General features: G+C 69.5%; 49 protein-coding genes. 4 read left to right on the top strand and 45 right to left on the bottom strand.

The features are described from left to right. The 5 genes from metK to mihF form a co-directional block, all read right to left on the bottom strand. A partial coding sequence (gene metK, locus Q1V88_RS13510) for a methionine adenosyltransferase (protein WP_300681777.1) occupies window positions 1-1,085 on the bottom strand: 1,085 nt, incomplete at its 3' end. Window positions 1,086-1,090: 5 nt separating this feature from the next. After that, window positions 1,091-2,332 carry a bifunctional phosphopantothenoylcysteine decarboxylase/phosphopantothenate--cysteine ligase CoaBC gene (gene coaBC / locus Q1V88_RS13505; RefSeq protein ID WP_300681775.1) on the bottom strand — a complete coding sequence of 414 codons (1,242 nt, stop codon included), beginning with the start codon at window positions 2,330-2,332 and terminating at the stop codon, window positions 1,091-1,093. A 40-nt stretch (window positions 2,333-2,372) separates the two neighbouring features. Next, window positions 2,373-2,705, bottom strand: a complete 333-nt coding sequence (rpoZ, locus tag Q1V88_RS13500; protein ID WP_300681773.1) for a DNA-directed RNA polymerase subunit omega — start codon at window positions 2,703-2,705, stop codon at window positions 2,373-2,375. A 4-nt stretch (window positions 2,706-2,709) separates the two neighbouring features. Then, window positions 2,710-3,297 (bottom strand): guanylate kinase, encoded by a 588-nt coding sequence (gmk, locus tag Q1V88_RS13495; RefSeq protein ID WP_300681771.1) that lies wholly within the window; start codon window positions 3,295-3,297, stop codon window positions 2,710-2,712. After that, entirely contained in the window at window positions 3,290-3,610 is a 321-nt protein-coding gene (mihF, locus tag Q1V88_RS13490; RefSeq protein ID WP_300681770.1) for an integration host factor, actinobacterial type, read from the bottom strand. Before mihF ends, gmk begins: the two co-directional genes overlap by 8 nt. 174 nt (window positions 3,611-3,784) lie before the next feature. Here mihF and Q1V88_RS13485 point away from each other — a divergent pair, with 174 nt between their 5' ends. Further along, window positions 3,785-5,233 (top strand): collagen-binding domain-containing protein, encoded by a 1,449-nt coding sequence (locus tag Q1V88_RS13485; protein ID WP_300681769.1) that lies wholly within the window; start codon window positions 3,785-3,787, stop codon window positions 5,231-5,233. 1 nt (window position 5,234) lies between these two features. Here Q1V88_RS13485 and Q1V88_RS13480 read toward each other — a convergent pair whose 3' ends face one another. From Q1V88_RS13480 to carA, 5 genes are read right to left on the bottom strand one after another with little or no spacing between them, the layout of a single operon-like run. Further along, window positions 5,235-5,591, bottom strand: coding sequence for a hypothetical protein (locus tag Q1V88_RS13480; protein ID WP_300681768.1), 357 nt, complete (start codon window positions 5,589-5,591; stop codon window positions 5,235-5,237). A 26-nt stretch (window positions 5,592-5,617) separates the two neighbouring features. After that, window positions 5,618-6,433, bottom strand: coding sequence for an orotidine-5'-phosphate decarboxylase (pyrF, locus tag Q1V88_RS13475; RefSeq protein WP_300681766.1), 816 nt, complete (start codon window positions 6,431-6,433; stop codon window positions 5,618-5,620). Beyond that, entirely contained in the window at window positions 6,433-7,482 is a 1,050-nt protein-coding gene (locus Q1V88_RS13470) for a quinone-dependent dihydroorotate dehydrogenase (RefSeq protein WP_300681764.1), read from the bottom strand. The genes pyrF and Q1V88_RS13470 overlap by 1 nt, the downstream gene beginning before the upstream one ends. Beyond that, a complete protein-coding gene (carB, locus tag Q1V88_RS13465) occupies window positions 7,482-10,775 on the bottom strand; it encodes a carbamoyl-phosphate synthase large subunit (protein WP_300681762.1) in 3,294 nt (1,097 codons plus the stop codon). The genes Q1V88_RS13470 and carB overlap by 1 nt, the downstream gene beginning before the upstream one ends. Beyond that, window positions 10,775-11,905: a glutamine-hydrolyzing carbamoyl-phosphate synthase small subunit gene (carA, locus tag Q1V88_RS13460; RefSeq protein ID WP_300681760.1), complete on the bottom strand. Its 1,131-nt coding sequence runs from the start codon at window positions 11,903-11,905 to the stop codon at window positions 10,775-10,777. The genes carB and carA overlap by 1 nt, the downstream gene beginning before the upstream one ends. 106 nt (window positions 11,906-12,011) lie before the next feature. Between carA and Q1V88_RS13455 the strand changes: the two genes are divergently transcribed. Continuing rightward, window positions 12,012-12,545 (top strand): DUF1697 domain-containing protein, encoded by a 534-nt coding sequence (locus tag Q1V88_RS13455; RefSeq protein ID WP_300681758.1) that lies wholly within the window; start codon window positions 12,012-12,014, stop codon window positions 12,543-12,545. Here Q1V88_RS13455 and Q1V88_RS13450 read toward each other — a convergent pair. The 4 genes from Q1V88_RS13450 to pyrR are packed head-to-tail and all read right to left on the bottom strand — an operon-like array spanning window position 12,542 to window position 16,353. Further along, window positions 12,542-13,579, bottom strand: a complete 1,038-nt coding sequence (locus Q1V88_RS13450; RefSeq protein ID WP_300681756.1) for a GNAT family N-acetyltransferase — start codon at window positions 13,577-13,579, stop codon at window positions 12,542-12,544. The genes Q1V88_RS13455 and Q1V88_RS13450 overlap by 4 nt on opposite strands. Next, window positions 13,569-14,849, bottom strand: coding sequence for a dihydroorotase (locus Q1V88_RS13445; protein WP_300681754.1), 1,281 nt, complete (start codon window positions 14,847-14,849; stop codon window positions 13,569-13,571). The genes Q1V88_RS13450 and Q1V88_RS13445 overlap by 11 nt, the downstream gene beginning before the upstream one ends. Continuing rightward, complete coding sequence (locus Q1V88_RS13440) at window positions 14,846-15,775, bottom strand: aspartate carbamoyltransferase catalytic subunit (protein ID WP_300681753.1); 930 nt, start codon at window positions 15,773-15,775, stop codon at window positions 14,846-14,848. The genes Q1V88_RS13445 and Q1V88_RS13440 overlap by 4 nt, the downstream gene beginning before the upstream one ends. Then, window positions 15,772-16,353, bottom strand: coding sequence for a bifunctional pyr operon transcriptional regulator/uracil phosphoribosyltransferase PyrR (gene pyrR / locus Q1V88_RS13435; RefSeq protein ID WP_300681751.1), 582 nt, complete (start codon window positions 16,351-16,353; stop codon window positions 15,772-15,774). Before pyrR ends, Q1V88_RS13440 begins: the two co-directional genes overlap by 4 nt. Before the next feature lie 98 nt (window positions 16,354-16,451). Between pyrR and Q1V88_RS13430 the strand changes: the two genes are divergently transcribed. Beyond that, window positions 16,452-16,928, top strand: coding sequence for a VOC family protein (locus Q1V88_RS13430; protein ID WP_300681750.1), 477 nt, complete (start codon window positions 16,452-16,454; stop codon window positions 16,926-16,928). Window positions 16,929-16,935: 7 nt separating this feature from the next. Here the strand turns inward: Q1V88_RS13430 and Q1V88_RS13425 are convergent, their stop codons facing one another. The 22 genes from Q1V88_RS13425 to Q1V88_RS13320 all read right to left on the bottom strand — a co-directional run bounded on the left by Q1V88_RS13425 (window position 16,936) and on the right by Q1V88_RS13320 (window position 40,538). Beyond that, window positions 16,936-18,297 (bottom strand): NAD(P)/FAD-dependent oxidoreductase, encoded by a 1,362-nt coding sequence (locus Q1V88_RS13425; protein ID WP_300681749.1) that lies wholly within the window; start codon window positions 18,295-18,297, stop codon window positions 16,936-16,938. 58 nt (window positions 18,298-18,355) lie between these two features. Then, the gene (nusB, locus tag Q1V88_RS13420) at window positions 18,356-18,781 is read right to left on the bottom strand and encodes a transcription antitermination factor NusB (RefSeq protein WP_300681748.1); all 426 of its coding nucleotides are present in this window, start codon (window positions 18,779-18,781) and stop codon (window positions 18,356-18,358) included. Between the two features lie 17 nt (window positions 18,782-18,798). Next, window positions 18,799-19,365, bottom strand: a complete 567-nt coding sequence (efp, locus tag Q1V88_RS13415; RefSeq protein ID WP_300681747.1) for an elongation factor P — start codon at window positions 19,363-19,365, stop codon at window positions 18,799-18,801. Window positions 19,366-19,385: 20 nt separating this feature from the next. Further along, window positions 19,386-19,829: a type II 3-dehydroquinate dehydratase gene (locus Q1V88_RS13410; protein ID WP_300681746.1), complete on the bottom strand. Its 444-nt coding sequence runs from the start codon at window positions 19,827-19,829 to the stop codon at window positions 19,386-19,388. Further along, complete coding sequence (gene aroB, locus Q1V88_RS13405; protein ID WP_300681745.1) at window positions 19,826-20,914, bottom strand: 3-dehydroquinate synthase; 1,089 nt, start codon at window positions 20,912-20,914, stop codon at window positions 19,826-19,828. Before aroB ends, Q1V88_RS13410 begins: the two co-directional genes overlap by 4 nt. Beyond that, the gene (locus Q1V88_RS13400) at window positions 20,911-21,381 is read right to left on the bottom strand and encodes a shikimate kinase (protein WP_300681782.1); all 471 of its coding nucleotides are present in this window, start codon (window positions 21,379-21,381) and stop codon (window positions 20,911-20,913) included. Before Q1V88_RS13400 ends, aroB begins: the two co-directional genes overlap by 4 nt. Before the next feature lie 29 nt (window positions 21,382-21,410). Beyond that, window positions 21,411-22,589 carry a chorismate synthase gene (gene aroC / locus Q1V88_RS13395; protein WP_300681744.1) on the bottom strand — a complete coding sequence of 393 codons (1,179 nt, stop codon included), beginning with the start codon at window positions 22,587-22,589 and terminating at the stop codon, window positions 21,411-21,413. Between the two features lie 20 nt (window positions 22,590-22,609). Continuing rightward, window positions 22,610-23,338, bottom strand: a complete 729-nt coding sequence (locus Q1V88_RS13390) for a prepilin peptidase (RefSeq protein ID WP_300681743.1) — start codon at window positions 23,336-23,338, stop codon at window positions 22,610-22,612. Window positions 23,339-23,355: 17 nt separating this feature from the next. Further along, entirely contained in the window at window positions 23,356-24,186 is an 831-nt protein-coding gene (locus tag Q1V88_RS13385; RefSeq protein WP_300681742.1) for a shikimate dehydrogenase, read from the bottom strand. Further along, window positions 24,176-25,429, bottom strand: coding sequence for an endolytic transglycosylase MltG (gene mltG / locus Q1V88_RS13380; RefSeq protein WP_300681741.1), 1,254 nt, complete (start codon window positions 25,427-25,429; stop codon window positions 24,176-24,178). Before mltG ends, Q1V88_RS13385 begins: the two co-directional genes overlap by 11 nt. After that, a complete protein-coding gene (gene ruvX, locus Q1V88_RS13375) occupies window positions 25,422-25,916 on the bottom strand; it encodes a Holliday junction resolvase RuvX (RefSeq protein ID WP_300681740.1) in 495 nt (164 codons plus the stop codon). The genes mltG and ruvX overlap by 8 nt, the downstream gene beginning before the upstream one ends. Further along, window positions 25,916-28,588: an alanine--tRNA ligase gene (gene alaS / locus Q1V88_RS13370; protein WP_300681781.1), complete on the bottom strand. Its 2,673-nt coding sequence runs from the start codon at window positions 28,586-28,588 to the stop codon at window positions 25,916-25,918. Before alaS ends, ruvX begins: the two co-directional genes overlap by 1 nt. Window positions 28,589-28,611: 23 nt before the next feature. Further along, window positions 28,612-28,965, bottom strand: coding sequence for a hypothetical protein (locus tag Q1V88_RS13365; protein WP_300681739.1), 354 nt, complete (start codon window positions 28,963-28,965; stop codon window positions 28,612-28,614). Between the two features lie 43 nt (window positions 28,966-29,008). Further along, window positions 29,009-30,343 carry a replication-associated recombination protein A gene (locus Q1V88_RS13360; RefSeq protein ID WP_300681738.1) on the bottom strand — a complete coding sequence of 445 codons (1,335 nt, stop codon included), beginning with the start codon at window positions 30,341-30,343 and terminating at the stop codon, window positions 29,009-29,011. 34 nt (window positions 30,344-30,377) lie between these two features. Further along, window positions 30,378-31,484: a dipeptide ABC transporter ATP-binding protein gene (locus tag Q1V88_RS13355; protein ID WP_300681780.1), complete on the bottom strand. Its 1,107-nt coding sequence runs from the start codon at window positions 31,482-31,484 to the stop codon at window positions 30,378-30,380. A 38-nt stretch (window positions 31,485-31,522) separates the two neighbouring features. Further along, window positions 31,523-32,554: an ABC transporter ATP-binding protein gene (locus Q1V88_RS13350; RefSeq protein ID WP_300681736.1), complete on the bottom strand. Its 1,032-nt coding sequence runs from the start codon at window positions 32,552-32,554 to the stop codon at window positions 31,523-31,525. A 29-nt stretch (window positions 32,555-32,583) separates the two neighbouring features. Continuing rightward, a complete protein-coding gene (locus Q1V88_RS13345) occupies window positions 32,584-33,630 on the bottom strand; it encodes an ABC transporter permease (RefSeq protein ID WP_300681734.1) in 1,047 nt (348 codons plus the stop codon). Window positions 33,631-33,751: 121 nt separating this feature from the next. Continuing rightward, entirely contained in the window at window positions 33,752-35,506 is a 1,755-nt protein-coding gene (locus tag Q1V88_RS13340; RefSeq protein WP_300681733.1) for an ABC transporter substrate-binding protein, read from the bottom strand. A 75-nt stretch (window positions 35,507-35,581) separates the two neighbouring features. Continuing rightward, window positions 35,582-36,550 (bottom strand): ABC transporter permease, encoded by a 969-nt coding sequence (locus Q1V88_RS13335; protein WP_300681731.1) that lies wholly within the window; start codon window positions 36,548-36,550, stop codon window positions 35,582-35,584. A 170-nt stretch (window positions 36,551-36,720) separates the two neighbouring features. Next, window positions 36,721-38,508, bottom strand: coding sequence for an aspartate--tRNA ligase (gene aspS / locus Q1V88_RS13330; RefSeq protein WP_300681729.1), 1,788 nt, complete (start codon window positions 38,506-38,508; stop codon window positions 36,721-36,723). Then, complete coding sequence (gene hisS / locus Q1V88_RS13325) at window positions 38,505-39,854, bottom strand: histidine--tRNA ligase (RefSeq protein WP_300681727.1); 1,350 nt, start codon at window positions 39,852-39,854, stop codon at window positions 38,505-38,507. Before hisS ends, aspS begins: the two co-directional genes overlap by 4 nt. A gap of 3 nt (window positions 39,855-39,857) precedes the next feature. Then, a complete protein-coding gene (locus tag Q1V88_RS13320; RefSeq protein ID WP_300681725.1) occupies window positions 39,858-40,538 on the bottom strand; it encodes an MBL fold metallo-hydrolase in 681 nt (226 codons plus the stop codon). Window positions 40,539-40,626: 88 nt separating this feature from the next. On the opposite strand from Q1V88_RS13320, the gene Q1V88_RS13315 reads away from it, so the two are divergent. Beyond that, window positions 40,627-41,865 carry a DUF349 domain-containing protein gene (locus Q1V88_RS13315; RefSeq protein ID WP_300681724.1) on the top strand — a complete coding sequence of 413 codons (1,239 nt, stop codon included), beginning with the start codon at window positions 40,627-40,629 and terminating at the stop codon, window positions 41,863-41,865. Between the two features lie 60 nt (window positions 41,866-41,925). On the opposite strand, the gene Q1V88_RS13310 is transcribed toward Q1V88_RS13315, so the two are convergent. The 9 genes from Q1V88_RS13310 to Q1V88_RS13270 form a co-directional block, all read right to left on the bottom strand. Further along, window positions 41,926-44,163 (bottom strand): bifunctional (p)ppGpp synthetase/guanosine-3',5'-bis(diphosphate) 3'-pyrophosphohydrolase, encoded by a 2,238-nt coding sequence (locus Q1V88_RS13310; RefSeq protein ID WP_300681778.1) that lies wholly within the window; start codon window positions 44,161-44,163, stop codon window positions 41,926-41,928. Between the two features lie 112 nt (window positions 44,164-44,275). Then, window positions 44,276-44,812 (bottom strand): adenine phosphoribosyltransferase, encoded by a 537-nt coding sequence (locus tag Q1V88_RS13305; protein ID WP_300681722.1) that lies wholly within the window; start codon window positions 44,810-44,812, stop codon window positions 44,276-44,278. A gap of 31 nt (window positions 44,813-44,843) precedes the next feature. Further along, window positions 44,844-46,088, bottom strand: coding sequence for a protein translocase subunit SecF (gene secF, locus Q1V88_RS13300; protein ID WP_300681721.1), 1,245 nt, complete (start codon window positions 46,086-46,088; stop codon window positions 44,844-44,846). Further along, a complete protein-coding gene (secD, locus tag Q1V88_RS13295; protein WP_300681719.1) occupies window positions 46,088-47,767 on the bottom strand; it encodes a protein translocase subunit SecD in 1,680 nt (559 codons plus the stop codon). The genes secF and secD overlap by 1 nt, the downstream gene beginning before the upstream one ends. Window positions 47,768-47,773: 6 nt before the next feature. Beyond that, a complete protein-coding gene (yajC, locus tag Q1V88_RS13290) occupies window positions 47,774-48,127 on the bottom strand; it encodes a preprotein translocase subunit YajC (protein WP_300681717.1) in 354 nt (117 codons plus the stop codon). Window positions 48,128-48,271: 144 nt separating this feature from the next. After that, entirely contained in the window at window positions 48,272-49,339 is a 1,068-nt protein-coding gene (gene ruvB / locus Q1V88_RS13285) for a Holliday junction branch migration DNA helicase RuvB (RefSeq protein ID WP_300681715.1), read from the bottom strand. 4 nt (window positions 49,340-49,343) lie between these two features. After that, the gene (gene ruvA / locus Q1V88_RS13280; RefSeq protein WP_300681714.1) at window positions 49,344-49,934 is read right to left on the bottom strand and encodes a Holliday junction branch migration protein RuvA; all 591 of its coding nucleotides are present in this window, start codon (window positions 49,932-49,934) and stop codon (window positions 49,344-49,346) included. Continuing rightward, complete coding sequence (gene ruvC, locus Q1V88_RS13275) at window positions 49,931-50,449, bottom strand: crossover junction endodeoxyribonuclease RuvC (protein ID WP_300681713.1); 519 nt, start codon at window positions 50,447-50,449, stop codon at window positions 49,931-49,933. Before ruvC ends, ruvA begins: the two co-directional genes overlap by 4 nt. Before the next feature lie 75 nt (window positions 50,450-50,524). Beyond that, window positions 50,525-51,295 (bottom strand): YebC/PmpR family DNA-binding transcriptional regulator, encoded by a 771-nt coding sequence (locus Q1V88_RS13270; protein ID WP_300681712.1) that lies wholly within the window; start codon window positions 51,293-51,295, stop codon window positions 50,525-50,527. Window positions 51,296-51,326: the final 31 nt, after the last annotated feature.

The following is a 51,326-nucleotide window of genomic DNA, read 5'->3' as shown; positions in this document are numbered from 1 at the left end:
AACAGGTCCAGGTCGCGGATGATCGCGGCCGGACGCAGGTCGAAGACCGAGAGCACGGCAGCCTGGATCTTCTCCACCGCGACGGTCTCGGTGCCGAAGGTCTCGACGAAGACGCCGACGGGCTGGGCCTTGCCGATCGCGGAGGCGACCTGAACCTCGGCGCGGCGGGCCAGACCCGCGGCGACGATGTTCTTGGCGACCCAGCGCATCGCGTAGGCGGCCGAGCGGTCGACCTTCGACGGGTCCTTGCCGGAGAAGGCTCCACCACCGTGACGGGCCATGCCGCCGTAGGTGTCGACGATGATCTTGCGACCGGTCAGGCCGGCGTCACCCATCGGGCCACCGACGACGAAGCGACCGGTGGGGTTGATGTAGAGCTTGTAGCCGTCGAACGGGACGCTGGTCTTGAACTGCTCCAGCACCGGCTCGATGACGTGCTTCTTGATGTCGGCGGCGAGCTGCTCCTGGGTGACGTCCTCGGAGTGCTGCGTGGACAGCACCACGGTGTCGACCCGGACGGCGCGGTTCTCGTCGTCGTACTCGATGGTGACCTGGGTCTTGCCGTCGGGACGCAGGTAGGCCAGCGTGCCGTTCTTGCGCACCTCGGTGAGGCGCTCGGCGAGCGTCTGGGCCATCTTGATCGGCAGCGGGAAGAGCTCGGGGGTGTCGTCGCAGGCGTAGCCGAACATCAGGCCCTGGTCGCCCGCGCCCTGCTTGTCGAGCTCGTCGGCCGACCCCTCGACGCGCTCCTCCTCGGCGGTGTCGACACCCTGAGCGATGTCGGCGGACTGCGAGCCGATGGCGACCTGCACACCGCAGGAGTTGCCGTCGAAGCCCTTGTCGGAGGAGTCGTAGCCGATCTCGAGCACCTTCTGGCGCACCAGCTGGGCGACCGGGGCGTAGGCGTCGGTGGTGACCTCGCCGGCCACGACCACGAGGCCGGTGGTGAGCAGGGTCTCGACGGCGACCCGGCTGGCCGGGTCGTGCTCGAGCAGGTAGTCGAGGACGGTGTCGCTGATCTGGTCGGCGATCTTGTCCGGGTGTCCCTCGGTCACAGACTCGGAGGTGAACAGGCGTCCAGTCACGTTTCTTACTCCTGAGAATCGTCAGTAGGCACTGACGAGAATAGTCGAGTCACTTGATCCCAAATGACGTTGCTCAAAACCGACTTCGCGCCGGTCGGAACCTCGGTGGCTGAGCCGTCCGCACCGAGGATGATCGCTTCGTTCTCCGCAGAGCCGAAGACCTTGCCCCCGCTGACGTCGTTGACGACTAGCAGGTCACAGCCCTTGCGGGCGAGCTTGGCCCGAGCCAGGTCGAGCACCGAGCCGGTGGCGTCGCCGGTCTCGGCAGCGAACCCGACGATCACCTGCCCGGGCCGCTGGCGCTCGGCACTGATCGTGGCGAGGATGTCGGGGTTCTGCTCCAGCTCGATCGTCGGGGCCGATCCGTCGCCGGCCTTCTTGATCTTGGCGTCGCTGAAGCTGGTCGGCCGGAAGTCGGCCGGAGCGGCGGCCATCACGACGGCGTCGGCGCCCGCAGCGGCGGCGACGACCTCGTCACGCAGCTGAGCCGTCGACTCGACCGTGACCACCTTCACACCGGCGGGGTCGGGCAGTGCCACGTTGGCCGCGATCAGGGTCACCGAGGCGCCGCGGGCGGCCGCAGCACGAGCCAGGGCGTAGCCCTGCAGCCCGCTGGAGCGGTTGCCGAGGAAGCGCACCGGGTCGAGGTACTCCCGGGTGCCGCCGGCGCTGACCACCACATGGCGGCCCTCCAGGTCCCGTACGCCGATCCCGCGCGCAAGCACCTCGCGGCAGACCTCGAGGATCTCCACCGGCTCGGGCAGGCGGCCCTTGCCGGTGTCGACCCCGGTGAGGCGACCCTCGGCGGGCTCGATCACCAGGGCACCGCGCTCGCGGAGCGTGGCGACGTTGGCGACGGTGGCGGGGTGCTCCCACATCTCGGTGTGCATCGCCGGGGCGAAGACGACCGGGCAGCGGGCGGTCAGCAGGACGTTGCCGAGCAGGTCGTCGGCGAGCCCCTGGGCGGCCTTGGCCAGTGTGTTCGCGGTCGCCGGGGCGATCACGACCAGGTCGGCCTCCTGGCCGATCCGCACGTGCGGGACCTCGGTGATGTTGTCGAACACCTCGGTCGAGACCTGCTTGCCCGACAGCGCCTCCCAGGTGGGAGCGCCGACGAAGCGCAGCGCCTCACGGGTCGGCACGACGGTGACGTCGTGGCCGGACTCGGTCAGCTTCCGGAGCAGATCGGCCGCCTTGTAGGCAGCGATCCCACCGCAGACACCCAGAACGACCTTCGGCCGCGCCAAGGGCGCGGCCGAAGAGTCGGAGTTACTGGTCAGCGCAGGCTCACTCAGCTGCGGCGAACGGGTCGGCGACGTCGGCCGCGGCAGCGGCCGCCTCGGCGGCTGCGATCTCGGCGGGGTCGATCTCCTCGCAGGTCAGCAGGTCCTCGTTGATCTCGCGCAGCGCGATCGAGAGGGGCTTCTCCTGGACGTGGGTCTCGACCAGCGGGCCGACGTACTCCAGCAGGCCCTCGCCGAGCTGGGAGTAGTAGGCGTTGATCTGGCGGGCGCGCTGGGCACCGTAGAGGACCAGACGGTACTTGCTGTCGGTCTTGCTCAGCAGGTCATCGATCGAAGGGTTGGTCACGCCCTGGGCGTCGATCTCGGGGGCAGCCACGTGCTCAAGCCTCACTATCGTTTGAAGTCGGACCCATCAAGGCTACCAACTCTCGCGCGGCTTCGTGAACTTCGCGGTTGACGATGGTGACGTCGAACTCGGCCTCGGCGGCCAGCTCGTGGCGGGCGGTCTCCAGCCGGCGCTCGCGCTCCTCCTCGGTCTCGGTGCCACGCCCGACCAGTCGGCGGACGAGCTCGTCCCACGACGGCGGGGCGAGGAAGACCAGGCGGGCCTCGGGCATCGAGACCCGGACCTGGCGCGCGCCCTGGAGGTCGATCTCCAGCAGCGCCGGGCGACCGGCGGCCAGCGCCGCCTCGACCGGCTTGCGGGGCGTGCCGTAGCGGGCGACCTTGTGCACGGTCGCCCATTCCAGCAGCTCGTCGTCGGCGATCATCCGGTCGAACTCGTCGTCACTGACGAACCAGTAGTGCACGCCGTCGACCTCGCCGGGGCGCGGGGCCCGGGTGGTGGCCGAGACGGAGAACCAGACGTCGGGGTAGCTCTCCCGCACGGCGGTCGCGACGGTGCCCTTGCCGACCGCGGTCGGCCCGGCCAGGACGACGAGGCGGTTGGCGGCGGTCGGCTCAGTCACGGGAACCGAACTCCCGGCTCAGGGCGGCGATCTGGTTGACGCCCAGGCCGCGCACGCGGCGGCTCTCGGCGATCTCGAGGCGTTCCATCAGCGCCTTGGCGCGGACCTTGCCCACGCCGGGCATGGCCTGGAGCAGGTCGACGACCTTCATCTTGCCGATGACCTCGTTGACCTGGCCAGCCTCGATCACCTCGATGATGGAGGCGCCGGAGTTCTTGAGGCGGTTCTTCACCTCGGCCCGCTCCCGGCGGGAGGCCGCGGCCTTGTCCAGGGCGGCCTGACGTTGTTCAGGGGTGAGCGGGGGCAGGGCCACGGATTCCTTCTTCTCAGACGGCGGGGAGGGGTCCGCGTCAATGTAGCCAGTCGGCCGGGTGTGATCAATCGCGGGGGTCGTACCGAAAATACGGTATCCGCGTTCATGAAAAGTTAAGATACGGAGTGTCATATACGCGCGCGTCTGCGCGCGGTCATTGCAGAGGAGCAGCACATGACATCCGCGTCCCGGTCCACCCGATCACCACTCGTCTGGACGGGGGCGGGAGCGGTCGCCGCGATCACGACGGCGCTGGCCCTGATGCCCGGTGCTGCCGGTGCTGCCAGTGGCTCCGGACTCGACCCGATGGCCGTCAACGGCGACTTCACCGTGATGACCACCGGCGACGCCTACCTCGCCAACGCCGAGATCGAGGGCTCCGTGGCGGTCGGCGGCAACTTCACCGCCAAGGGCGGCTACCCGATCATCCACTCCAGCGGCCTGACCCCGACCGGCTACGACCTGCCCGTGATCGACTCCGACCCGACCCGTCTGCTGATCGGTGGCACGTTCGTGCCGGGCAGCAACGGCCAGAACGACGTCTCCTCGCGCGGCTGGGTGACCACCGACCAGAAGGGGTACATCAAGATCGCCAAGCTGACCGGTCTGACCGTCAGCGACCGAGGCACCGGCACCTGGATCGCTGCCGGGCCCTCGGGCACCCAGCAGGGCCTCTACGACGAGAACCACGCCCTCCCTGCCGCCCCCGCGGCGCCGGAGTCCGACGTGCTCTCCCCCACCGGCTTCACCACCTACGTGAGCCAGCGATCGGTGACCGCCGCTGCTGCGACCTCCTGCCTCGGCTCCGTCAGCGCCACCGAGAGCTCGACCGTGCACGTCGTGACCGTGAGCGCCACCCCCTCGGGCAGCGCTGCCGACCTCGACATCGACATCGAGTCCGGCAAGACCAACATCCTCGAGCTGCCGGCCACCTCGCCGTACTTCAGCAGCAACTACGCGATCAACCTGGTCGGCGGCACGCTGAGCTCGACCACCGCGCTGATCATCAGGCCGACCGGCATCACCAACGGCACCACGATCGACATGCCGGAGTTCAAGGCCGTCGCCAACACGAACGCCGCGACCCCGAACACCATCGCGCCGTACACCCTGATCGACCTCAGCGGTCTCACCACGGGCACCGACGTCAGCGTGACCGGCAAGAAGATCAGCGGCTCGATCTTCGCTCCCGACGTCGACCTGACCCTGACCCAGGGCAGCCCGGCCGAGGGCACCATCTACGCAGGCTCGCTGATCGCCAACGGCAACGGTGAGATCCACCACTACGGCTTCAAGAGCGTGATCAACTGCGCCACCACGGTGACCACCACCTCGGCCGCGCCGACCGGCACCACCACGACCGCCGCTCCGACCGCGACGACGACCACCTCGACCGCCAGCGTCTCGGCCAGCACCTCGGCCTCGACCTCGGCGACGGCCTCGGCCACCACCTCCTCGAGCGCGGGCGTCGGCAACGCCGGTGACGAGCGTGACGACGACGGTGCCACCGGTGCCCTGGCCGAGACCGGCTCCTCGGTCAGCGTCAGGATCCTCGGGATCGCCGTGGCCCTGCTCGCCGCCGGTGCGGCGCTGGTGCTCGCAGCGCGTCGTCGGACGAACTGACTCAGACGGTCAGGGGCGTGTGACACACGTCCCTGACCTGCTGCTGGATGTCGGCCAGCGCGGTGGTGGGCCCTTCGCCCGCCAACGCCGTCGCGGCCTTCGAGAGGGCGGCCTTGTCTCCGGACGAGGTCGCCCTCTTCAGGTCCTCCAGGGCACCGATCAGGGTCGACCAGGAGTCCTGGATGTCGCTGGGCGCCTTCGCAGCCAGGGCCTGGAAGTCCGGCAGCGCCTGGAGCAGGGCGTCCTTCTTCCCAGCCGCCACGAGCTCGCTGAGGTGCTGCTGGCGGGCCTTCACCTCGCCGCAGTACGCCGACACCTGATCGCCGCCACAGCCGGCGGCGATCAGGGGCAGGACCACGAGTCCCGCGGCGACCAGCGCCCGCTTCAGGACGAGAGCTCCGCGTTCGTCCGCTGCGCAGCCGCAGCGAGGGCAGCGACCGACGGGCCCTGACGCAGCAGGCCCCGACTCGAGCTCGGCAGCACCATCAGGCCGGCGAAGATCCGCTTGATGTCGGCCACCGTGCCGCCCTGCTCCCCGAAGCCGGGGGCCAGGATCGGGCCGTTGAAGTCCAGGGACTCCCCCGCATCCCCCAGCGTCGCGCCGACGACGGCGCCGAAGGAGCCGATCGGGTCGGCGTCCGCGTTGAGGCCGCGCAGATGGTCGAACATCCGGGCAGCGACCGACTCACCGGTGTCGGTGGTGGCGCGCTGCACCTCGGGGCCCTCCTTGTTCGAGGTCAGCCCGAGCACGAAGAGCCCGGCGTCGAACCGGCGGGCCGTGTCCACGAACGGGTCGAGGGAGCCGAACCCGAGGTAGGGCGAGACCGTGATCGCGTCCGAGGCCAGCGGCGAGGCCGGGTCCAGGTAGGCATCGGCGTACGCCTGGGAGGTGGAGCCGATGTCGCCCCGCTTGATGTCGAGGAGCACCAGCGCCCCGGCCGCACGCGAGTCGGCGATGACCCGCTCCAGCACGGCGACGCCGCGGGAGCCGAACCGCTCGTAGAAGGCGCTCTGCGGCTTGATCACGCTGACGTGCGGCGCCAGTCCCTCAACGGCGGTCAGCGCGAAGCGCTCCAGGCCGTCGACGGTGTCGGGCAGGCCCCACTCGGCCAGCAGGCCCGCGTGCGGGTCGATCCCGGCACACAGCGGACCCCGGGCCGCCACCGCCTCGGCGAGACGGGCTCCGAACGGTGCAGCCATCAGTGGATCCCCTTCGCGATGCGGCGGGCCCACAGCGGCCCCTCGTAGATGAAGGCGGTGTAGCCCTGGACCAGAGTGGCACCGGCGTCGATCCGCTCCTGCGCATCGGCGACGGAGGTGACCCCGCCGACCCCGATCAGGGTCAGGTCGTCACCGACCCTCGCCTTGAGCAGGCGCAGCACCTCCAGGCTCCGCTCACGCAGCGGCCGGCCCGAGAGGCCGCCCGCGCCGACCTCGGCGATCTGCTGCGGGTGCGAGCGCAGCCCGTCACGACTGATCGTGGTGTTGGTGGCGATGATGCCGTCCAGGTGCTGCGAGAGCGCCAGGTCGGCGACGTCACGGACGTCCTCGTCGGCCAGGTCGGGAGCAATCTTGACCAGCAGCGGCACCCGGCGGCCCTGACCTGCCGTCGCCTCGTCGGCCGTGCGACGGACGTGAGCGAGCAGCGGCTCGAGCTTCTCCACTGCCTGCAGCGTGCGCAGGCCGGGGGTGTTCGGGGAGCTGACGTTGACCACCAGGTAGTCGGCGTACGGCGCCAGCAGGCGGGCCGAGAGTCCGTAGTCGGCCTCGACGGCGACCTGGTCGTCCTCGGGCACGACCTTGGTCTTGCCGATGTTGATCCCGAGCACCGGGCCGCGACGACTCCCCCGCCGGGCCTCGGCACGGGTCTGCAGCCGGGCGGCGACCGCGGCGGCACCGTCGTTGTTGAAGCCCATCCGGTTGACCACGGCACGGTCCGACGTCAGCCGGAAGAGCCGTGGGGTGGGGTTGCCGGGCTGGGCGTGACCGGTGACGGTGCCGATCTCGACGTGACCGAAGCCGAGGCCGCCCAGGGCGTCGATGCCGACGCCGTTCTTGTCGAAGCCGGCGGCCAGGCCGAGGCGGTTGGGGAACGTGATCCCCATCGCCTCGACCGGCGTGCCCGGGACGGGGACCCGGCTCAGTGCCGGGCCCGCCGCCCTGATCGCCCCGAAGGCGGCGTGGTGGGCCTCCTCCGGGTCCTGATTGACGAGGTAGTGGTCGAAGAGGACTCGGTAGGAGCGACCCATCAGCGTGCCGCCCACTCCTGCAGGGAGCGGACCCCGATGTCACCGTTGCGCAGCGCCGCGATGCCCTGGACCGCGGCTGCGGCCCCCTGCACCGTGGTGATGCACGGGGTGCCGGTGAGCACCGCCGCGGAGCGGATCTCGTAGCCGTCGTGCCGGGCGCCGGTGGCCGAGCCGTTGGGCGTGTTGACGATCAGGTCGACCTCGCCGTCGCGGATCATGTCCACGATCGTCTTCTCCCCCGCCGGGCCTTCGCCCTCGGAGTGCTTGCGCACCACCGTCGAGGTGATCCCGTTGCGGCGCAGCACCTCGGCGGTGCCCTCGGTGGCCAGCAGCTCGAAGCCGTAGTCGGCCAGCACCCGAGCCGGGAAGATCATCGTGCGCTTGTCCCGGTTGGCGATCGAGATGAAGACCTTGCCCGAGGTGGGCAGCGGGCCGAAGGAGCCTGCCTGCGCCTTGGCGAACGCGGTGCCGAAGTCGGCGTCGAAGCCCATCACCTCACCGGTGGACTTCATCTCCGGGCCCAGGACGGTGTCGACGAACTGACCCTCCTTGGTGCGGAACCGGTTGAACGGCAGCACCGCCTCCTTGACCGCGATCGGCGCGTCGGCGGGAAGCAGCCCGCCGTCACCGGTCGCCGGGAGCAGACCCTCGGCGCGCAGCTCGGCGATCGTGGTGCCGAGCATCACCCGGGAGGCGGCCTTGGCCAGCGAGGTGCCGGTCGCCTTGGAGACGAACGGGACCGTGCGGGAGGCACGCGGGTTGGCCTCGATCACGTAGAGCACGTCAGCACCCAGGGCGAACTGGATGTTGATCAGGCCACGTACGCCGACACCCTTGGCGATCGCCTCGGTGGCGGTGCGGATCCGCTCGATCTCGCTACGGCCCAGGGTGATCGGAGGCAGCGCGCACGAGGAGTCACCGGAGTGGATGCCGGCCTCCTCGATGTGCTCCATCACGCCGCCGAGGAACAGCTCGGTGCCGTCGTACAGGGCGTCGACGTCGATCTCGACCGCGTCGTCGATGAAGCGGTCGATCAGGACCGGACGGGCGTCGCTGATCAGCTCGGTGGCCGCCTCCAGGTAGGTGGCGAGCGTGTCGTCGGAGTAGACGATCTGCATGCCACGTCCACCCAGGACGTACGACGGCCGGACCAGGACCGGGTAGCCGATCTCGTGGGCGATCTCGCGCGCCTCCTCGAACGACACAGCGGTGCCGTGCTTCGGGGAGATCAGGCCGGCCTCGTCGAGGATGCGACCGAAGGCGCCACGCTCCTCGGCCAGGTCGATCGCCTCAGGGCTGGTGCCCACGATCGGCACACCGGCGTCGGCGAGGCGCTGGGCCAGGCCCAGCGGCGTCTGGCCGCCGAGGGTGGCGATCACACCGGCGATCGGGCCGGCGGCCCGCTCGGCCTCGACGATCTCGAGCACGTCCTCCAGGGTGAGCGGCTCGAAGTAGAGCCGGTCGGAGGTGTCGTAGTCGGTCGAGACCGTCTCCGGGTTGCAGTTCACCATGATGGTGTCGTAGCCGGCCTTGGACAGCTCCTGCGAGGCGTGCACGCAGGAGTAGTCGAACTCGATGCCCTGACCGATCCGGTTCGGACCCGAGCCGAGGATGATGACGGCCTCGCGCTCACGCGGGACGACCTCGGTCTCCTCGTCGTAGGAGGAGTAGTAGTACGGCGTGTTCGCGGCGAACTCGGCGGCGCAGGTGTCGACCGTCTTGTACACCGGGCGGATGCCGAGCTCGTAGCGCAGCGTGCGTACGGCGCTCTCGTCCAGGCCCCGGATGCCGGCGATCTGGGCGTCGGAGAAGCCGTGCCGCTTGGCCAGGCGCAAGGTAGCGGCGTCGAGCTCACCGGCACCGGCGACGGCCTCGGCGACCTCGTTGATCAAGAAGAGCTGGTCGACGTACCACGGGTCGATCTTGGTGGCGTCGAAGATCTCCTCCGGCGTGGCACCGGCACGGATGGCCAGCATCAGCTTCTGGATCCGGCCGTCGTGCGGCCGCTGGACGTCGGCCAGGATCGCGTCCTTGTCACCGGGGTCGCCGACCCAGGTGAACGGCGCGCCCTTGTTCTCGATCGAGCGCAGCGCCTTGTTCAGCGCCTCGGTGAAGTTGCGCCCGATCGCCATCGCCTCGCCCACCGACTTCATGTGGGTGGTCAGGGTCGAGTCGGCGGTCGGGAACTTCTCGAACGCGAACCGCGGCACCTTGACCACGACGTAGTCCAGGGTCGGCTCGAAGGAGGCCGCCGTGGAGCCCGCCGGGCCCGAGGTGATGTCGTTCTCGATCTCGTCGAGGGTGTAGCCGACGGCGACCTTGGCCGCGATCTTCGCGATCGGGTAGCCGGTCGCCTTCGAGGCCAGTGCGCTGGAGCGGGACACCCGGGGGTTCATCTCGATCACGATCACGCGGCCGTTGGCCGGGTTGACGGCGTACTGGATGTTGCAGCCGCCGGTGTCGACGCCAACCTCACGGATCACGCCGATGGCGAGGTCACGCAGGTGCTGGTACTCGCGGTCGGTCAGCGTCATCGCCGGGGCGACGGTGATCGAGTCGCCGGTGTGGACGCCGACCGGGTCGAAGTTCTCGATGGAGCAGATGATCACGACGTTGTCGTTCTTGTCGCGCATCACCTCCAGCTCGTACTCCTTCCAGCCGAGGATGGACTCCTCGATCAGGACCTCGGTGGTCGGCGAGGCCGACAGGCCAGCACCGGCGATGCGGTGCAGGTCGTCGAGGTCGTAGGCGATGCCCGAGCCGAGCCCACCCATCGTGAAGGACGGACGCACGACAGCGGGGAAGCCGAGGTCCTCGACGGCCTTCTCCACCTCGTCCATCGTGTGACAGATGTGGGAGCGGGCGACCTCGCCACCGACCTTGCGGACGATGTCGTTGAAGATCTCGCGGTTCTCACCGCGGTTGATAGCCTCGAAGGAGGCGCCGATCATCTCGACGTTGTACTTCTCCAGCACACCGTTCTCGTAGAGCGCGGTCGCGGTGTTGAGGGCGGTCTGGCCGCCCAGGGTCGGCAGGATCGCGTCGGGACGCTCTTTGGCGATCACCTTCTCGACGAACTCGGGGGTGATCGGCTCGACGTAGGTGGCGTCGGCGAACTCCGGGTCGGTCATGATCGTGGCCGGGTTGGAGTTGACCAGGATGACCCGCAGGCCCTCCTCCTTGAGCACCCGGCAGGCCTGGGTGCCGGAGTAGTCGAACTCACAGGCCTGGCCGATCACGATCGGGCCGGAGCCGATCACGAGAACGGACGTGATGTCGGTGCGCTTGGGCATCAGAGACCACCCTCCAGGAGCGAGACGAACCGGTCGAAGAGGTAGGCGGCGTCGTGCGGGCCCGCCGCGGCCTCGGGGTGGTACTGGACCGAGAAGCCGGTCAGCTTCCCGGTCGCCGCGTCGTGCAGCTCCAGACCCTCGACACAGTTGTCGTTGAGGTTGACGTGGGAGACCGAGGCGACGCCGTACGGCGTGGTGACCTTCTCCCCGATCGGTGCGTCCACCGCGAAGCCGTGGTTGTGGGCGGTGACCTCCACCTTGCGGGTGGTCAGGTCCATCACCGGCTGGTTGATGCCGCGGTGGCCGTACTTGAGCTTGTAGGTGCCGAACCCGAGGGCGCGACCGAACAGCTGGTTGCCGAAGCAGATGCCGAAGTACGGCAGACCGGCCTGCAAGGCTGCCTGGAGCAGCTCGACCTGGGCGGTGGTGGCGGCCGGGTCGCCCGGGCCGTTGGAGAAGAACAGGCCGTCGGGGTTGACCGCCTGGACGTCGGCGAGGGTGGAGTCGGCCGGGAGCACGTGCACCTCGATGCCGCGCTCGGCCATCCGCTCGGGGGTCATCTCCTTGATCCCGAGGTCGAGGGCCGCGACCGTGAACCGCTTGCTCCCCTGGGCCGGGACGACGTAGGCCTCGGTGGTGGAGACCGCCTCGGAGAGGTTGGCACCGCTCATCTCGGAGCTGGCCTTGACCTTCGCCAGCAGCGAGGCCGGGTCGAGGTCGGTGGTCGAGATGCCGACGCGCATCGCGCCGACGTCACGGAGGTGACGGGTGAGTGCGCGGGTGTCGACGCCGCTGATCCCGACGACGCCCTGCGCCGACAGCTCCTGGTCCAGGCTGCGCTGGCTACGCCAGTTCGACGGGACGCGGGCGGGATCACGGACGACGTAGCCCGCGACCCAGATCTGCTTCGACTCGGGGTCCTCGTCGTTGACGCCGGTGTTGCCGACGTGCGGGGCCGTCATCACGACGACCTGACGGTGATAGGACGGGTCGGTGAGTGTCTCCTGGTAGCCGGTCATGCCGGTCGAGAACACCGCCTCGCCGAAGGTCTCCCCTTCGGCACCAAAGGCTTCACCATGGAACGTGCGTCCGTCCTCCAGGACGAGCAACGCGGGGGCGCGCAAGGCCACGCCGTACCTCCTTCTCCGCCTCTCTGGACGGCCTCTTAAAGGATGTCGGATCGATCCAGAACCTTACCAGCGGGGGTGCCCGTGGCCGTCATCTACGCTGGCGGACGTGACGACCTACGTCTCCCTCATCCGGGGCATCGGACCCGGCGACCCGAAGAAGTCCAACGAGTCGCTGCGCGGCGTGCACACCGACCTCGGCTTCGGTGACGTCCGCTCGGTGATCAGCAGCGGCAACGTGATCTTCTCCAGCGACCAGACCGACCCCGACGCGCTCGGGGAGCAGATCACCGCGGCCTGGCCCGAGCAGCGCGGCTTCAGTGCCCTGACCATCGTCAGGTCGGCCGAGCAGATCGCCCACCTGCTGGAGCAGCGACCCTTCGGCGACGTCGAGCACTCCAAGGCGACCTACCAGCTGGTGACGTTCTTCGCCACGCCCCTGCGCGAGGTGCCGCCGATCCCGCAGAGCCCGGCGGTCACCGTGGTCGGCATCGTCGACGGGGCGCTGTGCACCCAGCACGACACCACCACGACCAAGGGGCCCGACGTGATGGTCTGGCTGGACAGGACCTACCGCAAGCAGACCACGTCGCGTACGCCGCTGACCCTGCAGCGGATCCTGACCAGGATGCAGGCGGGCTAGAGCCGGCGGCTCAGCTCCCGCAGCACGCCCAGACTCGGGTCGAGGGTGAGCGGCTGGGTGCGTCCGGTGGGGGCGAAGCCGTGGCGGCGGTAGAACCGCAGCGCCGGCTCGCTGCCCTCGAAGACCCACAGCCGTAGCTCGGGGCCGTGGGCACCCGCCCAGGCCACGATCTGCTCCAGGAGCCGGTCGGCGACGCCGTACCGCTTGCCGCGGAAGGACTTGGTCACGTAGACGCCGGTCAGCACCGGGGTGGTCCCGTGCTCGTCGCCGAGCTGGCACTGCATCATGCCGAGCCAGCGCTCGGTGCCGGTCTGGAGTGCCACCAGGCAGGCCGCGTCCTCGCGGTCCCCGCGGGCCGCACGCATCCGCCAGTCGTCCTCGGTGAACTCCAGCACCGTCTCCACCGTCGCGCCGTAGGAGATCGGGTGCTCGGTGGCGTTCTCCACCCGGAAGGCCGCCAGCGCGGGCCAGTCGTCCTCGGTGGTGGAGCGGATCTCGAAGCTCAGCCGGGGTCCGACCGACGGTGCTGCGGGTGCGCTCGTGGCGCCGGTGCGCGCCAACGGCCTGACCATCACCAGCTCGCCGTTCTCGTTGGCACCGCGCAGCTGGGTGAACCCGGCCTTGGCCAGCACCCTGACGCTGGCCTGGTTGGTCGCCTCGACGCTCGCCCGGACGCGTACGCCGAGGGCCTCGGCAGCCGCCACCATCGCCGCCAACGCCTCGGTGGCGAAGCCGTACCCGTGCGCCTGGCTCACCAGCCCGTAGCCGACCTCGACCTCGGCGACCCCGTCGGCCGCCGGCTCGGGCGGACCGAAGAAGCCGATCGAGCCCAGCGTCGTCACGCCCCGCACGATCGAGCGCGGCCCCCACGGGTCACCCTCGTGCCACAGCGTCGCCGCGGCGACGTCGTCGGGGCGCGGGAACTCCGGGTGCCAGTGCGGGCTGCGCGCGATCTGGCCGCGGATCGCGGCCACGTCGCGGGCATCCCACAGCGGCAGGCTCAGGCGCTGGGTGCGCAGGCGCTCAGAGCGCATCGAAGGTGGCGACTCCTCGCAGGAACGTGGCCTTGACGCTGGCGCTCACCGAGCGCCCGTGCCACGGGTTGTTGCGCGAGAGCGAGAGGCTCTCGTCGCGGTCGACGACCTGGGCGGCGGCCGGGTCGACCAGGGTGAGGTTGGCGGGCTCCCCCACCGCGAGCGGACGGCCCTGGCCCTCCAGGCCCGCGATCGCGGCCGGGTTGGTCGACATCACCCGGGCCACACCGGCCCAGTCCAGCAGCCCGGACTCGACCATCACGGTGGCGACCACGGGCAGGGCGGTCTCCAGGCCGAGCATGCCGAAGGCCGCGTCGACGAAGGCGTGGTCCTTGTCCTGGCGGGCGTGCGGCGCGTGGTCGGTGGCCACGGCGTCGATGGTGCCGTCGGCCAGGGCGGCCCGCAGCGCCTCGACGTCCTCGACCGGACGCAGCGGCGGGTTGACCTTGAACACCGGGTCGTAGCCGACCAGCAGGTCGGTGGTGAGCAGCAGGTGGTGCGGGGTCACCTCGGCGGTGACGTCGATCCCCTGGGCCTTGGCCCAGCGCACGATCTCGACCGAGCCGGCGGTGGAGACGTGGGCCACGTGCAGCCGCGAGCCGGTGTGGCGCGCCAGCATCACGTCGCGTGCCACGATCACCTCCTCGGCCACGCCGGGCCAGCCAGGCAGGCCGAGCTGTGCCGAGACCGGACCCTCGTGGCAGCAGGCGCCGTGCGGGGCCAGCGCGGGGTCCTGGGAGTGCTGGGAGACGACGCCACCGAAGGCCTTGACGTACTCCAGCGCCCGGCGCATCACCCGGGCGTCGCCGACGCACTTGCCGTCGTCGGAGAAGACCCGGACCTGGGCACGGGAGTGCGCCATCAGCCCGAGCTCGGCCAGCTCCTCACCGGCCAGCCCCTTGGTCACCGCGCCGACCGGCTGGACGTCGACCAGGCCGACCTTCTCGCCCAGGTCGAGGACGTGCTCGGCCTTCTCGCCGGTGTCGGTGACCGGGTTGGTGTTGGCCATCGCCAGCACGGCGGTGAAGCCGCCGGCGGCCGCTGCCGCCGACCCGGACTGCACCGTCTCGGCGTCCTCCCGGCCCGGCTCGCGCAGGTGGGTGTGCAGGTCGACCAGGCCGGGCAGCAGGACCAGGCCGTCGGCCTCGATGACACGGTCGGCCTCGAGGGCCAGGTCCGTGCCGATCTGGTCGATCGTGCCGTCGACGACGTACACGTCAGCGGCGTCGCCACCCAGCAGGGCGGCGCCCTTGATCAACAGCGACGTCATGCGACGGATTCCTCTCCAGCAAGCAGGTGATAGAGCACGGCCATCCGCACCGCGACCCCGGCCGAGACCTGGTCGAGGACGGCCGAGTCGACCGCGTCGGCGGCCTCGGACGAGATCTCCAGGCCACGGTTCATCGGGCCCGGGTGCAGGATCGGGGTGCCCGGCTTGAGCAGGCCCAGGCGCGGGCGGGTCAGCCCGTAGCCGATGGTGTACTCCCGCGCCGAGGGGAAGAAGCCACCGCTCATCCGCTCCTTCTGCACGCGCAGCATCATCACCGCGTCGGCGTCGGGAAGGACGTCGTCGAGCGTGTACGACGTCGCGTACGGCTCGGCCCACTCCCCCGGCGCCGTCGGCATCAGCGTCGGTGGTGCCACCGCGGTGACGCGGGCGCCGAGCTTGGTCAGCGACTTCACGTTGGAGCGGAAGACCCGGCTGTGGGTCAGGTCGCCGACGATGACGACGTGCTTGCCCTCCAGCGACCCCAGCCGCCGGGTCAGGGTGTAGCCGTCCAGCAGCGCCTGGGTGGGGTGCTCGTGGGTGCCGTCACCGGCGTTGATCACCGGGATGTCGAGCCAGCCGGCGACCTGCTGCGCGGCGCCCGAGGCGCTGTGCCGCATCACCAGACCGTCGATGCCCATCGCGGTCACCGTGCGGACCGTGTCGCGCAGGCTCTCGCCCTTGGAGGCCGAGGAGCCCTTCGCCGACAGGTTGATCACGTCGGCCGAGAGCCACTTCCCGGCGATCTCGAAGGAGGACCGGGTCCGGGTGGAGTCCTCGAAGAAGAGGTTGATCACGGTCCGGCCGCGCAGGGCCGGGAGCTTCTTGACCTGCCGGTGCTGCACGTCGTGCATCTCGGCGGCGGTCTCGAAGAGCTGGTGAATGTCGTCGACCGTCACGTCGTCGATCGAGAGCAGGTGCTTCTTCACGCCAGGTCCTCCGAGGTCAGCGGTCCGTCGACGATCCGGACCTCGTCGAGGTCATCGGGGCCGGCCAGGCGGACCCGCACCTTCTCAGCGCGCGCGGTGGGCAGGTTCTTGCCGACGTAGTCGGCGCGGATCGGCAGCTCGCGGTGGCCGCGGTCGACCAGGACCGCCAGCCGGACCGCGGAGGGACGGCCCAGATCGGAGAGCGCGTCCAGGGCCGCTCTGATCGTCCGGCCGCTGTAGAGCACGTCATCGACCAGGACGACGGTCTTGCCGTCGATGCCGCCCGCGGGCAGCACGGTCTTGTGCGGGGTGCGGGTGGGCTGGCGGCGCAGGTCGTCGCGGTACATCGTGACGTCGAGCTCGCCGACCTCGACTCGGGTGCCCTCGACCTCGCCGATCCGGGCGGCTAGGCGGCGAGCCAGCGGGACGCCGCGGGTGTGCAGCCCCAGCAGGATCAGACCGTCGGCACCCTTGTTGCGCTCCAGGATCTCGTGCGAGATCCGGGTCAGCGCCCGGACGATGTCATCGGCGTCGAGAACGACACGGCCTGGGGGCAGGCCAACGGGCTGAGCAGTCATGCTCGCCACCCTTCTCCGCCTCACGGGACGGCTCGTTAAAGGGATCGGATTCGCCCCAACGCTAGCGTGTCGCGACCGGGAGGGACGAACCTGGAGCCATGACCGACATCACCACGTGCCTGTGGCTCTCCCACCCCGCCGACGAGGTCGAGAAGGCGCTCGCCTTCTACGCCGACCTGATCCCGGGGTCGTCGGTGACCTCCTCGCAGCGCGTCGGTCCGCCCGGAGGCGAGACGGTGCTGGCCGAGGTCACGCTCGCCGGGACGCCGTACCGGGTGATCGGCGCTCCGGTGGAGTTCAGCCTCAACCCGTCGGTGTCGCTCTCGGTGAGCTGCGCCGACCAGGCCGAGGTGGACCGCTACTGGGACGCCCTCACCGCCGACGGGGGCCAGGAGAGCCAGTGCGGCTGGCTGGTCGACCCGTGGGGGCTGTCGTGGCAGATCGTCCCGACCCGGCTGGGCGAGCTGCTCGGCGACCCCGACCCCGAGCGCAGCGGCCGCGCCAGCGCGGCGATGATGCAGATGCGCCGGATCGTGGTCGCCGACCTGGAGGCGGCCGCCGACGGGCGCAGCTAGAGCCCAACTAGAGCTCGGGCAGCGCCGACTCCACGGCCCGGTGGAACGTCGGGTAGGCATAGATCATCGACCGCAGGGTCGCGACCGGCACCCGGGCGTGCACGGCCAGGACCAGCATCGAGACGATCTCTCCCCCGGCCGGTCCGGCCACGCTCGCCCCCACCACCGTGCTGGTGCCCCGCTCGGCGACGATCTTGACCACGCCGGCGGCCCCCGGGCCGTGGGTGAAGGCTCGCGAGGACGCTCCGAGGTCCGTGCTGCCGACCACGACGTCGATCCCCGCCTCGCGGGCCTCGGCCTCGGTCATCCCGACGCCGGCGACCTCGGGGTCGGTGAAGGTCACGTGCGGCACCGCGCGGTAGTCGGCGGCGTGCCACTCCTGGCCCAGGAGGTCGTGCAGGGCGACGTCGGACTGGTACATCGACAGGTGGGTGTAGGCGCCCGCCCCGACGACGTCGCCGATCACCCAGAGCCCGTCGGCGGCACGCATCCGGTCGTCGACGTGCAGGGCGCGCGGGTCCAGGCCGACGCTGTCGAGCCCGACGCCGTCGAGGTTGGAGGTCCGGCCGACGGCGACCAGGAGCCGTTCGGCACTGATCCGCTCGTCGGTGTCCAGGGTGAGCCAGAAGGTGCCCTCGTCGAACTCCACGCCGGTGGCACTGACCCCGGTGAGGACACGGATGCCGTCGGCGACCAGGGCGTCGCGCAGCACTGCCGCCGCCTCCGGCTCGTCGTGGCTGATCAGCCGCTCGGCCGCCTCGACGATCGTGACTCGAGAGCCGAAGCGGGCGAAGGCCTGCGCCATCTCGCACCCGATCGGGCCCCCGCCCAGCACGATCAGATGGGCCGGGACGGACTCGGCCGCGACCGCCTCCCGGTTGGTCCAGTACGGCGTCTGCGCCAGGCCCGGGATCGGCGGCACGGCAGGACGGGTGCCGGGGTTGAGCACCACCCCGCGGGCTGCCTCGTAGGTGAGGGTCTCGCCCTCGGCGGTCTCGACGCTGACCTGCCCCGGACCGGTCAGCCGACCGGTGCCGTGGTGCACGGTGACACCGGCGTCACGGAGCCGGTCGACGGCGACGGTGTCGTCCCAGTCGTCGGTGGCCTCCGAACGGATCCGGTGCGCCACCCGGGACCAGGCCGGCCTGATGCTGGCCTCGCCGCCGATGGCGGGGAGCCGCGCGGCGTCGGCCAGTGCGTGCGCGCCGCGCAGCATCATCTTCGACGGGATGCAGCCGTAGTAGGGGCACTCACCGCCGACCAGATGCTTGTCGACGGCCACCACGCTCAGCCCGGCGCGCGCGGCGTGGTTGGCGAGGCTCTCCCCGCCGGGACCTGTTCCGATGACGATCAGATCAACCCGAGTCATGCCTCCAGCATGGCCCAGGCCTGGTCATCGGACCAGGGCCGGCGAGGGAGCCGTCGGCTCAGAGGTTGTCGCGGTCGCGATCGATCGCACCGAGGACGCCGTTGACGAAGACCGGCGAGTCATCGGTGGAGAGGTCGCGCACCAGCTGCATGGCCTCACTGATCGCGACGTGTCCCGGGACGTCCTCGGCGTGCAGGATCTCCCACACGCCCAGACGCAGGACGTTGCGGTCCACGGCCGGCATCCGCTCCAGCGACCAGTCGGTCGAGTAGGAGGCGAGCAGGTCGTCGATCCGCTCCTGCTCCGCGACGACGCCGCGGACCAGGGTGGAGGTGTAGGCGTTCGTCGGACCCTCGCCCTCGGCGATCGCCTCGTCCAGGAGCTGGACCGGGCTGATCCCCCGCTGCTCGGCGGCGAAGAGAAGGTCGAGGGCCCGCTTGCGCGCCTTGGTGCGCGCGGTGGGCTGTCCTGCAGGAGCACTCACGGGTTCGTCAGGCTCCGTCAGTTCTTGACGCGGGAGAGGTAGGCGCCACCGTCGCGGGTGTCGACCTTGATCTTCTCGCCCTGCTCGATGAAGAGCGGGACCTGGATCTCGTGGCCGGTCTCAAGCGTGGCCGGCTTGGTGCGACCGGTGGCCGAGTCGCCGACGACGCCGGGCTCGGTGTAGGTCACGATCAGCTCGACGGAGGCCGGGAGCTCGATGAAGAGCACGCGGCCCTCGTTCGTGGCCACGATGACGTCCTGGTTCTCCAGGAGGTAGTTGGCGGCGTCGCCGACCAGCTCCGGAGCGACCTCGATCTGGTCGAAGGTGTCGGTGTCCATGAAGACGTAGGAGTGACCGTCGTTGTACAGGTACTGGTACGAGCGGCGGTCGACCGTGGCGGTCTCGACCTTGGTGCCGGCGTTGAAGGTCTTGTCGACGTTCTTGCCCGACTCGACGTTCTTCAGCTTGGTCCGCACGAACGCGGGGCCCTTGCCCGGCTTCACGTGCTGGAACTCAACGACCGCCCAAAGGCCGCCGTCGATGTTGAGAACCATGCCGTTCTTGAGGTCGTTGGTGGTAGCCATAGTGGTGAACCTTACCGACGCTACGCCTGTGTTACCGAACCGGCGAGGGCCTCCAGGGCCTGCCGGTAGCCGTCGATCCCCTGACCCGCGATCACCCGGGCCGCGTGCGGGGAGACGACGGAGGTGTGCCGCCACTCCTCGGGCCGGGTGAACGGGTCGGAGATGTGCACCTCGATCAGGGGCGCGGTGAGCTGCGCGCACGCGTCGTAGACGGCGTAGGAGTAGTGCGTGAGCGCGGCCGCGTTGAGCACGACCGGGGTCTCCTCGTCGGCCGCGGCGTTGAGCCAGTCGACCAGCACGCCCTCGTGGTTGGTCTGGCGCACCTCGACGGCCAGCCCCAGGTCACGGCCCCAGCCTTCGCAGAGCGTGACGAGATCGTCGTACGTCGTCGAGCCGTAGATCTCCGGCTGGCGACGCCCCAGGCGCCCGAGGTTGGGCCCGTTGAGCACCAGCACCGGCCTCATCGCGCGACGACCTCGAAGGCCTCGCGCAGCATCGACTCCTCGGGACCGGCCAGGATCGACGGCTGGGCCAGCCCGTCGAGGACGAGGAAGCGCAGCTGGGAGCCGCGCGCCTTCTTGTCCACCCGCATCGCCCCGATCAGGTCGTCGAAGGACGCACCGCCGAAGCCGGTCGGCAGACCCGCCTTGGCGAAGACCCGGGCGTGCCGAGCAGCGGTCTCGGCGTCGAGCCGGCCGGCCAGGCGGGCGAGCTCGGCGGCGTAGATGCAGCCGATCGCGACCGCCTCGCCGTGCCGGATGGCGTACTCGGTGTGCTTCTCGATCGCGTGGGCCAGGGTGTGGCCGTAGTTGAGCGCCTCCCGTCCCGGGTGGCCGTCGGTGCCGCCGGTCTCCTTCAGGTCCGCGACGACGACGTCGATCTTGACCTGGATCGCCCGGCGGATCAGCTCCTCGGTGATCGGCGCGTCGGCGGTGATCGCCTCGGCGTCGGTGGACTCGATCAGGTCGAGGATCTCCGGGTCGGCGATGAAGCCGCACTTGACCACCTCGCCGAGACCGGCGAGGAACTCCTCGCGCGGCAGCGTGGCCAGGGTGTCGAGGTCGACCAGCACACCGGCCGGCTCGTGGAACGCGCCGACCAGGTTCTTGCCCGCCCCGGTGTTGATCCCGGTCTTGCCCCCGACAGCGGCGTCGACCATCGCCAGCAGCGTGGTCGGGATGTGCACCACCCTGACACCGCGCAGCCAGGTCGCGGCGACGAAGCCGCCCATGTCGGTGGTGGCGCCGCCACCGAAGGTCACCACGGCGTCAGAGCGGGTGAAGCCCAGCTCGCCGAGCGCCTCCCAGCACTGCACCACGATGTCGTAGGTCTTGGTGCGCTCACCCGACGGCAGCCCGAAGGCGTGCACGTCGTAGTGGTCCTGGAGCGCCTGCGCCACGGTCTCGGCCTGGTCGCCGAGCTCGCCGGCGTACAGCAGGGCGACCCGCTGGACCTTGTCGCCGAGGATCTGGGGCAGCTGCGCGGCCAGACCGCGACCGATGACGACGTCGTACGGCGACGCGCCGCCGACAGGGAGGGTGGTGCTCATGACAGCTCCTGGAGGATCCGGTCGGCCACCTCGTCGGGGGTCCGGCCATCGGTGTCGACCACGATGGTGGCCACTGATTCGTAGATGGGGGTGCGCTCGTCGAGCAGCTGCTTGACGCGCGCCCTGACGTTGCCCAGCAGCAGCGGGCGCCCGGTGCCCAGGCCGACCCGCTTGACCGCGTCGGCCAGGCCGACCCGGAGGAAGACCACCGGGTGCCCGTCCAGGGCGGCCTGGGTCTGCGGGTCCAGGACGGCACCGCCGCCCAAGGAGAGGATGCCGTCGTGCTCGCGCAGGGCGGCCGCCACGGCGTCGCGCTCCAGCGCCCGGAAGGCGCTCTCGCCGTCGTCGACGAAGATCTCGCTGACCGGCTTGCCCGCGACCGTCTCGACGTCGGCGTCGGTGTCACGGACACCGACGCCGAGGCGTGCGGCCAGCAGGGTCGCGACCGTCGTCTTCCCGGCCCCCATCGGGCCGATCAGGACGGCACGGGGCGAGGTCACGAGTAGCGCAGCGTGTCGAGGTAGGAACGGTGGTTGCGGGCGACCTCGGCCACCGAGTCGCCACCGAACTTCTCCAGCACCGCGTCGGCCAGCACCAGGGCGACCATCGCCTCGGCGACGATCCCCGCAGCCGGGACGGCACAGACGTCGGAGCGCTGGTGGTGGGCCACCGCCTCCTCGCCGGTGGCGACGTCGATCGTGCGCAGCGCCCGCGGGACGGTCGCGATCGGCTTCATCCCGGCGCGGACCCGCATGATCTCGCCGGTGGTCATGCCGCCCTCGATGCCACCGCTGCGGCCCGACGTACGCCGGATGCCCTCGGGGGTGTTGACGATCTCGTCGTGGGCGAGGCTGCCCGGCGCGGCGACGACGTCGAAGCCGTCACCGACCTCGACGCCCTTGATCGCCTGGATGCCCATCAGGGCACCGGCCAGACGGGAGTCGAGGCGACGGTCCCAGTGCACGTGCGAGCCCAGGCCCGGCGGCAGGTTGTAGACGACCACCTCGACGACGCCGCCGAGGGTGTCGCCGTCCTTGTGGGCCTGGTCGATCCGCTCGACCATCGCGGCCGAGCCGGCCGGGTCGAGGACGCGCACCGGGTCGGCGTCGAGACGCTCGACGTCGTCGGGGGTGGGCAGGTCGGTGCCGGCGGTGCGCACCCCGCCGATCTCGAGGACGTGGGAGACGATCTTCACGCCGAGGGCCTGCTCGAGGAAGTTCGAGGCGACCCGGCCGAGCGCGACCCGGGCCGCGGTCTCGCGTGCCGAGGCACGCTCCAGGATCGGGCGGGCGTCGGCGAAGTCGTACTTCTGCATGCCGACCAGGTCGGCGTGGCCCGGACGGGGACGGGTCAGTGCGGCGTTGCGGGCCTGGCCCTCCAGCACGGACGCGTCGACCGGGTCGGCCGACATCACGGTCTCCCACTTGGGCCACTCGGTGTTGCCGACCTCGATCGCGATCGGGCCGCCCTGGGACTGTCCGTGGCGCACGCCTCCGGTCAGGGTCACCTGGTCCTGCTCGAACTTCATCCGGGCCCCACGGCCGTAGCCGAGACGACGGCGGGCAAGGGAGTCGGCGATGTCGTCGGTCGTGATGCCGACGTGGGCCGGCAGGCCTTCGAGGATCGCGACGAGGGACGGGCCATGCGACTCGCCCGCGGTCAGCCAACGCAACATGGGCGCTATCTTCCCATGCGTCAGGCAGTGCCCAGGGCACGGGCTACCAGGACTGAGACGATCGCCCCTGCGATCATCGAGGGACCGAACGGGACGTGGGCGCGCATCACCCCGGTGGTCTCGCCCTGGTTGATCGCGTTGCCCGCCAACCGCATCGGGATCAGGGCCAGCAGGCTGATCACCCCGGCGGCCAGGACCGAGAGCACGGTCGCGCTCAGCCCGAACGGACCGAGCACCAGCCCGAGCAGCCCGCCGAGCTTGACGTCGCCGAAGGCCAGCGAGCGCGGGCTGATGAACCAGAACAGGCCGTACCAGGCGCTCAGACCCACCCCACCGAGGGCGGCGTCGCCGACGATGCTCGGTGCGCTCAGCGCGATCGCGGCGACGATGGCCGTCACCGCGACGGCGAGGCAGGCCGGCAGGATCAGGCGGTTGGGCAGGAACCAGGTGGTGTAGTCGATGGTGGCCAGCGCCAGCAGGTAGGGCAGTGCGACCAGGAAGAGCCCGGTCCCCCAGGAGAAGCCGAAGACGGCACCGAGCATCAGCCCGATCACCAGGCCGAGGGCCGCCAGTCGGGCCCGCAGCCGTGGTCGCCGGCCCAGCACCGCGAACGGGACGGCCTCAGGGAAGTCGCCGGGATCCTCGGACGGGTCCGGCTCGATGTCAGGTACGCCGGCGATGAGGCGTGGTGCCATCAGCCCACTGGCCAGGCCCACCCCAGCGCTGAGCAGCGAGCCGGCCAGATCCATGCGCCCGACCCTAGGGGTCAGTCGGTGCGCGCCGCCAGAGCCGACTCCCCGGCTTCCCGCATCGCGGCGAGCGGCGCCCGGCTTCCGGTGAACTGCTCGAACTGGAGCACGGCCTGGTGGACGAGCAGGTCGAGCCCGGAGACCAGCACGCTGCCGGAGCGCTCCGCGGCACTGACCAGCGGGGTCGGCCAGGTGTTGTAGGTGACCTCGAAGAGCACCGGTGCGGGCAGCACCGCGGCGGTCAGCTCGGGGGTCTGGGCCGCGATCGGGATCGTGGAGACCACGATGTCGGCGGGCCGTGCCTGGTCCAGGGTGACGACGTCGACCCGCGGACGGGCCGGGTGCGCCGCGATCGCCGCGGCCGCGTCACGGGCACGCTCGGGATCGCGGACGGCCAGCGTGATCGTCTCGACGCCGAGGTAGGCCAGCGCCAGGCCGGTGCTGGCCGCGGTGGCGCCACCGCCGAGGATCGTGCCGGTCGCGGCCGGGCCCTGGTAGCGCTCGCGGATCGCCGCGACGGCGCCGGGCAGGTCGGTGTTGTCGCCCACCCAGCCCGAGCCGCCGCGCACCAGGGTGTTGACCCCGCCGGCCAGCTCGGCGCGCTCGGTGACGGTGTCGGCCAGGGCCAGCGCCTCGCGCTTGTGCGGGGCTGTCACCGACAGGCCCCGCCACTGGTCGCCCAGTCCGGCGAGGAAGTCGCCGACCCGGCCGGCCTCGACCCGGATCGCCTGATAGCTCCACCCCTCCAGCCCGGCCGCCGCGTAGCCGGCGTTGTGCAGGGCGGGAGAGAGCGAGTGGGCGACCGGGTCGCCGATCACGCCGCAGCGGTGCGCTGCCTCAGCAGGCATCGGAGGTCTTGCAGTACTCGCGCAGCTTCTGGGTGGCCGCGTTGTGCTCGGCCAGGGTGGTGGAGAAGACCGTCTCGCCGGTCTTCAGGTTCACCACGACCCAGTACAGCCACGAGCCCTGCGCCGGGTTGAGCGCCGCCTTGATGGTGGTCTCCCCCGGCGATCCGATCGGGCCCGGCGGGAGACCGGTGTGGACGTAGGTGTTGTACGGCGAGTCGACGGAGCGCTGGGCCGTGGTGGTCCAGACGTCGCCGCTGAGCCCGTTGGCGTAGGCCACGGTGGCGTCGGACTGGAGCCGCATGCCCTGGTTGAGCCGGTTGTAGATGGCGCGCGCGACCTTGGGGTAGTCCTCGGTCCGACTGGCCTCGTACTCCAGGATGCTGGCGACGGTCATCACCTGCTCGACGCTGAGGTTGACCTTCTTCGCCTGCGTGGCGACGTCGAGGGAGTCCAGCACGGAGACGGTCTTGGCGATCATCGCCGTGAGCATCTCGGTGGGGGTCTCCTTGGGACCGAAGGCGTACGTCGCCGGGAACAGGTACCCCTCGGCGTTGCCATCGGCGTACGACGGCAGGCCCAGCTTGGCGGGGTTCTTCAGCGCGGTGGTGAAGTCGGCCTTGGAGAACGAGGTCTTCTTCGCCAGGATCGTGACGATGTCGGCCAGCCGCTTGCCCTCGGGGATGGTGACCTTGACGCTGACCATGTTGGCCGGGTTGAGCAGCACCGCCAGCGCATCGGCGGCGCTCATCTCCTGCTTCATCGAGTAGAAGCCGACCTGGATGCCGGCCGCGTCGGGGTTGGCGTTGGCCGCGGAGATGAACGAGTCCACCGACGCGACCACACCGGCGGCCTTGAGGTTGCGACCGATCGCGGTCGCCGAGTCGCCGGCGTGCACCTCGAAGGTGACGTCGCCGTGCGCTGCGGTGCCGGAGTAGTCGCTGCTCCCCGAGCCGCTGATCTTGTCGACCAGGCTGGTGACCTTGCCCCAGGCGAACCAGCCGCCGCCGACGATCACGACCAGCGCGATCACGACGGCGAGGAGGCCGGGCAGACGGGACTTCTCGGCGCGACGCCGACCGCCCGCAGCGGTCGGGGTGCCGGCGCTGGAGGGCGCCTCGGCGGTCTGGGGGGCCAGCGGCGCCGGCGGTACGTCGTCACGGCGGACGGCCGGGCGCTCGGCGGTGTCATCGAGGCCCGGCACGAAGGCCGTGCCCTCACCCGGCGTGGGGGGCGTCTCAGTCATGTGGTGCCTCTCCTTCGGCCTGCCCGAGGGCGACCAGTTCTCCCGGGGCGTGTCCTGAGCCCCGTTCGGTGTCGAGCGCGTGCTGCAGGATGAAGACCGCTGCTGCCTGATCGACCACCGAGCGCCGGTCCTGACCCTTGCGGCCCCGGTCGCGCAGCATAGCCTCCGCAGAGACCGTCGTCAGCCGCTCGTCGACGAGCCGTACCGGGACGGGTGCGACCTTGCGTGCCAGCGCGTCGGCGAAGTCGCGGACCTTGGTGGTCGCCGGGTTCTCCTTGCCCTTCAGCGAGCGCGGCAGACCGACGATCACCTCGAGCAGCGTCGACTCCTCGGCGATCTCGGCCGCGATCGCCTTGATCCGTGCCAGATCGCCGCGGCCACGCTTGACCGTCTCCACGGGAGTCGCGAGGAAGCCCGTCGGGTCGCTGCGCGCGACGCCGATACGGGCATCCCCAGGATCGATCCCGAGGCGGACCCCGTGCCGCATCAGGCTCCGGCCACCAGCTTCGGCACCGTGGCGAGGGCCTCGTCGATCCTGGCCACCTCGGTGCCGCCGCCCTGGGCGAGGTCCGGCTTGCCGCCGCCCTTGCCGCCCACGATCGGGCTGAGCGCGCGGAGCAGGTCGTTGGCCGACAGGCCACGCTCGCGGGCCGCGTCGTTGGTCGCGGTGACGACGGCGACCTTGTCGTCGGCGTCACCGATGATCACCACAACGCTGGGGCGGGAGCCCAGCCGGGCGCGGACGTCGGTCGCCAGCGTGCGGGCGTCACCGCCACCGGCACCGGTGGCCCGGGCCGCGACGACGGCGACACCGTCGACGTCGACAGCGGCGTCGGCGATCGTGCCGGCCGAGGCCAGCAGCTGGGCGACGTGGATCTTCTCCAGCTGCTTCTCGGTGTTCTTGAGGCGCTCGGTCAGGTCGGTGACGCGGGCGACCAGGTCGACCGGCTGGGTCTTGAGCAGCTCGGTGAGCTGCGCGACCATGTCACGCTCCTTGGCCAGGTAGCGGAATCCCTCGACGCCGGTGAAGGCCTCGATCCGGCGGTTGCCGGAGCCGACCGAGGACTCACCGTTGATCACGATGGTGCCGATCTGGCTGGAGTGGTCGACGTGCGTGCCACCGCAGAGCTCACGGCTCCACGGGCCGCCGATCTCGACGACGCGGACCTTGGAGTCGTCGTAGGTCTCGCCGAAGAGCGCGATCGCGCCCCAGTCCTTGGCCTGGGCCAGGGTCATGTAGTCCCACGACACGGGCAGGTCGGCGCGCAGGGCGTTGTTCGAGACCTCTTCGAGCTCGGTGAGCTGACCCGCGGTCAGACCGTGGGTCCAGCCGAAGTCGAGGCGCAGGTAGCCCGGCCGGTTGTAGGAGCCGGACTGGAGCGCCGTGGGCCCGAGCACCTCGCGCAGCGCGGCGTGCACCACGTGGGTGCCCGAGTGCGCCTGGCGGGCGCCGATGCGCCACTCGGGGTCCACCGCGGCGTGCAGGGACTTGCCCGAGGCGGCGTACTCGCCGTCGACGACGCGGACCTGGTGGACGACCAGGCCCTTGACCGGACGCTGCACGTCGAGGACCTCGAAGCGTCCGCCGTCGAACTCGATGATGCCGGCGTCGGCGACCTGGCCACCGGACTCGGCGTAGAACGGGGTGCGGTCCAGGACCAACTCTCCGACCTCGCCGTTGCCCAGCGAGGTGACGACCTCGCCGCTCTGGAGCAGCGCGACCGGCGTCGACTCGGTGGTCAGGGTCTCGTAGGCGCGCCAGTCGGTCGGGCCGTTGCTGTCGAGGATGTCGCGGTAGACGGTCAGGTCGGCGTGCTGACCCTTCTTCGCCTTCGCGTCGGCCTTGGCGCGCTCACGCTGCTCGGCCATCAGGCCACGGAAGCCGGACTCGTCGACGGTCAGTCCCGCCTCCGAGGCCATCTCCAGAGTGAGGTCGATCGGGAAGCCGTAGGTGTCGTGCAGCTGGAAGGCCTGCGCCCCGTCCAGGACGGTCGCACCGGACTTCTTCACCTCGGTGGCGGCCAGGTCGAAGATCTGGGTGCCCGAGGCGAGCGTCTTGCGGAACGTGTCCTCCTCGGCGCTGGCGACCTGGATGATCCGGTCCCAGCCGGAGATCAGCTCGGTGTAGGTCTCGCCCATCTTGTCGCGCGAGACCGGCATCAGCTCGGGCAGTGCGGGGTCGCCGTACCCGAGCAGCTTGACGTTGCGGATCGCGCGACGCAGCAGGCGGCGCAGCACGTAGCCGCGGCCCTCGTTGCCCGGCGTGACGCCGTCGGAGATCAGCATCATCGAGGAGCGGATGTGGTCGGCGATGACCCGGAAGCGGACGTCGTCCTCGTAGTTGTCGCCGTACTTCTTGCCGGTGAGCTCCATCGCCTTCTCGATCACCGGGAAGACCACGTCGGTCTCGTACATGTTGTTCTTGCCCTGGAGCAGGTAAGCCACCCGCTCCAGGCCGAGGCCGGTGTCAATGCTCTTCTGCGGCAGGGCACCGGCGATGTCGACGTCGTACTTGGAGCGGGCCGCGGAGATGTCGTCCTGCATGAAGACGAGGTTCCAGAACTCCAGGTAGCGGTCGCCCGCGTCCCAGTCGCGGTCGGCGCCGAACGCCGGACCGCGGTCGATCAGGATCTCCGAGCACGGACCACCGGGGCCGGGCACGCCCATCGACCAGTAGTTCTCGCTCGGGGGCAGCCGGACGATCCGGTCGTCGGGCAGGCCGGAGATCTTCTTCCACAGCGCCACGGCCTCGTCGTCGCCGTCGAGGACGCTCGGGTAGAGGACCGACTCGTCGAACCCGAAGCCACCGTCGGCGATCGACTTGGTGACCAGCTCCCAGGCGAGCGTGATCGCGCCCTCCTTGAAGTAGTCGCCGAAGGAGAAGTTGCCGCACATCTCGAAGAACGTGCCGTGCCGGGTGGTCTTGCCGACCTCTTCGATGTCGGGGGTGCGGATGCACTTCTGCACGCTGGTGGCGCGCGGGAACTCCGGCGTCGCCTGGCCCAGGAAGTACGGCTTGAACGGCACCATGCCGGCGTTGACGAAGAGCAGGTTCGGGTCGTCGAGGAGCAGCGACGCCGAGCGCACCACCTCGTGCGGCAGCGCGGCGTTGTCGGCGAAGTGGGAGGTGAAACGACGGCGGATCTCCGCCGTGCTCAACCAGGTCGACGGCTGGGTATCAGTCACTGCTCATGTTCCAGTTCTTCGAGTTGGTGCTGGGGTGCGACGCTGAGGGCGGGCGTCTCGTACCGCTCGCGGAGCTCGACTTCCTTGTCGATCCGGGCCTGGGCCATGTGCTCGCGCATCACGCGGGCACCTGCCTTGAGAGCCTGGGTGCGCTCGTCTCCGTTGGCCGCCCGGTACTCCCGGACGGCGGCACGGATGCGCTCCTTGCGCTCCCGACGTCGCAGCTTCCACTCCGTCCGGGTCGAGAGCCGCGCACGGAGCCGGGTCTCCGGGTCCGCAACGGCTTTCAGACCGTGCCACCACGACGCCGTCTTGATGACGGCTTCACGGAGGCGATCAGAGGAGGTCATGACGTCCGAGCCTAGCCGACCGGCACTCTCGTCCGCAGCGCGGCTACTCACCGCGCAGGATCCTGCGCACCCGGTCCCACCGTTCCTTGATCGCGGCCTCGGCCCCGATCTCCTTGGGGTGGTAGTACGTCGCCTCGCGAAGGTCCTCGGGCAGGTACTCCTGCTCGGCAACCCCGTAGGGATAGTCGTGGGCGTAGCGGTAGTCCACACCGTGACCGAGCTTCTTCGCACCGGCGTAATGGGCGTCGCGCAGGTGCGCCGGGACCTGGCCGATCTTGCCGGCCCTGACGTCGGCCTGGGCGGCGAAGATGGCGTTGGTGACGGCGTTGGACTTCGGCGCCACGGCCAGCGCGATGGTGGCGTGGGCCAGGGTGAGCTGAGCCTCAGGCATCCCGATCAGCTGCACGGTCTGGGCCGCGGCTACCGCCGTGGTCAGCGCCGACGGGTCGGCCAGGCCGATGTCCTCACTGGCCAGGATCATCAGCCGGCGCGCGATGAAGCGCGGGTCCTCCCCAGCCTCCAGCATCCGGGCCAGGTAGTGGATCGCGGCGTCGGCGTGCGACCCGCGCACCGACTTGATGAAGGCGCTGATGACGTCGTAGTGCTGGTCGCCGTCGCGGTCGTAGCGCACCGCGGCGATGTCGGCAGCGGTCTCGGCGGTGGTGAGGTCGATGACCGTGCCGGCCGCCGCACCGGCGGCAGCCTCCAGGTAGGTCAAGGAGCGGCGAGCGTCTCCCCCGGCCAGCCGGACCAGGTGGTCCAGGGCCGGCTCCTCCAGGGTGTACTCCCCCGCCAGGCCCCGCTCGTCGGCCACCGCCCGGCCGATCACGTCGCGGATGTCGTCGTCGGTGAGCGACTGCAGCCGCAGCAGCAGACTCCGGCTGAGCAGCGGCGAGATCACCGAGAACGACGGGTTCTCCGTGGTGGCCGCGATCAGCGTCACCCAGCGGTTCTCCACGCCGGGCAGGAGCGCGTCCTGCTGGGCCTTGGAGAAGCGGTGCACCTCATCGACGAAGAGCACCGTCTCCTTGCCGGTGGCGACCAGCTGGGCACGTGCCGCGTCGATCGCGGCCCGCACCTCCTTGATCCCAGCCGAGACCGCGGAGATCTCCACGAAGGACCTGTTGGTCTGTCCCGACACGATCGAGGCGATCGTGGTCTTGCCGGTCCCCGGAGGGCCCCACAGCAGCAGGCTCAACGACCGTTCGGCCTCGATCACCTGATGCAGCGGGGATCCCGGCGTACGCAGCTGCGGCTGGCCGACCAGCTCGTCCAGGCTGCGCGGACGCATCCGCACGGCCAACGGCGCGTGCGCATGGTCGGCAGCACTGAGCGACCCACCCGAGCCAGCAGGCTCGACTTCGAACAGACCATCCACGGCGATCACCTTAGGCGGTGCGAGAGTGCGTGGATCAGGCGTGGCCCATCTGGTTGTTGGCCAAATCGAACCACGTGTCGGCGAAGCCCGGGCTCGACGGGATCGCGATCGCCGGACCCTGACCCGGGTCGGTGTCGCCGAACTCGTTGACCCCGAGGATGCGCTGCGTGATCGGCTTGGACGGGGCGTGGCCCAGCTCGGCCGGGAAGTGGCAGGCGACCTTGTGGGTCTGGCCGATCTGCAGCAGAGGCGGCTCGACCTTCGCGCAGATCTCCTGCGCCAGCGGGCAGCGGGTGCGGAACCGACAGCCCGAGGGCGGGTTGATCGGCGACGGCACGTCGCCGGTGAGCCGGATGCGCTCGCGGCGACCACCGGTCTCGGCCTGCTTGATGTCGGGGGCGGCCGAGAGCAGCGCCTGGGTGTACGGGTGGTGCGGCCGGTTGTAGATCGTGTCGCGGTCACCGATCTCGACGATCTTGCCGAGGTACATGACGGCGATCTGCGGCGAGAAGTGCCGCACGATCGCGAGGTCGTGCGCGATGAAGAGGAACGCGATCCCGAACTCCTTCTGCAGGTCCTGGAGAAGGTTGATCACCTGGGCCTGGATGGAGACGTCGAGCGCGGAGACCGGCTCGTCGGCGACGAGCAGCTTCGGCTGCAGCGTGAGCGCGCGGGCGATGCCGATGCGCTGGCGCTGGCCGCCGGAGAACTCGTGCGGGTAGCGGTTGTAGTGCTCGGGGTTGAGACCGACGATCTCGAGCAGCTCCTGGACGCGCGGGAGGATCTTGTCCTTCGGCACGACCTTGTGGATCTCCAGCGGCGCACCCACGATCGCACCCACGGTGTGGCGCGGGTTCAGGGAGGTGTAGGGGTCCTGGAAGATCATCTGGATGTCACGGCGCAGCGGAAGGAGCTCCTTCTCGCCGGTCTTCGCGATGTCCTTGCCCTCGAAGCGGATCGCTCCGCCGGTGGGCTTGTAGAGCCGGGTGATGAGTCGACCGGTGGTCGACTTGCCACAGCCCGACTCGCCGACGAGGCCGAGCGAGGAGCCGGCGTCGAGGGAGAAGGAAACGCCGTCGACGGCCTTGACCGCACCGACGGTGCGCCGCAGGATCCCCGAGCTCTTCACCGGGAAGTGCATCTGGAGGTCCTCGACCTCGAGGATCGGGTTCGTGCTGGTCACCGCTGGGCTCCCGTCTGGGCGAAGAGGCTGGCCGGGTCGATCAGGTGGCACCGCTTGAGGTGCTCACTCCCCTCCGAGACCGGGACAAGGTCGGGCAGCTCGGTGCGGCAGCGATCGCCGGGCACGTGGCTGGAGTACTGGCAGCGCGGGTTGAAGGCGCAGCCCGTCGGCGGGTTGAGCAGGCTCGGCGGGTTGCCGGGAATCGGGATCAGCGGCTCGTTCGGGTCCGAGGTGACGTCCGGCACGCTGGAGATGAGGCCCCAGGTGTAGGGCATCTCCGGCTGGGTGAGGATCTCCTTGGTGGTGCCGTACTCGACCGCGCGACCGGCGTACATCACCAGGACGTCGTCAGCCATCTCCGCCACGACGCCGAGGTCGTGGGTGATGATCATGATCGCGGAGTTGAACTCGCGCTGGAGGTCCTGGAGCAGGTCGAGGATCTGGGCCTGCACCGTCACGTCGAGGGCCGTGGTCGGCTCGTCGGCGATGATCAGGTTCGGGTTGTTGACCAGACCCATCGCGATCATGGCGCGCTGGCGCATGCCGCCGGAGAACTGGTGCGGGTAGTCGTCCACGCGGCGGTCGGGCTGCGGGATGCCGACGCGCTCGAGCATCTCGATCGCGCGGGTCCGGGCCTGCTTCTTGGTGACGTCGTTGTGGACGCGGTAGGCCTCCATGATCTGGTTGCCGACCGTGTAGTACGGGTGCATCGCCGAGAGCGGGTCCTGGAAGATCATCGAGATCTCCTGGCCGCGCAGCTTGCGCATCTCCTCGTTGGAGATCTTGAGCAGGTCCACGCCGTCGAGCAGGATCTCGCCACTGACCTGGGCGCGGGTGCCGCGCTGGAGGCCCATGATCGTCGAGGTCGAGACCGACTTGCCGGAGCCCGACTCACCCACGATGCCGAGGGTCTTGCCCTTCTCCAGGGTGTAGGACAGGCCGTTGGTGGCCTTCACCAGACCGTCCTGCGTCGGGAAGTGCACCTTGAGGTCGCGGACCTCGAGATAGGGCGTCTTGTTCGTGTTCATGTGTCCTGTACTTCCTACTCCGCCGCTGCTCACGCCACCCGCACCCGCGGGTCGATGACCGAGTAGAGGATGTCGACGACCAGGTTGGCCAGGATGAAGATGGCGCCGGCGAAGACGACCATGCCGATCAGGGTCGGCAGGTCGAAGGTCTGCGCGGCCTGCAGGGAGAGGTAGCCGAGGCCCTGGTAGTTGAAGACGCGCTCGGTGATGATCGCGCCGACCAGCATGGCGGCGAGGTCGAGACCCATCATGGTGACGAGCGGCGTGAGTGCCGCCCGGAGCGCGTGCTTGACCACGACGCGGCCGGTCTTGAGGCCCTTGGCACGTGCGGTGCGGACGTAGTCCTCCGACAGCGACTCCAGGACGAAGGAGCGCGTGACACGCACGTACGCCGCCATCACCAGGCCCGCCAGGGTGAGGCCCGGCAGCACCAGGCCGACCGCCCAGTCCCACGGGTTCTGGGTGAAGGGGGTGAAGACCGGAACCGGGAACAGGTGCCACTTGATGGCGACGTACTGCAACAGGAAGGTTCCGGTGAAGAAGACGGGGAAGGCATAGATCAACAGCGAGACGGCGACGATGCCTCGGTCGAGCAACGTGCCCTTTCTCAGGGCGGCTATGACACCGATCCCCAAGCCACCGATCATCCAGAAGATGACGGCCGCCAAGGAGAGCGAGATCGTCACCGGCAGGCCGTCGGCGATCTCCTTGTTGACGGTCTCGTTGTTGAACGAGGAGAAGCCGAAGCACGGTGCCGAGCAGTGCACGACCTGCTCGGGGTGGGTGGCCTTGAGCTCGGGGTCGTTCGGGTAGTCACGGCCGACCGCGACACCCTTGAGGAAGTCACCCCAGACCTTGGCCGGGTTGACGACGTAGTCCTTGAGCGCCCCCTGGCCCTTGGTCGGGTACCCCAAGGACTTGCGGACCTGCTCGAGGAGCTGCGGCGACGGGTTCTTACCCGCGGCGTACCGCGCGGGATCCACCGGAGAGGCGAAGAAGAGGATGAACGTCACCAGGCTCATGACGAGCAACATGACGACACCGACAAAGACGCGTCGTACGACGTAGGCGAGCAATTTTTCCTCGATCCGGCAGATGTTTCAGGTTCAAACGGTGGTGCTGTGCGAGCAGAGTCCGGGGGTGGGGCCGTGCGACCCCACCCCCGGGCTACGTCATGCTCAGAGGTGAGCGATCAGCTCACTGCTTGACGGCGATGGCACCCAGGTCCGGGTAGCCGTTCGACGCGGCGGTGGTGGTGAAGTTGGCCACCTTGGAGCCCCACGCCCAGTTGAAGAGCGACTGCTCGAGCGGGATGTACGCGACATCCTCACCCAGCTGCTTGTCGGCCTCCTGCAGGTACTTCGTCTGCTCGTCGACGGTGGCAGCGTTGGCAGCCTGGTCGACCAGCTTGTTGAACGCGTCGGACTTGTAGTTGCCGTAGTCCTGGCCGTTGGAGTTCGCGGTCAGGTTGACGCGGCTGTCGAACAGCGGCGGCGTGACGGTGCTGGCCGACGGCCAGTCAGCGCCCCAGCCGGCCCAGGTGATGTCCGAGGTGCTGTCGGGCTTCTGGATGACCGAGTAGTACGTGTCGGTCAGACCGTCGAGCTCGACGCTGAAGCCGGCCTGGTCCCAGGCAGCCTTCAGAGCCGCGGCCTGCTTGCCGGGCACGTCGGAGCCGCTGGAGTTGTCGAAGGTGAACTTGATCTTGTACGGCAGCTTGACGCCGGCGTCGGTCAGGATCTTCTTCGCGGCGGCCGGGTCACCCGCGAGCGGGATGTCGGCGAAGGCCGGGTTCTTCTGGTAGCCCGTCGTGGCGGTGTTCACGATGGAGTAGGACGGGGTGTAGAACTTCTCGCCACCACCGGCCGTGATCCAGGCCTGCTTGTCGGTCGCCATCGCCAGAGCCTTGCGGATCGGCAGCGACAGACGCTTCGTGTTCGGCACCAGGTAGTCGCTGTAGGGCGAGTCCACGTTGGCGTACTGGCTCTTGTTGCGCAGCTGCGCGAGCAGGGCCGGGGTGAGGCGGCTCCCGGTGACACCGGCCTGGGCCTCGGGCGTGTTGTTGAACATCTCGCCGTAGATCGTGTCGACGGTCTTGCCGGTGTCGAACTTGATCGAGTCCGGCAGCGCCTTGCGCAGGTCCGTGCTGTCGGTCTTGGCGTCGTAGTTCGTGTTGCGGACCAGGGTCACACCCTTGTCCTTGTTCCACGTCGTGGTGCCGCCGTCGATCATGTAGGGACCGTTGGAGAACATGACGTAGTTGGACTGGGCGCCCTTGTCCTGGTCCTGCTTGTACGGGTCCGTCGACATCAGCGAGGCGACGGCCAGCGGGAAGTCCGGCCACGGCTTGTTGAAGTGGTAGGTGATCGTCTTGCCCTCGCAGGTGATCGCCTTGTCGAAGGCGGCCTTGCCCTCGGGGGTGCTCTTGTACGGACCCGTGTACGACGGCAGGCCGGTCTTCGGGTCCGTGGGAACGTTGAGGTAGCTCAGCAGGTAGTTCGGACCGCCGGTGATGGTGTCGGTCGCGAAGACACGGGAGGCGCCGTACTTGAAGTCCTCACACGTGATGTCCGAGCCGTCCTGCCACTTGATCCCGTCCTTGAGGGTGAAGGACCAGGTCTTGGAGTTGTCCGTGGCGGTGCCGGTGTCGGTCGCGAGGTCGGCGACCGGGGTGTTGGACACCTTGGCGTCGTCCGAGATCGGGAAGGCGACCAGCGAACGGTAGACCGTCCGGCGGAAGTTGGTCAGGTCGCGACCGATGTAGATGCGCTGCGGGTCAGCGTGGTCGAGCGGAGCCGACAGGAAGTAGGTGAGCGCGCCGCCCGCCTTCGTGTCCGTCGACGTGCTGCCGCCACCGCTGGTCTTGCTGTCGCTGCCACCGCAGGCGGCGAGCGAGAACGCAAGGGCGGCCGCAGCGGTACCAGCAAGGAACCGCTTCGTGTTGTTGGCCATTACTTCTCCTTGGATGTGTGACGCGCCTCGCGGCGGTCCCAGCTGGTAGCTACCTGCCACCAGAGTCATGAGGAACTAGCGGTTGGACTTCGGGTCCAGCGCGTCGCGCAGGCCGTCACCGAGCAGGTTAAAGGTGATGACGAGCAGCGCGATGGTGGCGCCGGGAACCAGGAAGTAGAAGAAGTCCACAGGCGCGTAGCTCAGGGTGTCGTTGAGCACGTTGCCCAGCGTCGGAGTCGGCGGCTTGACCGACACGCCCATGAAGGACAGTGCGGCCTCGGTCGAGATGTACGCCGGCAGCACCAGCGTGAACTGGACCAGCAGCAGACTCCACAGGTTCGGCAGGATCTCCTTGAAGTAGATCCGCGTCTTCGACGCGCCGAGGACGACGGCGGCGTCGACGAACTCACGCTCACGGATCGACAGCACCTGCGCCCGGACGAGGCGGCAGATGCCCGGCCATCCGAAGATGGCCATCACGACGATCACGTAGATGCAGGCTGCCGAGTCAGCCCCGCTCACATGGAGTTGTGTGTTGATGAAAGCCAGAGCCATGCCCGACAGCGCCAGCAGCATCAGCTGCTGCGGGAAGGACAGGATCAGGTCGCACAGGCGACCGATCGCACCGTCGGCGAAGCCACCGCGCACACCGGCGATGATGCCCAGGACGGTGCCGATGATCAGCGACAGCAGACTCGAGGTCAGCGCGATGAAGATCGAGATCGCCAGTCCGAGCCACACCCGGGCGAGCATGTCGCGGCCGGTGCCGGGCTCGACGCCGAGCAGGTGGTGCCACGTCATCCCACTCAGGTGGCCTGCCGGCATCGTGTCAGGGCCGAGCACGTTCTGGTTGGTCGCATAGGGGTCGATCACGCCGAGGTGGTTCATGATCGGCGCCAGCAACGCCAGGACGGCGAAGGCGAAGACGATCCAGAACGAGATCATCGAGCGCTTGTCCGTGCGGAACCGCTCGAACGCCAGGCGCATCGGCGACTTGCTGACGACGGCTGCGGGGGCAGACGGCAGGGCTTCCGTGCTTGTCACCTGAAAGACTTTAGGTGACTCTCAGGCGAACGCCGGTCACCCTGGGGTAACGATCTGGTCAAGACCAGTTGATTGGGTCACGAACCGGTCACGGCGGGAACACCGGCCCCGAAATGGCGACACGCCCGGGGAGACAGACTCCCCGGGCGTGCTGCGGCACTGCTCTCGACTCACTCGGCCGCGGCGTCGGCCTTCGGCTCGGGCTTGGCGTCGACGCCGGCCTCCTTGCGCTGCTGCTCGGTGATCGGGGCCGGAGCCTCGGTCAGCGGGTCGTAGCCGCCGCCGGACTTCGGGAACGCGATCACCTCGCGGATCGAGTCCACCTTGGCCAGGTGGGCCACCACGCGGTCGAGGCCGAGCGCGATGCCGCCGTGCGGCGGGGCGCCGAACTTGAACGCGTCGAGCAGGAACCCGAACTTCTCGTCGGCCTGCTCGGGGGTGATCCCCATGACGTTGAAGACCCGCTTCTGGACGTCCTCGCGGTGGATACGGATCGACCCGCCACCGAGCTCGGAGCCGTTGCAGACGATGTCGTAGGCGTAGGCCAGGGCCGAGCCGGGGTCGGTGTCGAACGTGTCGGCGAACTCCGGCTTGGGACCGGTGAAGGCGTGGTGCACCGCGGTCCAGGCACCCGCGCCTACAGCGACGTCACCCGAGGCGACAGCGTCTGCGGCAGGCTCGAACATCGGCGCGTCGACCACCCAGGTGAAGGCGAACTGCTCGGGGTCGAGCAGACCCAGGCGCTTGCCGATCTCCAGACGGGCCGCACCCAGCAGGGCACGGCTGGACTTGGTCGCTCCGGCGGCGAAGAAGACGCAGTCGCCGACCTGGGCGCCGACATGGGCGGCCAGGCCCTCCTTCTCGGCCTCGGAGAGGTTCTTGGCGACCGGGCCGCCGAGGGTGCCGTCCTCCTGGAGGAGCACGTAGGCCAGGCCGCGCGCACCGCGCTGCTTGGCCCAGTCCTGCCAGGCGTCGAGCTGCTTGCGCGGCTGGCTGGCCCCACCGCTCATCACCACGGCGCCGACGTACTCGGCCTGGAAGACCCGGAACTCGGTCTCGGAGAAGTACTCGGTGCAGTCGACGAGCTCGTTGCCGAAGCGGAGGTCGGGCTTGTCCGAGCCGTACTTCGCCATCGCGTCGGCGTACGTCATCCGCGGGATCGGGGTCTGGATCTCGACGCCGATGGTGGCCCACATCGCGGTGAGGACGTCCTCCATCATCTCGATGACGTCGTCCTGGTCGACGAAGCTCATCTCGATGTCGAGCTGGGTGAACTCGGGCTGCCGGTCGGCGCGGAAGTCCTCGTCGCGGTAGCAGCGGGCGATCTGGAAGTACTTCTCCAGGCCGCCGACCATCAGCAGCTGCTTGAACAGCTGCGGCGACTGCGGGAGCGCGTACCAGGAGCCGGGCGCGAGCCGGGCCGGCACCAGGAAGTCGCGAGCGCCCTCGGGCGTGGAGCGGGTCAGGGTCGGGGTCTCGACCTCGACGAAATCACGGGCGGCCAGCACGTCGCGCAGTGCCTTGTAGACCTTGCTGCGCAGCCGGATGGCGTGGGCGGGGCCAGAGCGACGCAGGTCGAGGTAGCGGTACTTCAGACGCGCCTCCTCGCCGACCTCGATGTGGTCGTCGATCTGGAACGGCAGCGGCGCCGAGGTGTTGAGCACCTCCAGCCCACCGTCGGCCACGACGACCTCGATCTCGCCGGTGGCGAGGTTCGGGTTGACGTTGCCCTCGGTGCGGGCGACGACCTCGCCGGTGACCTTGAGGCAGAACTCGTTGCGCAGCGGGTGCGCGACGGCCTCGTCACGGATCACGATCTGGACGATGCCCGAGGCGTCGCGCAGGTCGATGAAGGCGACACCACCGTGATCGCGGCGGCGCGCCACCCACCCGGCGAGGGTGACGGTCTGGCCGACGTGCTCGGCACGCAGCGTGCCGGCGTCATGGGTGCGGATCACTTCGAAGTCTCCTGTACAGCGGTGGTGGTGATGGTCGGACGCAGGTCCTCACGGGGAGGGAGCCAGGCGTCGGGATCGATCGGGGTCTGCTCCCCCGACCGGATGTCCTTGATCTCGGGCCCATTCTCCGTCACGAAGAGGATGAACGGGATGCCGCGCTTGTCGGCGTGCTTGATCTGCTTGCCGAACTTGTCGGCCTTGGGGGCGATCTCGGTGGGGATCCCCCGTGCGCGCAGCCTGCCGGCGAGTACGTCGGCCTCGGGACGCGACTCCTCGTCGGTGAGCGCCACCAGCACGGCGCTGGGCACACTGCGGTCGGCGGTGACGACACCGCCGCTGATCAGCGGCACCAGGGTGCGGCTGACGCCGAAGGAGATCCCGACACCGGGGTAGGTGGTGCGGCCGTCGCTGGCCAGGGAGTCGTAGCGCCCGCCCGAGCAGATCGAGCCGAGCGACTCGAAGCCGTCCAGGCGGGTCTCGAACACGGTGCCGGTGTAGTAGTCCAGACCGCGCGCGATCGACAGGTCGGCGACGACACGAACGCGCTCGTTGGTGACCGACGCACAGCCCTCAATCACGGCACGCAGCTCGGCCAGGCCCTCGTCGAGCAGCGGGTCGGCCACACCCAGGGCGCGGACCTCGTCCACGAACGAGGCGTCGGCGGTCTTGATCGTGGCCAGCGCCAGCGTCTGCGCCGCCTGCTCCGCGCTCAGCCCGGCGTCGCTCTGGAGCAGCGCGGTGATCTTCTCCCCCGGCAGCTTGTCGAGCTTGTCGACGATCTGCATGACCTTGGCGGGGTCGGTGGCGCCCAGGCCCTGGTAGAAGCCCTGGATCAGCTTGCGGTTGTTGACCTGCAGCGTGAAGCCGGGCAGGAACTCCAGGGAGGCCAGCGCCTCGGCCATCACCCGGGCGACCTCGACGTCGTGGTGGAAGCCGAGCTCGCCGCGGCCGACGACATCGATGTCGGCCTGGGTGAACTCACGGAACCGGCCCGCCTGGGGCCGCTCGCCACGCCAGACCTTCTGGATCTGGTAGCGCCGGAACGGGAACTCCAGCTTGCCGGCGTTCTCCAGCACGAACCGGGCGAACGGCACCGTCAGGTCGAAGTGCAGGCCCATGCCCGCATCGCCGTCGCCGGTGTCCTGAAGGCGCTTGAGGACGTAGACCTCCTTGGAGGTCTCGCCCTTGGCCAGCAGCTGGTCCATCGGCTCGACCGCACGAGTCTCGAGGTTGGCGAAGCCGTGCAGCTCGAAGGTGCGCGCCAGCGTGGCGACCACCTGCTGCTCGACGAAGCGTTCGGCGGGGAGGAACTCCGGGAAGCCGGAGAGCGGAGTGGGCTTTGCCATGTGTCAGCCGTTCAGATCCTGCAGGAAGGGGTTGGTGGCGCGTTCACGCCCGATCGAGGTCTGCTCGCCGTGTCCGGGCAGGACCACGATGTCGTCGGCGAGCGGAAGCACCTTGGTGCGCAGTGTGGACAGCATCGTGGCATGGTCGCCGCCGGGCAGGTCGGTGCGCCCGATCGAGCCCGCGAAGAGCAGGTCGCCGGCGAACATGACCTCGGAGATCTCGTCGCTGACGGTCCAGGGCGTGCGGAACGAGACCGAGCCCGCGGTGTGGCCCGGGGTGTGGTCGACGGTGAACGTCAGTCCGGCCAGCTCCAGGGACCGCCCGTCGGCGAGCTCCTCGACCGCGTCGGGCTCGGTGAACCGGTAGTCGCCGCCCAGCAGCATCCGCGCCGACTCCGCACTGATCCCGGCCATCGGGTCGGCCAGCAGATGCCGGTCGGCCGGGTGGATCCAGGCGGTGGCGTCGTACGTCCCGGCGACCGGGGTCACCGAGAACATGTGGTCGATGTGGCCGTGGGTCAACAGGATCGCGACCGGCTTGAGCCGGTGCTCGCGGACGAGCTCGGCGATCCCGGGAGCAGCATCCTGACCGGGGTCGATGACGACACACTCCGAGCCCGGACCGGTGGCGGCGAGGTAGCAGTTGGTGCCCCAGGCGCCTGTGGGGAAACCTGCGATCAGCACCCGAGAATCCTATAGAGAAACGGCTCCCCTGACCGCATCGCCTCACACCGGCCGCACAGAACGCCGACTCATGCATAGGATGTGGGCCGTGACCAACCCTGAACCGACCCAGTCCTGGGGTCGAGTTGACGACGACCGAAACGTCTACGTGCGCACGGCTGACGGCGAGCGCGCGGTCGGACAGTTCCTCGACGGCACCCCGGAGGAGGCGCTGGCGTTCTTCACCGACAAGTTCGATCAGCTCGCCTTCGAGGTCGATCAGCTCGTCCTGCGCGTCAACGGCGGGAAGGCCACGCCGGACGAAGCCACCGAGGCGATCAAGGCCGTCCGCGTGAAGGTGACCGACGCTCGTGCCGTCGGCGACCTGGCCAGCCTCAGCGCCAAGCTCGACGCCCTCCAGCCCGTGATCGCGACCCAGCGTGAGGCCCGCAAGGCCGAGCGTGCGGCCAAGGCCGAGGAGACCCGCGCCGCCAAGGAGCAGATCGTCACCGAGGCCGAGACCCTCGCCCAGGGCAACGACTGGCGCAACGGTGCCAACCGGCTCCGTGAGCTGCTGGAGTCGTGGAAGGTCCTCCCCCGGCTGGACCGTGCCGGTGATGAGGCGCTGTGGAAGCGCTTCTCCACTGCCCGCACCGCCTACACCCGTCGCCGCAAGGCGCACTTCGCCGAGCTCAACGAGAAGCGCGCCGGCGCGCAGGCGATCAAGGAGAAGCTGGTCGTCGAGGCCGAGGGCCTGGCCGACTCCGAGGACTGGGGCCTGACCGCGGGCCGCTACCGCGACCTGATGTCGCGCTGGAAGGCCGCCGGTCCGGCTGCCAAGGAGATCGACGACGCCCTGTGGAAGCGCTTCCGCGCCGCCCAGGACACGTTCTTCGGCAACCGCGACTCCGCCAACGCCGCGATCGACGCTGAGTTCGCCGAGAACGCCGTGGCCAAAGAGGCCCTGCTGGTCGAGGCCGAGGCGCTGGTGCCCGTCACCGACCTGGCCACCGCCAAGGCCGCGTTCCGCGACCTGGCCGACCGCTGGGACGCGATCGGCAAGGTGCCGCGCGACCGGATGAAGGAGCTCGAGGGCCGCATCCGCAAGGTCGAGCAGGCGATCAAGGCCGTCGAGGACGAGCAGTGGAGCAAGTCCGACCCGGAGAAGTCGGCCCGTGCCGACGACATGATCACCAAGCTCGAGGACGCGATCGCGAAGCTCGAGGCCGACATCGCCAAGGCTGAGGCCGCCGGCGACGCCAAGAAGGCCGCCTCCCTCAAGGAGAACCTCGAGGGACGCAAGGGCTTCCTCGACATGGCCAAGCGCGCGGCAGCCGACTTCAGCTGATCCCGCACCACCACGAACGGCCGGCTCCTCGGAGCCGGCCGTTCGTCGTCGTGTGATGGGTCAGGAGGTGACCCGGTAGGCGTCGAAGACGCCGGGGACGCTGCGCACCGACTTCAGCACGGTGTCCAGATGCTTGGCGTCGGCCATCTCGAAGGTGAACCTGCTCTTGGCCACCCGGTCGCGTCCGGTGGACAGGTTCGCGGACAGGATGTTCACGTGGCTGTCCGACAGGGCCATCGTGATGTCGGAGAGCAGCCGGGCACGATCGAGGGCCTCGACCTGGATGTTGACCAGGAAGACGGTGGTGACCGAGTCGTCCCACTCCACGTCGATCATCCGCTCCGGATGGGTGCGCAGCGAGCCGGCGTTGGTGCAGTTCTCCCGGTGGACCGAGACCCCGCCGACCTTGGTGACGAAGCCGATGATCGGGTCACCGGGCACCGGCGTGCAGCACTTGGCCAGCTTCGCCCACACGTCGGGCTGTCCCTTGACCAGCACCCCGACGTCGGACTGGTGGGTGGCGTGGCCCCGGCTGCGCCGGGTCAGGGTGACGGCCTCGGCCAGGTCCTCCTGGGCCGCGTCGCTCCCGCCGTGCTCGTCCACGACCCGGCGTACGACGGCCTGCGCGGAGACGTTGCCCTCGCCGACGGCGGCGTACAGCGCCTCGACGTCGGCGATGTTGAAGTGCTTCGCGGCCAGGGTCAACGACTCGTGCGACATCAGGCGCTTGAGGGGCAGCCCCTCCTTGCGCATCAGCTTCGCGATCTGCTCCTGGCCCTTCTCGATCGCCTCGTCGCGGCGCTCGCGGGTGAACCAGGCCTTGATCTTGGAGCGGGCGCGGTTGGACTTCACGAAGGAGAGCCAGTCGCGCGAGGGTCCGGCGTTCTGCGACTTCGAGGTGAAGACCTCGACGGTGTCACCGTTGGCCAGGGTCGACTCCAGCGGCACCAGCCGACCGTTGACCCGGGCGCCAATGGTGTGGTGCCCGACCTCGGTGTGCACCGCGTAGGCGAAGTCGACCGGCGTGGCGTCGGCCGGGAGCGCGATCACGTCGCCCTTGGGGGTGAAGACATAGACCTCGGTCCGGTTCATCTCGAAGCGGAGCGACTCCAGGAACTCCCCCGGGTCCTCGACCTCGGACTGCCAGTCCACCAGGGTGCGGACCCAGCTCATGTCGGGCCCGGCGACGGCGCCCAGCGGCCTGTCGGTGTCGACCCCGGCGCGGCCGTCCTCCTTGTACTTCCAGTGCGCCGCGACGCCGTACTCGGCGCGGCGGTGCATCGCGAAGGTGCGGATCTGCATCTCGACCGGCTTGCCGGCCGGACCGATCACGGTGGTGTGCAGGGACTGGTAGAGGTTGAACTTCGGCATCGCGACGTAGTCCTTGAACCGGCCGAGCACCGGGTTCCAGCGTGAGTGCAGCACGCCGAGGACGGAGTAGCAGTCGCGGTCGTCGTCGACCAGGATCCGGATCCCGACCAGGTCGTAGATGTCGGCGAAGTCCTTCCCGCCGACGATCATCTTCTGGTAGATCGAGTAGTAGTGCTTCGGTCGGCCGGTGACGGTCGCCTTGATCTTGGAGTCCTTGAGGTCGTTCTCGACCTGGCTGATGACCTGGGCCAGGAACTGGTCGCGCGAGGGTGCCCGCTCGGCCACCAGGCGGACGATCTCGTCGTAGATCTTGGGGTGCAGGGTCGCGAAGGCGAGGTCCTCGAGCTCCCACTTGATCGTGTTCATGCCGAGCCGGTGGGCCAGCGGCGCGTAGATGTCGAGCGTCTCGTTCGCGCTGCGCTCCTGGCTCTTGAGTGGCACATAGCGCAGCGTGCGCATGTTGTGCAGCCGGTCGGCGAGCTTGATCACCAGGACCCGGATGTCCTTGCTCATCGCGACGACCATCTTGCGGATGGTCTCCGACTGCGCGGAGTCGCCGTACTGCACCTTGTCGAGCTTGGTGACGCCGTCGACCATCTGCGCCACCTCGGCGCCGAAGTCCTTCGTCAGCTGCTCCAGGGTGTACGGCGTGTCCTCGACCGTGTCGTGCAGCAGCGCCGCCACCAGGGTCGGCTCGGTCATGCCGAGCTCGGCAAGGATCGTGGTGACCGCGAGCGGGTGGGTGATGTACGGGTCGCCGCTCTTGCGCATCTGGCCGCGGTGCAACCGCTCCGCGGTGACGTAGGCGCGTTCCAGGAGCGCCAGATCGGCCTTCGGGTGAGCGGCGCGGACCGCCCTGAAGAGCGGCTCCAGCACCGGGTTCACAGCACCGGAGCGCTGGCCCATCCGCGCCAGGCGGGCCCGCATGCTCCGACCCGACGTCGGGCCCCCGTTCGCCGCACCGGCGGCCTGCGCCGCGCTCCTGCGGGCCGGGGAGACTGTGCGTTCCTCGCTCATTGGCCCAGTCTAGTGCCCGGGTTCAGACCAGGAGCAGCGACGTGAGCGGTACGTCGGGCAGCGCTGCCCGACCGTCGAGGAAGCCGAGCTCCATCAGCACCGCCGCTGCGGTGACGACGCCACCGGCCGAGGCGACCAGCCGGACCGAGGCGGCCAGGGTGCCACCGGTGGCGAGCACGTCGTCGACGAGCAGCACGCGCTCACCGGGGGCGACGGCGTCGGTGTGGATCTCCAGCGTCGCCTCGCCGTACTCCAGGGCGTAGGACTCGGCGTGGACCGCGCGCGGGAGCTTCCCGGACTTGCGCACCGGGACGAAGCCGACCCCCAGAGCGAGGGCGACCGGCGCGGCCAGGATGAAGCCACGCGCCTCCATCCCGAGCACCTTGTCGACGACGACCTGACCGGTCTCGTCGCGCCCTGCCGCGGCCAGCGCCTCGACCGTGGCAGCGAAGGCCTCCGGCGAGGCCAGCAGCGGCGAGATGTCCTTGAACACCACCCCCGGCTGGGGGTAGTCGGGGACGTCATGGATGTACGTCGTCAGATCGACGCTGCTGGCCATCGGAGGTGCTTCCTAGCGAGTGGTGCGGGTGCTACTTCTTGCCGCGCTGCGAACGCGGCTTGCGCGAGGGCTGGGGCCGACCTGCGGCTCCGGAGTCCTCGACCGGGCCGTTCGGTGCCGGAGCGATCCGGCCCTTGCCGTAGGCCGAGGTGTTGCTGGCCTGACGGGGACCGGCGCCGACCTGCGCACCGGTGTCACCGTCGTCGTCGCCGTACTCCTCGAGCTCGTCCGGCTCCTCGGCCACCGCCATGTTCTCGGTGAACGACGGAACGTTGGCGTACTTGTCGGAGCGCTCCCGGGCACGGGCACGCTTCTCGGCGAGCTTGACCTCGTTCTCCCCCGACTTGAGGTGGACCAGGATGCGCGGGGCGACCCAGACCGAGGAGAACACACCGGCGGCCATGCCGACGAACTGCGCAAGCGCGAGGTCCTTGAGCGAGCTGGCCCCGAGCTGCACGGCACTGACGTACAGGATCGCGCCGATCGGGATGAGGGCGACGACCGAGGTGTTGATCGACCGGACCAGGGTCTGGTTGACGGCGAGGTTCGCGGCACGCGCGTACGTCGTCTTCTTCGCCTTCATCTGGTGGGTGTTCTCACGGATCTTGTCGAAGACCACGACCGTGTCGTAGAGCGAGAAGCCGAGGATGGCGAGCACACCGGTCACCGCCGCCGGTGTTACCTTGAACCCCGAGAGCGAGTAGATGCCCATCGTGATCACGACGTCGTGGAAGAGCGCGATGAAGGCGGCTGCCGACATCTTCCATTCTCGGAAGTAGATGCCGATGAAGAGCATCGACAGCACCAGGAAGACCACGACACCGGTCAAGGCCCGCTTGGCGACCTCGGCACCCCAGCTCGCGCCGATCTCGTCCTGCGAGACCTGCTTGGCGTCGATGCCGACCTCCTTGGTGATCACCTGGAGCAGCTTGTCGCTGTCAGCCTGGGTGAGCTCCTCGACCTCGACGGAGATGCCGTCCTTGCCGGAGGTGGCGACCGTCGGCTCGGTGGCACCCTTGATGCCCGAGTTCGCGATCGTCTCGCGCAGATCGTCCACCGTCTTCTGGGTGGCCTGCGACGAGGTCAGGTTGGAGAGCTGGAACTGGACACCGCCAGTGAACTCGACACCGAAGGCGAGTCCCTTCAGCAGCACCACCAGCAGGGCGGCGAGCACGATGCCACCGGAGATCGCGTACCAGATCCCGCGCTTGCCGATGAAGTCGAACGACTTCTCACCGGTGTAGAGCTCGTGTCCGAGACGTGAGTACTTGCGCATCAGGCCTTCCCTCCGACCTTGGCGAGGCGAGCGGCACGCGGGTCGACGCCGAGCGTGTCAACGCTCAGACCCGACCACTTGCCGCCGCCGTTGAAGAACTTGATCCGACCGAAGAACGTCACCAGCGGCTTGGTGAACCAGAACAGCACGGCGAGGTCGATCAAGGTGGACAGACCGAGCGCGAAGCCGAAGCCCTTCACGACGCCGGAGGCGAAGATGTAGAGCACCGCGGCGCTGAGCAGTTGCACCACGTTGGCCGCGACCCGGGTCTGGCGGGCACGGACCCAGCCGGACTCGACGGCGACGCGCATCGACTTGCCGTCACGCATCTCGTCGCGGATGCGCTCGAAGAAGATGATGAACGAGTCGGCGGTGATACCGACGGCGATGATCAGACCCGCGATCCCGGGCAGGGTCAGGGTGAAGCCGGCGGTCTTGCTCAGCAGCAGCACCAGGGCGTAGGTCCAGGCGGCTGCTACGACGAGCGAGGAGAGCACCACGATGCCGAGCCCGCGGTAGTAGAGCAGGCAGTAGATCATCACCAGTGCCAGACCGATCGCACCGGCGAGCAGACCGGCGCTGAGCTGGTTGCCGGCGAGCGTCGGACCGACGACCTCGACCGAGACGTCCTTCTCGAACGCGATCGGCAGGGAGCCGTACTTGAGGCTGGTGGCGAGGCTCTTGGCCTCGGTCTGGGTGAAGTCACCGGTGATCTGGGCGCTGCCCGCGATCCGGCTGCTGGCGGTCGGAGCCGACAGCACGCGGCCGTCGAGGACGATCGCGAAGCGCTGGCCGGTGGTCGAGATGGCGCCGGTCGCGTCGGCGAAGATCCCACGCCCGTGCTTGTTGAAGTCGAGGGTGACCGCGTAGTTCGCGTCGCCCTGCGGGATCCCGAAGTTGGCGCCGGTCAGGTCCGTGCCCTCGATGATCGCCGGCGACAGCAGGTACTTGGTGGTGCCGTCCGGGTCGCAGGTCAGCAGCGGCTTGTTCGGGTCGTCGACCACGTCGGCGGTCGAGTCCGGGCAGGTGAAGTTCACGAAGTCGGTGGTGTACGGCGCCGTCGGGCTGTTCATGAAGGCGAGCGCCTGGTCGTAGGCGGACGACTCCTTGGTCGGCGTCGCGGTGGAGGACGCCGACGGCGAGGCGGCGCCGCTGGGCGAGGCGACAGCTGTCGCGGCAGCCGACGGCGTGGCCGTGGCGCTCGGGGTGGCCGAGGCGTCAGCGGCCTTCGCGCCGAAGCCGAGGGTCGCGCGCTGGGCGGTGATGCCCGGCGTCGCCGTGCTGCTGCTCGCCGAGGCCGTGCCACAGGTGCTGGACGTGGAGGAGTCACACGCCACGAAGCGGAAGCGAAGCTGCGCCTGCCGCTCGACGGTCTCCACCAGGTCGCGCCGGCTCTTGCCGGGGATCTCGACCTGGATGAACTTGCTGCCCTGGGTGGTCACCTCGGCCTCAGAGACACCCGAGCCGTTGACGCGCTGGTCGATGATGCCGCGCGCCTCCTTCAGGTTGTCAGCGCTGGGGCTGCCCTTGGCGACCAGGGTGATCCGGGTGCCGCCCTGGAGGTCGAGCCCGAGGGCCGGCTTCCAGGTGTTCCCGATCGCGACGAGGCCGTAGGCGACCGCGAGGGCCAGGAAGAACACCGTGAGGGTGCGCCCTGGCTTGGACGTCTTGCGTGCCATGGTGTGTCAGTTCTCCTCAGAGTCCGGCTTGTCGAACATCGCCGGGGTGGTGGTGCCGTTGGTCGCCTCACTGTCGTCCGCCGTGGCGGACTCCTCGTCGGCCGGGTCTTCCTTGAAGACGGTCTGACCGATCGCTCCAGGAAGGACCCGGATCGCCACGCCATCGGCGATCTCTACCAGCACATGGTCGTCCGTGCGCTCCTTGATGACTCCGAAGATCCCCGAGGTCAGCACGACCTCAGTGCCCGGCGTCGCAGCGTCGATCGTGGCCCGCATCTGCATCTGGCGCCGCCGCTGCGGGCGAAGGAAGAACAGCCAGAAAGCGAGGAGGACGACGATCAGGGGCAACAGCTCGGCCATGAAGAACTCTCAGCAACAGACATCAAGGAAACGGCCCAGACTGGGCCGACGCGTCAGTCTAGCCACGGCGCGCCCATGATCGGGGCAACCTGGCAAAGACCGCAAGCAACGTCATGCACTGTTCATCGCCCCGATCCCGGCGCGCTAGTCCTCGAAGAGTTGGTCCTGCAGCAGGTCCGGGGCACGCAGGCCGAGGTGGTGCCAGGCCGCAGGAGTGGCGATCCGGCCGCGCGGCGTACGAGCGAGGAAGCCGTTGCGCACCAGGAACGGCTCGGCGACCTCCTCGACCGTCTCGCGCTCCTCCCCCACCGCGACGGCGAGGGTCGAGACACCGACGGGGCCGCCGCCGAAGCGTCGGCACAGGACGTCCAGGACGGCACGGTCGAGCCGGTCCAGACCGAGCGGGTCGACCTCGTAGAGCTCCAGCGCTGCGTGGGCGACGTCGAGGGAGACCACGCCGTCGGCGCGGACCTGGGCGAAGTCGCGGACCCGGCGCAGCAGCCGGTTGGCGATCCGGGGCGTGCCCCGGGAGCGGGACGCGATCTGGGCAGCACCCTCGTCGGTCAGGGTGACGTCGAGGAGTCCGGCCGAGCGCCGGACGATCAGGTCGAGCTCGGAGGGGTCGTAGAACTCGAGGTGGCCGGTGAAGCCGAACCGGTCGCGCAGCGGCCCCGGCAGCAGCCCGGCGCGGGTGGTGGCCCCGACCAGGGTGAACGGCGGGATGTCGAGCGGGATCGACGTCGCCCCAGGCCCCTTGCCGATGATCACGTCGACGCGGAAGTCCTCCATCGCCATGTAGAGCATCTCTTCGGCAGGACGCGACATCCGGTGGATCTCGTCGACGAAGAGCACGTCGCCCTCGTTGAGGCCCGACAGGATCGAGGCCAGATCGCCGGCGTGGGTGATCGCCGGGCCACTGGTCAGGCGCAGCGGCGTGCCCATCTCGGCGGCGATGATCATCGCCAGGGTGGTCTTGCCCAGCCCCGGCGGACCACTCAGCAGCACATGGTCGGGCGTCTTGCCGCGCTGGCGGGCCGCCTCCAGCACCAGACCGAGCTGCTCGCGGACCCGGACCTGACCGACGACCTCGTCCAGGCTGCGGGGGCGCAGCGCTGCCTCGATCGCGCGCTCGTCGCCATCGGCCTCCGCGGCGACGAGCCGCTGGAGATGGAGCTCCTCGGCCTCGTCGAGCTCGTCCTCGTGGAACGGCACGGCGTCAGGCCTTGCTCAGGATCTGGAGCGCTGCCTTGAGCAGCGCGCTGACATTGGGGGTGCCCTCAGGATCCGGTACGCCGTCCACGGCACGATCGGCATCCTTGGCGTTGTAGCCCAGGCCCGTGAGTGCCTCGGCGACCTGGGTCCGCCAGGGCGCCAGCGCCGGCGTCGGAGCAGCGGCCCCACCACGGGGGGCCCCGATCCGGTCCTTGAGCTCGAGGATGATCCGCTGGGCGACCTTCTGCCCGATGCCGGGCACCTTCGTCAGCGTCTTGACGTCGTCGGAGGCCACCGCGATCCGCAGCGTGTCGGGCGAGAGCACCGCCAGGATCGCCTGGGCCAGCTTCGGGCCGACGCCCGAGGCGGTCTGGACGAGCTCGAAGGTCGACTTCTCGTCGTCGTCGGCGAAGCCGAACAGGGTCAGCGAGTCCTCCCGCACGACCAGCGACGTGGGCAGCATCGCCTCGGTGCCGGTGCGCAGGCCGGCCAGCGTGCCGGGTGCGCACAGCAGCTCCAGGCCGACTCCCCCGACCTCCACGACGGCGCTGGACAGGGTCAGGGACGTGACGGTGCCACGAACATGGGCGATCAACGGACTCCTCCTCGAGCCAGGGCGGCGTCGATCCGGGCCTGAGCCCCGCCGCGCCAGATGTGCGTGATGGCCAACGCGAGCGCGTCGGCGGCGTCGGCCGGCTTGGGCATCGCGTCGAGCCGCAGGATGCGGGTCACCATCGCGCCGACCTGGGCCTTGTCGGCCCGGCCGTTACCCGAGACCGCCGCCTTGACCTCCGACGGGGTGTGCAGCGCGACCGGGATCCCCCGGCGGGCGGCGCAGACCATCGCGATGCCGCTGGCCTGGGCGGTCCCCATGATGGTGGAGACGTCGGAGCGGGCGAAGACCCGCTCGATCGCGACCGCGTCGGGGCGGTGCTCCTCGATCCAGGCCTCGATGCCCTTCTCGATGGTGACCAGCCGCTGCGGGACAGCGAGCGTGCTCGTCGTACGGATGACGCCGACGTCGACCATCCGCAGCGGTCGGCCCACGGTCCCCTCGACCATGCCCATGCCGCAGCGGGTCAGGCCGGGGTCAACCCCGAGGACACGCATCGGCCACCGCCATCGAACACATGTTCGTAGCGTACCCGGGTCCGGAGACGGACCCGGGCACGACACGCACGGGGCTCAGGCCTCGTCGAGCTCCTCGAGGATCTCGTCGGAGATCTCAGCGTTGGAGAAGACGTTCTGGACGTCGTCGAGGTCGTCGATCGCGTCGATCAGCTTCATCACCTTGGTGGCGGTGGCGGCGTCGGCGACCGGGATGTCCATCGTCGCGACGAACTCGGCGTCGGCGGAGTCGTAGTCCAGGCCCGCCTCCTGGATCGCGGAGCGCACCGCGACCAGGTCGGTCGGCTCGGAGATGACCTGCCAGGTCTCGTCGAGGTCGTTGACCTCCTCGGCACCGGCGTCGAGGGTCGCCTCGAGCACGGCGTCCTCGTCGACGTCCTTGCCGTCCTGGCTCTTGTTCAGCAGCACGACACCCTTGCGGTTGAACAGCCGCGACACCGAGCCCGGGTCGGCCATCGTGCCGCCATTGCGGGTGACCGCGGTGCGGACCTCCATGGCGGCCCGGTTCTTGTTGTCGGTGAGGCACTCGACCAGCAGCGCCACGCCCGAGGGGCCGTAGACCTCGTACATGATCGTGTCGTAGTTGACGCCGCCGCCGTCGAGGCCGCCACCGCGCTTGCGGGCACGCTCGATGTTGTCGTTGGGAACCGACTGCTTCTTCGCCTTGTAGATCGCGTCGAACAGGGTCGGGTTGCCGGAGGGGTCAGGACCACCCATCTTGGCCGCGATCTCGATGTTCTTGATCAGCTTCGCGAACAGCTTGCCTCGCTTGGCATCGATCGCGGCCTTCTTGTGCTTGGTGGTTGCCCACTTGGAGTGCCCAGACATGCGTCCCTACTTCACAGCTCTTGGAATTCGC

It is taken from the genome of Nocardioides sp. (assembly GCF_030150155.1).
GTDB lineage: Bacteria > Actinomycetota > Actinomycetes > Propionibacteriales > Nocardioidaceae > Nocardioides.
This window is presented reverse-complemented; position numbering and strand designations above follow the sequence as displayed.

Excerpts from the sequence above, each read along its gene's own strand:
- secF (WP_300681721.1), bottom strand. The coding sequence starts at position 46,088 with ATGCGCAAGTACTCACGTCTCGGACACGAGCTCTACACCGGTGAGAAG.
- Q1V88_RS13385 (WP_300681742.1), bottom strand. The coding sequence starts at position 24,186 with ATGCCTGCTGAGGCAGCGCACCGCTGCGGCGTGATCGGCGACCCGGTC.
- efp (WP_300681747.1), bottom strand. The coding sequence starts at position 19,365 with ATGGCTACCACCAACGACCTCAAGAACGGCATGGTTCTCAACATCGAC.
- yajC (WP_300681717.1), bottom strand. The coding sequence starts at position 48,127 with ATGGCCGAGCTGTTGCCCCTGATCGTCGTCCTCCTCGCTTTCTGGCTG.
- Q1V88_RS13340 (WP_300681733.1), bottom strand. The coding sequence starts at position 35,506 with ATGGCCAACAACACGAAGCGGTTCCTTGCTGGTACCGCTGCGGCCGCC.
- Q1V88_RS13390 (WP_300681743.1), bottom strand. The coding sequence starts at position 23,338 with ATGGATCTGGCCGGCTCGCTGCTCAGCGCTGGGGTGGGCCTGGCCAGT.
- hisS (WP_300681727.1), bottom strand. The coding sequence starts at position 39,854 with ATGGCAAAGCCCACTCCGCTCTCCGGCTTCCCGGAGTTCCTCCCCGCC.
- aroB (WP_300681745.1), bottom strand. The coding sequence starts at position 20,914 with ATGAGCACCACCCTCCCTGTCGGCGGCGCGTCGCCGTACGACGTCGTC.
- Q1V88_RS13365 (WP_300681739.1), bottom strand. The coding sequence starts at position 28,965 with ATGACCTCCTCTGATCGCCTCCGTGAAGCCGTCATCAAGACGGCGTCG.
- Q1V88_RS13425 (WP_300681749.1), bottom strand. The coding sequence starts at position 18,297 with ATGACTCGGGTTGATCTGATCGTCATCGGAACAGGTCCCGGCGGGGAG.
- Q1V88_RS13305 (WP_300681722.1), bottom strand. The coding sequence starts at position 44,812 with ATGGCCAGCAGCGTCGATCTGACGACGTACATCCATGACGTCCCCGAC.
- Q1V88_RS13355 (WP_300681780.1), bottom strand. The coding sequence starts at position 31,484 with ATGCACTTCCCGGTGAAGAGCTCGGGGATCCTGCGGCGCACCGTCGGT.
- Q1V88_RS13485 (WP_300681769.1), top strand. The coding sequence starts at position 3,785 with ATGACATCCGCGTCCCGGTCCACCCGATCACCACTCGTCTGGACGGGG.
- pyrR (WP_300681751.1), bottom strand. The coding sequence starts at position 16,353 with ATGACTGCTCAGCCCGTTGGCCTGCCCCCAGGCCGTGTCGTTCTCGAC.
- Q1V88_RS13450 (WP_300681756.1), bottom strand. The coding sequence starts at position 13,579 with ATGCGCTCTGAGCGCCTGCGCACCCAGCGCCTGAGCCTGCCGCTGTGG.
- Q1V88_RS13470 (WP_300681764.1), bottom strand. The coding sequence starts at position 7,482 with ATGGGTCGCTCCTACCGAGTCCTCTTCGACCACTACCTCGTCAATCAG.
- Q1V88_RS13445 (WP_300681754.1), bottom strand. The coding sequence starts at position 14,849 with ATGACGTCGCTGTTGATCAAGGGCGCCGCCCTGCTGGGTGGCGACGCC.
- mltG (WP_300681741.1), bottom strand. The coding sequence starts at position 25,429 with ATGACTGAGACGCCCCCCACGCCGGGTGAGGGCACGGCCTTCGTGCCG.
- ruvC (WP_300681713.1), bottom strand. The coding sequence starts at position 50,449 with ATGCGTGTCCTCGGGGTTGACCCCGGCCTGACCCGCTGCGGCATGGGC.
- Q1V88_RS13350 (WP_300681736.1), bottom strand. The coding sequence starts at position 32,554 with ATGAACACGAACAAGACGCCCTATCTCGAGGTCCGCGACCTCAAGGTG.
- Q1V88_RS13310 (WP_300681778.1), bottom strand. The coding sequence starts at position 44,163 with ATGCGGGCCCGCCTGGCGCGGATGGGCCAGCGCTCCGGTGCTGTGAAC.
- pyrF (WP_300681766.1), bottom strand. The coding sequence starts at position 6,433 with ATGGCTGCACCGTTCGGAGCCCGTCTCGCCGAGGCGGTGGCGGCCCGG.
- Q1V88_RS13410 (WP_300681746.1), bottom strand. The coding sequence starts at position 19,829 with ATGAGGCCGGTGCTGGTGCTCAACGGGCCCAACCTCGGGCGCCTGGGG.
- secD (WP_300681719.1), bottom strand. The coding sequence starts at position 47,767 with ATGGCACGCAAGACGTCCAAGCCAGGGCGCACCCTCACGGTGTTCTTC.
- ruvX (WP_300681740.1), bottom strand. The coding sequence starts at position 25,916 with ATGCGGCACGGGGTCCGCCTCGGGATCGATCCTGGGGATGCCCGTATC.
- Q1V88_RS13430 (WP_300681750.1), top strand. The coding sequence starts at position 16,452 with ATGACCGACATCACCACGTGCCTGTGGCTCTCCCACCCCGCCGACGAG.
- aroC (WP_300681744.1), bottom strand. The coding sequence starts at position 22,589 with ATGTTGCGTTGGCTGACCGCGGGCGAGTCGCATGGCCCGTCCCTCGTC.
- Q1V88_RS13400 (WP_300681782.1), bottom strand. The coding sequence starts at position 21,381 with ATGGGGGCCGGGAAGACGACGGTCGCGACCCTGCTGGCCGCACGCCTC.
- carB (WP_300681762.1), bottom strand. The coding sequence starts at position 10,775 with ATGCCCAAGCGCACCGACATCACGTCCGTTCTCGTGATCGGCTCCGGC.
- Q1V88_RS13270 (WP_300681712.1), bottom strand. The coding sequence starts at position 51,295 with ATGTCTGGGCACTCCAAGTGGGCAACCACCAAGCACAAGAAGGCCGCG.